General features: G+C 69.6%; 51 protein-coding genes and 6 pseudogenes (2 of these 57 cut by a window edge). 16 read left to right on the forward strand and 41 right to left on the reverse strand.

Annotated features, from left to right (window positions below):
- The 6 genes and pseudogenes from ACZ8AI_RS04930 to ACZ8AI_RS04955 all read right to left on the reverse strand — a co-directional run.
- Positions 1–91, reverse strand: the beginning of a protein-coding gene (locus ACZ8AI_RS04930; protein ID WP_464856960.1) for an ABC transporter substrate-binding protein. The gene continues 1,028 nt to the left of window position 1, outside the view; only the first 91 of its 1,119 coding nucleotides appear in the window; it begins with the start codon at positions 89–91; its stop codon lies off the left edge, out of view.
- Entirely contained in the window at positions 88–828 is a 741-nt protein-coding gene (locus ACZ8AI_RS04935) for an ABC transporter permease (RefSeq protein WP_464856962.1), read from the reverse strand. Before ACZ8AI_RS04935 ends, ACZ8AI_RS04930 begins: the two co-directional genes overlap by 4 nt.
- Positions 825–1,160: pseudogene (locus ACZ8AI_RS04940) on the reverse strand (ABC transporter permease subunit); the annotation flags it as partial. The gene ACZ8AI_RS04935 and the pseudogene ACZ8AI_RS04940, both read right to left, overlap by 4 nt.
- 123 nt (positions 1,161–1,283) lie before the next feature.
- Positions 1,284–1,547 (reverse strand): hypothetical protein, encoded by a 264-nt coding sequence (locus ACZ8AI_RS04945; RefSeq protein ID WP_464856964.1) that lies wholly within the window; start codon positions 1,545–1,547, stop codon positions 1,284–1,286.
- Positions 1,544–2,413 carry an ABC transporter ATP-binding protein gene (locus ACZ8AI_RS04950; RefSeq protein ID WP_464856966.1) on the reverse strand — a complete coding sequence of 290 codons (870 nt, stop codon included), beginning with the start codon at positions 2,411–2,413 and terminating at the stop codon, positions 1,544–1,546. Before ACZ8AI_RS04950 ends, ACZ8AI_RS04945 begins: the two co-directional genes overlap by 4 nt.
- Before the next feature lie 217 nt (positions 2,414–2,630).
- Entirely contained in the window at positions 2,631–3,278 is a 648-nt protein-coding gene (locus ACZ8AI_RS04955; RefSeq protein WP_464856968.1) for a TetR/AcrR family transcriptional regulator, read from the reverse strand.
- Positions 3,279–3,423: 145 nt separating this feature from the next.
- On the opposite strand from ACZ8AI_RS04955, the gene ACZ8AI_RS04960 reads away from it, so the two are divergent.
- Together ACZ8AI_RS04960 and ACZ8AI_RS04965 are read left to right on the forward strand one after the other, a co-directional pair.
- Positions 3,424–4,488 carry an App1 family protein gene (locus ACZ8AI_RS04960; protein ID WP_464856970.1) on the forward strand — a complete coding sequence of 355 codons (1,065 nt, stop codon included), beginning with the start codon at positions 3,424–3,426 and terminating at the stop codon, positions 4,486–4,488.
- Between the two features lie 100 nt (positions 4,489–4,588).
- Entirely contained in the window at positions 4,589–6,478 is a 1,890-nt protein-coding gene (locus tag ACZ8AI_RS04965) for a glycoside hydrolase family 15 protein (RefSeq protein WP_464856972.1), read from the forward strand.
- A gap of 204 nt (positions 6,479–6,682) precedes the next feature.
- On the opposite strand, the gene ACZ8AI_RS04970 is transcribed toward ACZ8AI_RS04965, so the two are convergent.
- The 8 genes and pseudogenes from ACZ8AI_RS04970 to ACZ8AI_RS05005 form a co-directional block, all read right to left on the reverse strand.
- Positions 6,683–7,582: a glucose-6-phosphate dehydrogenase gene (locus ACZ8AI_RS04970; protein WP_464856974.1), complete on the reverse strand. Its 900-nt coding sequence runs from the start codon at positions 7,580–7,582 to the stop codon at positions 6,683–6,685.
- 98 nt (positions 7,583–7,680) lie between these two features.
- Positions 7,681–7,938, reverse strand: a pseudogene (locus ACZ8AI_RS04975) (glucose-6-phosphate dehydrogenase); the annotation flags it as partial.
- Entirely contained in the window at positions 7,860–8,057 is a 198-nt protein-coding gene (locus tag ACZ8AI_RS04980; RefSeq protein WP_464856976.1) for a hypothetical protein, read from the reverse strand. The pseudogene ACZ8AI_RS04975 and the gene ACZ8AI_RS04980, both read right to left, overlap by 79 nt.
- A 269-nt stretch (positions 8,058–8,326) precedes the next feature.
- The gene (locus ACZ8AI_RS04985) at positions 8,327–8,743 is read right to left on the reverse strand and encodes a cytochrome c oxidase subunit 4 (protein ID WP_071292849.1); all 417 of its coding nucleotides are present in this window, start codon (positions 8,741–8,743) and stop codon (positions 8,327–8,329) included.
- A gap of 4 nt (positions 8,744–8,747) precedes the next feature.
- Positions 8,748–10,484, reverse strand: coding sequence for an aa3-type cytochrome oxidase subunit I (gene ctaD, locus ACZ8AI_RS04990; protein ID WP_464856978.1), 1,737 nt, complete (start codon positions 10,482–10,484; stop codon positions 8,748–8,750).
- A gap of 11 nt (positions 10,485–10,495) precedes the next feature.
- Positions 10,496–11,399: pseudogene (gene ctaC, locus ACZ8AI_RS04995) on the reverse strand (aa3-type cytochrome oxidase subunit II).
- Positions 11,400–11,668: 269 nt separating this feature from the next.
- Positions 11,669–12,043 carry a HesB/IscA family protein gene (locus ACZ8AI_RS05000; RefSeq protein WP_139199979.1) on the reverse strand — a complete coding sequence of 125 codons (375 nt, stop codon included), beginning with the start codon at positions 12,041–12,043 and terminating at the stop codon, positions 11,669–11,671.
- A 58-nt stretch (positions 12,044–12,101) separates the two neighbouring features.
- Complete coding sequence (locus tag ACZ8AI_RS05005; protein ID WP_464856980.1) at positions 12,102–13,547, reverse strand: M20/M25/M40 family metallo-hydrolase; 1,446 nt, start codon at positions 13,545–13,547, stop codon at positions 12,102–12,104.
- 53 nt (positions 13,548–13,600) lie between these two features.
- On the opposite strand from ACZ8AI_RS05005, the gene ACZ8AI_RS05010 reads away from it, so the two are divergent.
- Complete coding sequence (locus tag ACZ8AI_RS05010) at positions 13,601–14,176, forward strand: DUF3043 domain-containing protein (RefSeq protein ID WP_071292845.1); 576 nt, start codon at positions 13,601–13,603, stop codon at positions 14,174–14,176.
- Between the two features lie 748 nt (positions 14,177–14,924).
- On the opposite strand, the gene ACZ8AI_RS05015 is transcribed toward ACZ8AI_RS05010, so the two are convergent.
- Genes ACZ8AI_RS05015 through hisD form a run of 3 tightly spaced genes read right to left on the reverse strand, consistent with a single transcriptional unit; the run spans position 14,925 to position 17,830 of the window.
- Complete coding sequence (locus ACZ8AI_RS05015) at positions 14,925–16,001, reverse strand: quinone-dependent dihydroorotate dehydrogenase (protein WP_464856983.1); 1,077 nt, start codon at positions 15,999–16,001, stop codon at positions 14,925–14,927.
- Positions 15,998–16,510: a transcriptional regulator NrdR gene (gene nrdR / locus ACZ8AI_RS05020; RefSeq protein WP_464856985.1), complete on the reverse strand. Its 513-nt coding sequence runs from the start codon at positions 16,508–16,510 to the stop codon at positions 15,998–16,000. The genes ACZ8AI_RS05015 and nrdR overlap by 4 nt, the downstream gene beginning before the upstream one ends.
- Before the next feature lie 12 nt (positions 16,511–16,522).
- Entirely contained in the window at positions 16,523–17,830 is a 1,308-nt protein-coding gene (hisD, locus tag ACZ8AI_RS05025) for a histidinol dehydrogenase (RefSeq protein ID WP_464856987.1), read from the reverse strand.
- A gap of 65 nt (positions 17,831–17,895) precedes the next feature.
- Here hisD and ACZ8AI_RS05030 point away from each other — a divergent pair, with 65 nt between their 5' ends.
- From ACZ8AI_RS05030 to ACZ8AI_RS05060, 7 genes are all read left to right on the forward strand, one after another.
- Complete coding sequence (locus ACZ8AI_RS05030) at positions 17,896–18,060, forward strand: hypothetical protein (protein ID WP_464856989.1); 165 nt, start codon at positions 17,896–17,898, stop codon at positions 18,058–18,060.
- A 23-nt stretch (positions 18,061–18,083) separates the two neighbouring features.
- A complete protein-coding gene (locus ACZ8AI_RS05035; RefSeq protein ID WP_464856991.1) occupies positions 18,084–19,313 on the forward strand; it encodes a rhamnosyltransferase WsaF family glycosyltransferase in 1,230 nt (409 codons plus the stop codon).
- Positions 19,310–21,526 carry a glycosyltransferase family 2 protein gene (locus ACZ8AI_RS05040; RefSeq protein ID WP_464856993.1) on the forward strand — a complete coding sequence of 739 codons (2,217 nt, stop codon included), beginning with the start codon at positions 19,310–19,312 and terminating at the stop codon, positions 21,524–21,526. Before ACZ8AI_RS05035 ends, ACZ8AI_RS05040 begins: the two co-directional genes overlap by 4 nt.
- Positions 21,420–22,721, forward strand: coding sequence for a glycosyltransferase (locus ACZ8AI_RS05045; protein ID WP_464856995.1), 1,302 nt, complete (start codon positions 21,420–21,422; stop codon positions 22,719–22,721). Before ACZ8AI_RS05040 ends, ACZ8AI_RS05045 begins: the two co-directional genes overlap by 107 nt.
- 104 nt (positions 22,722–22,825) lie before the next feature.
- A complete protein-coding gene (locus tag ACZ8AI_RS05050; protein ID WP_464856997.1) occupies positions 22,826–23,383 on the forward strand; it encodes a hypothetical protein in 558 nt (185 codons plus the stop codon).
- Positions 23,384–23,530: 147 nt separating this feature from the next.
- Entirely contained in the window at positions 23,531–23,686 is a 156-nt protein-coding gene (locus ACZ8AI_RS05055; protein WP_175477535.1) for a hypothetical protein, read from the forward strand.
- A 110-nt stretch (positions 23,687–23,796) separates the two neighbouring features.
- Positions 23,797–24,885 carry a glycosyltransferase gene (locus tag ACZ8AI_RS05060; RefSeq protein ID WP_464856999.1) on the forward strand — a complete coding sequence of 363 codons (1,089 nt, stop codon included), beginning with the start codon at positions 23,797–23,799 and terminating at the stop codon, positions 24,883–24,885.
- A gap of 5 nt (positions 24,886–24,890) precedes the next feature.
- On the opposite strand, the gene ACZ8AI_RS05065 is transcribed toward ACZ8AI_RS05060, so the two are convergent.
- Entirely contained in the window at positions 24,891–25,880 is a 990-nt protein-coding gene (locus tag ACZ8AI_RS05065) for a chondroitinase-B domain-containing protein (RefSeq protein WP_464857001.1), read from the reverse strand.
- Between the two features lie 316 nt (positions 25,881–26,196).
- On the opposite strand from ACZ8AI_RS05065, the gene ACZ8AI_RS05070 reads away from it, so the two are divergent.
- Positions 26,197–28,260, forward strand: a complete 2,064-nt coding sequence (locus ACZ8AI_RS05070; protein ID WP_464857003.1) for an acyltransferase family protein — start codon at positions 26,197–26,199, stop codon at positions 28,258–28,260.
- A 27-nt stretch (positions 28,261–28,287) separates the two neighbouring features.
- Here ACZ8AI_RS05070 and ACZ8AI_RS05075 read toward each other — a convergent pair whose 3' ends face one another.
- The 7 genes from ACZ8AI_RS05075 to ACZ8AI_RS05105 all read right to left on the reverse strand — a co-directional run bounded on the left by ACZ8AI_RS05075 (position 28,288) and on the right by ACZ8AI_RS05105 (position 35,929).
- Positions 28,288–29,460, reverse strand: coding sequence for a hypothetical protein (locus tag ACZ8AI_RS05075; protein ID WP_464857005.1), 1,173 nt, complete (start codon positions 29,458–29,460; stop codon positions 28,288–28,290).
- Between the two features lie 4 nt (positions 29,461–29,464).
- Positions 29,465–30,019, reverse strand: coding sequence for a glycosyltransferase family 2 protein (locus ACZ8AI_RS05080; RefSeq protein ID WP_464857007.1), 555 nt, complete (start codon positions 30,017–30,019; stop codon positions 29,465–29,467).
- A 1-nt stretch (position 30,020) separates the two neighbouring features.
- Entirely contained in the window at positions 30,021–31,550 is a 1,530-nt protein-coding gene (locus ACZ8AI_RS05085) for a glycosyltransferase family 2 protein (protein ID WP_464857009.1), read from the reverse strand.
- On the reverse strand, positions 31,547–32,698 hold the full coding sequence (locus tag ACZ8AI_RS05090) for a CDP-glycerol glycerophosphotransferase family protein (protein WP_464857011.1): 1,152 nt from the start codon (positions 32,696–32,698) through the stop codon (positions 31,547–31,549). Before ACZ8AI_RS05090 ends, ACZ8AI_RS05085 begins: the two co-directional genes overlap by 4 nt.
- Before the next feature lie 47 nt (positions 32,699–32,745).
- A complete protein-coding gene (locus ACZ8AI_RS05095; RefSeq protein ID WP_464857013.1) occupies positions 32,746–34,317 on the reverse strand; it encodes a glycosyltransferase family 2 protein in 1,572 nt (523 codons plus the stop codon).
- A 65-nt stretch (positions 34,318–34,382) separates the two neighbouring features.
- Positions 34,383–35,063: an ABC transporter ATP-binding protein gene (locus ACZ8AI_RS05100; protein WP_464857015.1), complete on the reverse strand. Its 681-nt coding sequence runs from the start codon at positions 35,061–35,063 to the stop codon at positions 34,383–34,385.
- A 44-nt stretch (positions 35,064–35,107) separates the two neighbouring features.
- Complete coding sequence (locus ACZ8AI_RS05105; RefSeq protein ID WP_071292832.1) at positions 35,108–35,929, reverse strand: ABC transporter permease; 822 nt, start codon at positions 35,927–35,929, stop codon at positions 35,108–35,110.
- 168 nt (positions 35,930–36,097) lie between these two features.
- Here ACZ8AI_RS05105 and ACZ8AI_RS05110 point away from each other — a divergent pair, with 168 nt between their 5' ends.
- From ACZ8AI_RS05110 to ACZ8AI_RS05130, 5 genes are all read left to right on the forward strand, one after another.
- Positions 36,098–37,648, forward strand: a complete 1,551-nt coding sequence (locus ACZ8AI_RS05110) for a glycosyltransferase family 4 protein (RefSeq protein ID WP_464857017.1) — start codon at positions 36,098–36,100, stop codon at positions 37,646–37,648.
- Positions 37,545–38,918, forward strand: a complete 1,374-nt coding sequence (locus ACZ8AI_RS05115; RefSeq protein WP_464857202.1) for a glycosyltransferase family 2 protein — start codon at positions 37,545–37,547, stop codon at positions 38,916–38,918. The genes ACZ8AI_RS05110 and ACZ8AI_RS05115 overlap by 104 nt, the downstream gene beginning before the upstream one ends.
- A gap of 140 nt (positions 38,919–39,058) precedes the next feature.
- Positions 39,059–39,547 (forward strand): LbetaH domain-containing protein, encoded by a 489-nt coding sequence (locus tag ACZ8AI_RS05120; protein ID WP_464857019.1) that lies wholly within the window; start codon positions 39,059–39,061, stop codon positions 39,545–39,547.
- 130 nt (positions 39,548–39,677) lie between these two features.
- Complete coding sequence (locus ACZ8AI_RS05125) at positions 39,678–39,800, forward strand: hypothetical protein (RefSeq protein ID WP_464857022.1); 123 nt, start codon at positions 39,678–39,680, stop codon at positions 39,798–39,800.
- A 54-nt stretch (positions 39,801–39,854) separates the two neighbouring features.
- Positions 39,855–40,127, forward strand: a complete 273-nt coding sequence (locus ACZ8AI_RS05130; RefSeq protein WP_464857024.1) for a hypothetical protein — start codon at positions 39,855–39,857, stop codon at positions 40,125–40,127.
- 71 nt (positions 40,128–40,198) lie between these two features.
- On the opposite strand, the gene ACZ8AI_RS05135 is transcribed toward ACZ8AI_RS05130, so the two are convergent.
- From ACZ8AI_RS05135 to mraY, 16 genes and pseudogenes are all read right to left on the reverse strand, one after another.
- Positions 40,199–40,990, reverse strand: a complete 792-nt coding sequence (locus tag ACZ8AI_RS05135; protein ID WP_464857026.1) for a hypothetical protein — start codon at positions 40,988–40,990, stop codon at positions 40,199–40,201.
- A complete protein-coding gene (locus ACZ8AI_RS05140; RefSeq protein ID WP_464857028.1) occupies positions 40,987–41,337 on the reverse strand; it encodes a DUF2200 domain-containing protein in 351 nt (116 codons plus the stop codon). Before ACZ8AI_RS05140 ends, ACZ8AI_RS05135 begins: the two co-directional genes overlap by 4 nt.
- 10 nt (positions 41,338–41,347) lie before the next feature.
- Positions 41,348–44,830 carry a DNA polymerase III subunit alpha gene (gene dnaE, locus ACZ8AI_RS05145; RefSeq protein WP_464857204.1) on the reverse strand — a complete coding sequence of 1,161 codons (3,483 nt, stop codon included), beginning with the start codon at positions 44,828–44,830 and terminating at the stop codon, positions 41,348–41,350.
- Between the two features lie 444 nt (positions 44,831–45,274).
- Positions 45,275–46,180, reverse strand: coding sequence for an RluA family pseudouridine synthase (locus ACZ8AI_RS05150; protein ID WP_464857030.1), 906 nt, complete (start codon positions 46,178–46,180; stop codon positions 45,275–45,277).
- A 14-nt stretch (positions 46,181–46,194) separates the two neighbouring features.
- Entirely contained in the window at positions 46,195–46,578 is a 384-nt protein-coding gene (locus ACZ8AI_RS05155; protein ID WP_464857032.1) for a signal peptidase II, read from the reverse strand.
- Positions 46,505–47,449, reverse strand: a complete 945-nt coding sequence (locus ACZ8AI_RS05160; protein ID WP_464857034.1) for a signal peptidase II — start codon at positions 47,447–47,449, stop codon at positions 46,505–46,507. Before ACZ8AI_RS05160 ends, ACZ8AI_RS05155 begins: the two co-directional genes overlap by 74 nt.
- Before the next feature lie 288 nt (positions 47,450–47,737).
- Entirely contained in the window at positions 47,738–48,025 is a 288-nt protein-coding gene (locus tag ACZ8AI_RS05165; protein ID WP_464857036.1) for a YggT family protein, read from the reverse strand.
- A gap of 102 nt (positions 48,026–48,127) precedes the next feature.
- Positions 48,128–48,704, reverse strand: a pseudogene (locus tag ACZ8AI_RS05170) (cell division protein SepF).
- 43 nt (positions 48,705–48,747) lie between these two features.
- Positions 48,748–49,474: pseudogene (locus ACZ8AI_RS05175) on the reverse strand (YggS family pyridoxal phosphate-dependent enzyme).
- Between the two features lie 8 nt (positions 49,475–49,482).
- Positions 49,483–50,652: a cell division protein FtsZ gene (ftsZ, locus tag ACZ8AI_RS05180; protein ID WP_464857038.1), complete on the reverse strand. Its 1,170-nt coding sequence runs from the start codon at positions 50,650–50,652 to the stop codon at positions 49,483–49,485.
- 137 nt (positions 50,653–50,789) lie between these two features.
- Positions 50,790–52,037, reverse strand: coding sequence for a cell division protein FtsQ/DivIB (locus tag ACZ8AI_RS05185; protein ID WP_464857040.1), 1,248 nt, complete (start codon positions 52,035–52,037; stop codon positions 50,790–50,792).
- Positions 52,034–53,374 carry a UDP-N-acetylmuramate--L-alanine ligase gene (locus ACZ8AI_RS05190; protein WP_464857206.1) on the reverse strand — a complete coding sequence of 447 codons (1,341 nt, stop codon included), beginning with the start codon at positions 53,372–53,374 and terminating at the stop codon, positions 52,034–52,036. The genes ACZ8AI_RS05185 and ACZ8AI_RS05190 overlap by 4 nt, the downstream gene beginning before the upstream one ends.
- A 77-nt stretch (positions 53,375–53,451) precedes the next feature.
- A pseudogene (gene murG, locus ACZ8AI_RS05195) lies at positions 53,452–54,577 on the reverse strand (undecaprenyldiphospho-muramoylpentapeptide beta-N-acetylglucosaminyltransferase).
- Positions 54,574–55,851 carry a putative lipid II flippase FtsW gene (gene ftsW, locus ACZ8AI_RS05200; protein ID WP_464857042.1) on the reverse strand — a complete coding sequence of 426 codons (1,278 nt, stop codon included), beginning with the start codon at positions 55,849–55,851 and terminating at the stop codon, positions 54,574–54,576. The pseudogene murG and the gene ftsW overlap by 4 nt, the downstream one beginning before the upstream one ends.
- On the reverse strand, positions 55,820–57,343 hold the full coding sequence (gene murD, locus ACZ8AI_RS05205) for a UDP-N-acetylmuramoyl-L-alanine--D-glutamate ligase (protein ID WP_464857044.1): 1,524 nt from the start codon (positions 57,341–57,343) through the stop codon (positions 55,820–55,822). The genes ftsW and murD overlap by 32 nt, the downstream gene beginning before the upstream one ends.
- Positions 57,336–57,671, reverse strand: the 3' end of a protein-coding gene (mraY, locus tag ACZ8AI_RS05210) for a phospho-N-acetylmuramoyl-pentapeptide-transferase (protein WP_071292815.1). It continues 768 nt past the right edge of the window; the window shows 336 of its 1,104 coding nt (coding positions 769–1,104); the start codon falls outside the window, past its right edge; it ends in the stop codon at positions 57,336–57,338. The genes murD and mraY overlap by 8 nt, the downstream gene beginning before the upstream one ends.

Below are 57,671 nucleotides of genomic sequence, written 5' to 3' on the forward strand. Positions count from 1 at the left end.
GGTCGCTCGACGAGCAGCCCGCGAGGGCGATGGCGGCAGCGGACGCGACGGCGATCGTCGCGGCGAGGCGCCGGGTCGTTGCTGTGATCACGGGTGGGTTCCTTCCACAGGGGTTGATGCTCGTGGTGCCGAGCTACGGGTGCTCCGACGCGACGGCCGCGCCGACCCGGCGGAGACACCCGCGGGGACGGCGAGCCGCTGCAGCGCGGCGAAGACGATCTCGAACGCGATGGCGAGGGCGATCACGATGATCGAACCGCCGAGCACCTCCGCGTAGTCCTGGTTGGCGATGCCGGAGAAGGCGTAGCCGCCCAGCCCTCCGGCGTTGATGTAGGCGACGAGGGTGGCGGTCGCCACGACCTGCAGGACCGCGGCGCGGATGCCGCCGACGATGAGCGGCAGGGCGAGCAGGACCTCGACCCTGCCGAGGATCTGCCAGCCGGTCATGCCCTGCGCCTTGGCCGCGTCGATGGTGACGCGGTCGATGGCCTCGACGCCGGAGTACGCGCCGGCGAGGACCGACGGGATCGCCAGCACGACGAGGGCGATGAGCGGTGCCTGCAGCCCGAGACCGAGTGCCAACGCGAGCAGGGTCAGCAGACCGAGCGTCGGCAGGGCGCGGATGCCGCCGGAGACCCCGACGGCGATCGAGCGGCCCTTGCCGGTGTGCCCGATCAGCAGGCCGAGCGGCACGGCGATGACGACCGCGATCGCGACGGCGAGGAGCGTGATCCAGACGTGCTCCCACAGCCGGACACCGATGGCGTCAGCACCGACGTCGTTCGCGGGGTCGAAGATCCAGGCGATGCCCTGGGCGAAGAGGTTCACGCGGAGACCTCCCCGGTGCGGACGTCGTCAGCGGCGGAACGGCGGAAGCGTCGAGCGGTCCTGCCGCTCCCCCGTGTCCAGGGCATGACCAGTCGGCCGATCGCCACCAGGAGCAGGTCGAACACGAGCGCGAGCACGATCGTCAGCACGATGCCGGTCAGGATCTCGGCGCTGATCCCGCGCTTCAGCCCGTCCGTCAGCAGGAAACCGAGGTTCGGGATGCCGATGAGGGCGCCGACCGTGACGAGGCTGATCGTCGACACGGACACGACGCGGATGCCGGCGAGCAGGACCGGACCGGCGAGCGGGAACTCCACCTTGACGAAGCGCTGCGCTGGCGAGTACCTCGAGCGCCTCGGACGCGCCCACGACGTCGGAGTCGACCGCGTCGATCGCGTCCGCCGAGGACCGCGCCATCAGGGCGACGCCGAAGATCGTCATCGCGATGACCACGTTCACCGGGTCGAGGTAGCTCGTGCCGAGCACCGCGGGCAGCACCAGGAAGAGCGGCAGCGCCGGGATCGTGTAGAGCAGGCTCGCGACCACGACGATCGTCGACCCCGTCGCCCGCGCGGCCCGCGGCGCTTGCGGAGCCGGGAGACCAGCAGTCCGATCGGCACCGACAGCACGAAGCTGATGACGACCGGCGGGATCGACAGCCAGACGTGTGCGATCAGGTTGTCGCTGATCGTGTCGAGGTTCCCGAGGACCCAGTTCACGCGTCGCCCTGCTGCGCCTGCGGCACGGCTTCGGCGGCGTCCACCACCTGGACCGGCCCGGTGAGCACGCCCGCGGCACGCCCCTCGCCGTCGACGACGATCGGACCGGTCGGGGTCTGCTCGACCCGGAGGGCGCGGCGGCCGCGGCCCGCGCCGATGAAGTTCGCGACGAAGTCGTCGGCGGGTTCGGCGAGGATCTCCGCCGGCGTGCCGAGCTGGGCGATCTCGCCGCCCTTCTTCAGGATGACGACCTGGTCGCCGAGCTTGAATGCCTCGTCGATGTCGTGCGTCACGAAGACGACCGTCTTGCCGAGCTCGCGCTGCAGCCGGATGAGCTCGTCCTGCAGGTCGTTGCGGACGAGCGGGTCGACGGCGCCGAAGGGTTCGTCCATCAGGAGGATGTTCGGGTCCACCGCCAGGCCACGAGCGACGCCGACGCGCTGCTGCTGGCCGCCCGAGAGCTGCGAGGGGTACCGGTCCGCGAAGGCGCGGTCGAGCCCGACGGTGTCCATCAGCTCGAGGGCTCGCGCACGGGCCTCGGCCTTGGAGACGCCGGTCAGCAGCGGCACGGTGGCGATGTTGTCGGCGACCTTGCGGTGCGGCAGCAGCCCGGCGTTCTGCATCACGTAGCCGATCCGGCGACGGAGCTGCACGGGGTCGACGCCGGCGACGTCCTCGCCGTCGATCTCGACGGCGCCCGAACTCGGGTCCACCATCCGGTTGATCATGCGGAGCAACGTGGTCTTGCCGCAGCCACTCGACCCCACGAAGACCGTGGTGGTCCGGGAGGGGATGACGAGGCTGAAGTCGTCGACTGCGTTGGTGCCGTCCGGGTACGTCTTGCGCACACTGCGGAACTCGATCATGGGTGCCCTTCTGTTCGGAGGTAGCCCGACTCCGAGTGAGAGTACCCGTCGGGTACGACATCGGTTGCGGATGACGATCCGTGACGTGTTCCGGATGGTGCCCACGGCCCTGGAGTCGACGCGGGCCGGACCGCAGCGCCGACGCACGACGACGCCCGCGCCTCCAGTTCGGAGGGCGGGCGTCGAGGGATTGGTCCTGCTGTGCGGAACCGGGGTGTCAGTCGGCGGCGAGCACCGTCTCGAGGTGGGTGCGGCTCATCCGGCGGTACTCCTCGATCAGGGCGGTGTCGGGGTGTGCCGGGTCGCGGTGGGCGCGGGCGAGCACCGCGTGCGAGGACTCGGCGAGGACGACCCAGGTGCGGGCCATCCGCTCGCCGACCGGCAGGCCGAACCGCTCGTGCATGATCTGCGCGACGGTCCCGCCGAGGGCCGCCATGCGGTCCTCGGCGTCCCCGGTGCCGGTATCCGCGGCGTCGCCGAAGCGGATCGCGCGGAAGCCCGGCTCGGTGCGGTACATGTCGGCCGTGACGTCGATGAGGGCGTCGCAGGCCTGCTGCCAGGTCGTCGCATCGCTCTCGGCCAGGGTGCTGACGAAGCGCTCGGCGAGGCGCTGGGTGCTCCGGATCGCCAGGGCCTCGACGACGGCGATGCGGTCCGGGAAGTAGCGGTAGACGGTGCCGATGGAGGCCCCGGCCCGCTCGGCGACCATCGCGGTCGTCAGGCGCTCGAACCCGATCTCGTCGATCACCGCGGCGGCGGCGTCGAGGAGACCCGCGAGGCGCGCCGAACTGCGGGCTTGGACCGGCTCGTTCCTGAGCAGTGATGATCCCCCCGGCAGTGCGTTCGGTACCTCGGTGACGAGCACGTGTTCTCCTCTTGCGCCGACAGCGCGGTCATGTGGGTGGGCGACGCACCAACTGTCGCAGAGACCGGCTGGAATATCGCTGCGACTCTCCCAAAGCACCTGCGAGGTCGTAGGTGTCGCGGTCCGACCGTGGAATGATCGACACATGCCCGACCCGACGCCCCACGAACCGTCGCTGGCCGAGCCGATCCTGCACCGTGCCGCCCGCATCGAGGACGCCGTCCAGGAGTTCCGTGAGCACCGGGCCCGTCGCCGCGGCCTCGTGCCGACGGTGATCCCGTACACCGGCTACGGCGCCCCCGGCTGGATCCGCGTGCTGTGCCGCGTCCTCCTCACCCGACGCGGTCTCGCCTCCGACGCATCCTTCTACGGCGTCCGCGGGTGGAAGAGCTTCACGAGCGTCGCCGTCGACGACGCCGAGGTCACGATCACGGCCGGCGGGACCACCCACGTGGTGCAGTCCGACCGCGGCGGCGTGGTCGACGCGATCGTGCCGATCGACCTCGAGCCCGGCTGGCAGACGATCAAGCTCTCCGCCGGGGGCATGCGTGACGTCGAGGCCGACGTCTTCATCGTCCACCCGGACACACGCTTCGGCCTGCTGTCGGACATCGACGACACCGTGATGGTGACCTCGCTCCCCCGCCCGATGCTGGCCGCGTGGAACTCGTTCGTCCTCACCGAGCACGGTCGTCGCCCCGTCCCGGGCATGTCGGTGCTCTACGAACGCGTGCTCGCGCAGCACCCCGGCGCGCCGACGGTCTACCTGTCCACGGGTGCCTGGAACGTCGCGCCGACGCTGCAGCGCTTCCTCAGCCGGAACCTCTACCCGGCCGGTACCCTGCTCCTGACCGACTGGGGGCCCACGCACGACCGGTTCTTCCGCAGCGGGCAGCTCCACAAGCAGCAGAACCTCGAGCGCCTGGCGAAGGACTTCCCGGACGTGCAGTGGCTCCTGGTCGGCGACGACGGGCAGCACGACGAGTCGCTGTACGGCGAGTTCGCCCGGGCGCACCCCGAGAACGTCGCGGGCGTCGCCATCCGGCAGCTCTCCACCAGCGAGGCCGTCCTGGCCGGTGGTCGCTCCCGGGCGCAGGAACGCTCGCGCGAGTCGTCCGCCCCGTGGGTGTACGCCCCGGACGGCGCCGGCATCTGGTCGGAGCTGGCCCGCGTCGGTCTGGCCGAAGCCGACCCCGCCGACCCGCACTGAGCCCGACCGGCTCCCGCACCGAGGCCTGTGCGGCCCGCGCACCGTGGGACCGCACAGGCCGCTCGGCCTGGCGCACGGCCGGCGGTGGTTGGATCGCCCCATGAGCGAGGCCACCCCACCGACCAACCGCATCGAGGACCACGCGCTGATCGGTGACACGTACACCGCGGCGCTCGTCGGCCGGGACGGCACCATCGACTGGGCCTGCCTGCCCCGGTTCGACAGCCACTCGACCTTCGCGTCGATCCTCGGCACCGAGGACCACGGCCACTGGACCCTGCGCCCGACCGACCCCGACGCGACCGCCACCCGCCGGTACGACCACGACACGCTCGTGCTCTCCACGGTGTGGACGACGAGCACCGGCATCGTCGAGGTCACCGAGTTCATGCCGATCGGCGCGCACCGGGCGACGATCGTCCGCCGCGTCCGTGGCCTGCGCGGCACCGTCGAGGTCCAGCAGGTGCTCCGCATACGGTTCGACTACGCCCGAGCACTCCCCTGGGTCCGGCAGATCGGCGGCGACGAGGACCCCGCGCTGCTGGCCACGGCGGGACCGGCGTCGGTCATCGTCCGCGGGGTGCAGTTCCGGCCCGACGACCACCGGCACACCGCGACGAGCACCGTGCACGACGGCGACGTCGTCGACACCGCGCTCACCTGGTACCCCTCGCACCGCGAACCGCCGGAGCCGCTCGACGTCGACGTCGCGCTGGACCGGACCCGTGCGTGGTGGCGGGAGTGGATGGCGCCGATCCGCACCGAGGGCCGGTACGTCGAGGCGACCCGGAACTCGCTCATGTTCCTCCGCGCGATGACGCACGCCGAGACCGGTGGCGTCGTGGCCGCCGCGACCACGAGCCTGCCGGAGGACCCGGGCGGCGAACGCAACTGGGACTACCGGTACGTCTGGCTCCGCGACGCCTCACTCGCGCTCGCCTCGCTCATCGCGCACGGGTACCGCGACGAAGCGGCACACTGGCGCGGCTGGCTCCTCCGTGCGATCGCCGGTGACCCCGCCGACGTCCAGATCATGTACGGCGTGGCCGGCGAGCGGGAACTCCCCGAGCGCACGCTCGACAACCTGCCCGGCTACGACGGCTCCACGCCCGTCCGCGTGGGCAACGGCGCCTACACGCAGTACCAGGGCGACGTGTTCGGCGAGGTGCTGGCGGCCCTGCACGACGCACGCGAGCTCGGCGTCGAGGAGAACGCCGACTCCTGGGCACTGCAGCGCGCCCTGCTCGGCTACGTCGAGCAGCACTGGCAGGAGCCCGACAACGGCATCTGGGAGATGCGCGGCCCGCGCCGGCACTTCACGCACTCGCGCGCGATGATCTGGGCGGCGTTCGACCGCGGGGTCGCCGCCGTCGAGGAGTTCGGGCTCGAGGGTCCCGTCGACCGCTGGCGCACCCTCCGCGCGGCCGTACGCGACGAGATCGAGGAGCACGGCTGGAACGCGGACCGGGGCAGCTACCGGCAGCACTACGACACCGACGAGGTCGACGCGAGCCTGCTCGTCCTGCCGCAGATCGGGTACCTCAAGGCCGACGACCCGCGCATGACCGGCACCGTCGCCGCGATCGAGCAGGACCTCAGCACCGGGTCGGACGGTCTCGTCCTGCGCTACCGGACGTCCTCCGGTTTCGACGGGCTCTCCGGCGCCGAGCACCCGTTCCTGGCGTGCTCGTTCTGGCTCGTGGAGCAGTACGCCGCATCCGGCCGGGTGGACGACGCCGAACGCCTGATGGACGTGCTCACGGGCTACGCCAACGAGGTCGGCATGCTCTCCGAGGAGATCGACGTCGTCACCGGGCACCACATCGGCAACACGCCGCAGGCGCTCTCGCACCTCACCCTCGTGTCCGCCGCCGACGCCATCGCCCGGGCACGCGGTGCGGCCGCGGGTCACCGCACTCGCCTGCCGGTGCACGACGGCGGCACGCGGTCGTGGACGGGCGAGGGCGAGCGAGCGGGCAAGACCGCGTAGGCGTCCCCTGCGGCGTGCCTGGTCGTTCCGGGCGTACCCGGTCGTTCCGGGCATGGCTGGGTCGATCCGGGCGTACCTGCCCGGAAGAAACGGGCAGGTACGCCCAAATCCACACGGCAACCCACCGACGAACGCACGCACAGACGGACTGGAGGCGCGGCGCCAGCTGGCACCGCGCCTCCAGTCCGTCAGGGGGTCACCGACTCAGGACGACGATTCCCAGTCCGCCGGGCCGCGCGAACCCGCGCGGTACTCCTCGAGCGGGACCTCGTCGGCCTTCCAGGCCTTGACGACCGGCTCGACGATCTCCCAGCAACGCTCGGCCACGTCACCGCGGATCGAGAGCAGCGGGTCGTCGTGGAAGATGCCGTTGAGGACCTCGCCGTAGGGGGTGAGCTCACCGTCGGCGAACGAGGAGGACAGGGTGACCTGGCCCATCTCGAACGGGTTGCCGCCGCCGTTCGCCGACACCGTCAGCTCGATCTCGTCCGGGTTCAGGACGATGCGGAGCGTGTCCGTCTTCGGGCGACCGGACAGGCCGGAGGGCAGGCGCGTCACCGGCTTGAAGGTGATCAGGACTTCCTTGCGGCTGGCGCCGAGCGCCTTGCCGGAGCGCAGGGTGAAGGGGACGCCCTTCCAGCGCGCGGTGTCCACCTCGACCGAGATCTCGGCGAGGGTCTCCGTCTTGCGCGACTTGTCGACGCCGTCCTCGTCCTGGTACGAGGGCAGTTCCTTGCCGTCGATGGTGCCGGCCGTGTACACGGCACGACGCGACGCGACCTTCGGGTCGCCGCCCTTGAGCTCGGTCGAACGGAGCACGCGGGCCAGGGACGAACGGAACTCGACGGAGTCGATGTCCGCCGGGGCGTCCATCGTCACGATGCCGAGGATCTGCAGCAGGTGCGACTGGATCATGTCGACCATCGCGCCGGCCTCGTCGTAGTACTGCGCGCGGTTCTCGAGACCGAGGGTCTCGTCGTAGAAGATGTCGACCTTCTCGATGTTGTCCGCGTTCCAGATCGGCTCGAACAGGCGGTTCGCGAAGCGCAGACCGATGATGTTGAGGACCGTGGTGCGACCGAGGAAGTGGTCGGTGCGGTGCACGCGCTCCTCGGGGACGAGCTTGAGGACCGTCTCGTTGAGGGCCGCGCGCTCGCGACGTCGGTGCCGAACGGCTTCTCGAACGCCAGGGTCGTGCCGGCGGGGAGCTCGACGTGCTCGAGGGCCTCGCAGATGTCGGACGCGATCTGCGGCGGCAGGGCGAAGTAGAGCACCGGCTCGTTGTCCGCTGCGGCGAGCAGGGCCTTGAGGTGCTCGGGGTCGGTCGGGTCACCCTGGATGAACTCGGTCGACGCGATGGTGGCGTCGACCTCCGGGCCCTTCACGTCCTGCGACGCGAAGGACTTCGTGACGATGTCCTTCCACTGCTCCTCGCTGCGGGCGCTGCGCCCGGTGCCGATGAGCTGGACGGGGAACCGCTCGACCGCTCTGCAGGAACGTGGCCGAGGCCCGGCAGCAGCAGGCGGGAGGCGAGGTCGCCCGTCGCGCCGAAGATGATGAGAGTGCGCTTGTCGGTCACCGGGGGTGACTCCTTTCGCTGTGGTGGAGGTAGTCCGCTTGAGGGCAAGCCGTGTGCGGGCCGGATGATTCCCGGTCCGGGGACCGGGGCGCTGGTGGGGCCGTTCGTCGGGGCCGGTTGGTCGTGCGGTGCCGGTCGTGCGGTGCCGGTCGTGCGGTGCCGGTCGTGCCCGGCTGTCTGCATTGTGCCCGCTGCATCGTGCCCGGACGCACTTCGGGCGGCACCGAGGTGGTGCCGCCCGAATGTGTCAGGTGCGCTGCAGCGTCAGGTCAGTGACCGAAGTTGCCGCGGTAGTACTCGTAGACCCAGCCGACGAGGGTGACCGCCACGAGGGCGAGACCGATCGGCACGATCCAGAGGCCGGCTGCGACGCCGAGGAACACGACCGCGGTCGACCCCGCCAGCAGGATCGGCCACCACGACCACGGGCTGAAGTGCCCGAGCTCGGCGTCGCCGTCCTCGATGTTGGCGTCCGGACGGTCCTCGGGCAGCACGCCGCCCTGCGAGGACATGACCTTGCCGAGGTAGAACGCGATGAACGCGGACATGATCCCGGTGAGGCCGATGGCCACGGTGCCGACCCACTCCGGCTCGCCGTAGTAGATGAGCGACCAGATGGTGTACGCGGCGTCCGCGAGGATGAAGAACCCGAAGAGGATCCAGAACAGATTGGTGTTGGCGCGCATCGCCTTACTTCACCTCGCCCTTCGCGGCGTCGTAGGTCGGAGCGTCCGGAGCGTCCTTCGCAGGACCGACACCGATCGGCACACCCGCTTCCGGGTGGTTCAGGTCGAAGGCCGGCGACTCCGAACGGATGCGCGGGATCGACGTGAAGTTGTGCCGCGGCGGCGGGCAGCTGGTCGCCCACTCGAGCGAACGGCCGTAGCCCCACGGGTCGTTCACGGCGACCTTCGGTGCGTTCCGGGCGGTGACGTAGACGTTGAAGATGAACGGCAGGAACGAGATCGCGAGGATCATCGAGCCGATCGTCGACAGCTGGTTCATCCACGTGAAGCCGTCGTTCGGCAGGTAGGTCGCGCAGCGACGCGGCATGCCGATGACGCCCAGCCAGTGCTGGATGAGGAACGTGGTGTGGAAGCCGATGAACAGGAGCCAGAAGTGGATCTTGCCCAGACGCTCGTTGAGCATCTTGCCGGTCCACTTCGGCCACCAGAAGTAGAAGCCGGAGAACATCGCGAAGACGACGGTTCCGAAGACCACGTAGTGGAAGTGCGCGACGACGAAGTACGAGTCGGACACGTGGAAGTCGAGCGGCGGCGACGCCAGGATCACACCGGTGAGACCACCGAACGTGAAGGTGATGAGGAAGCCGATCGCCCAGAGGAGCGGGGTCTCGAAGGTCACCGAGCCGCGCCACATGGTGCCGACCCAGTTGAAGATTTTCACGCCGGTCGGGACCGCGATGAGCATCGTCATGAGCGAGAACCACGGGAGCAGGACGCCACCGGTGACGTACATGTGGTGTGCCCACACCGTGACCGAGAGGGCCGCGATGGAGATGGTCGCGTAGACGAGCGTCTTGTAGCCGAAGATCGGCTTGCGGCTGAAGACCGGGAAGACCTCGGAGACGATGCCGAAGAACGGCAGCGCGATGATGTAGACCTCGGGGTGGCCGAAGAACCAGAAGAGGTGCTGCCAGAGCAGTGCCCCACCGTTCGCCGGGTTGAAGATCTGGGCGTCGAACACGCGGTCGAGACCGAGGCCGAACAGGGCTGCCGCGAGGACCGGGAAGGCCATGAGCACGAGCAGCGCCGTCACGAGGGTGTTCCACGTGAAGATCGACATGCGGAACATCGTCATGCCCGGGGCGCGCATGGTGATGATCGTCGTGATGAAGTTCACGGCGCCGAGGATCGTCGAGAAGCCGGTCAGGCCGAGCCCGAAGACCCACAACGTGCCGCCGAGCCCTGGTGTGAACGTCGTGTCACTGAGTGGCGCGTAGGCGAACCAACCGAACGACGCGGCGCCCTGCGGGGTGAGGAAGCCACCCACGGCGATGAGCGCACCGAACACGTAGAGCCAGAAGGCGAAGCCGTTCAGACGCGGGAAGGCGACGTCCGGCGCACCGATCTGCAGCGGCATGATCGCGTTCGCGAAGCCCGAGAAGAGCGGCGTCGCGAACAGCAGCAGCATGATCGTGCCGTGCATCGTGAAGAGCTGGTTGTACTGCTCCTTCGTCGCGACCACGTGCAGGCCGGGCTCGAAGAGCTGGGCGCGGATCACGAGCGCCATCACACCCGCGAGCAGGAAGAAGATGAACGAGGCGATCAGGTACATGTACCCGATGGTCTTGTGGTCCGTGGAGGTGATCCACCGGACGATGATGTTGCCCTTCCGGCCGACCTTCGACGCCTGGAAGTCCGGCGTCGAGGGCCTGGTCGGCTGGCCGACGAGTGACGTTGTCATCAGACGAGCCCCTACTTGTTCTCGCTCGACGCCGTGACGGGCGCCTTGTTGTTCGGTTCGTTGGTGTTGGTGTTGTACTCGTTGCCGAGCAGACCGACCTTGCCCTGGTCCTTGAGGTCCGCGAGGTACTGGTTGTACTCGGTCGGCGTGACGACCTTCACCTGGAAGAGCATGAGCGAGTGGTACTCACCGCAGAGTTCCGCGCACTTGCCCTGGTACGTGCCGAGCTTCTCCGGGATGAAGTACTCGTAGTTCGTCTTCCCCGGGGAGCATGTCCTTCTTGTACAGGAAGTCGATGATCCAGAAGGAGTGGTCGACATCGCGCGAGGAGAGCTCGATCTTGACCTTCTTGCCCTGGGGCAGGTACAGGGTCGGCAGCTGCGACTCGTCGATGGCCCCGTTGGCGTTCTCTTCTTCCTGGGCCTGGATGCCCTGGTAGTAGACGCTCTCGTCGGGGTTCTTCTGGTCGATGTAGTTGAAGTCCCACGCCCAGCGCTTGCCGTACACGTGCACGGTGGCGTCCGGGTTGGTGAAGGGCTTCTCGATCGCGGCCTGGTCCTTCGCGGTGAAGGCGAAGAAGCCGAGCACCAGGATCAGCGGCACGATCGTGTAGAAGATCTCGAGCGGCATGTTGTACCGCATCTGCACCGGCAGGCCGGTCTGGCCCTTGCGGCGGCGGTAGACGATGGCGGCCCAGATGATGAGGCCCCACACGATCAGACCGACCGCGAGCAGGACGACCCAGCTGGTGGTCCACAGGCCGACGATTCGGCTCGTGTGGTTGGTGACGTCCTTCGTCTCCTCCGTGCCGGGGAGCCATCCGTTCAACTGCTGCTGCGTGCAGCCAGCCAGTGCGATGACCAGACCGACGGCCACCGGGACGGCCGCCCAACGTATACGGCGATTCGAACGCACTGTTACCTCTCGGAAGACGTGAAACCGGCACAGCCTGCGACGCAGAGGTCGCGCATGGCTGACTTCCAGGTTGGTTGGAACACTCCTAGCTTACTCGCAGCTCGACACCGCTTGCGCACACGCGACACGCTCCGAGCCGCGATGCGCACCCCGATGGCCCCGTTTTCCCTGGTCATGCCCGGAGCTGCGCGGGGGCACGCCCGGAGAACACACGAGCGGGGAGCGACCAGTGTCGGTCGCTCCCCGCTCGTGAACCGGATCGGCGTCGCTCAGTGGAAGCTGTCACCGCACGCGCAGCTGCCCTGCGCATTGGGGTTGTCGATGGTGAAGCCCTGCTTCTGGATGGTGTCCTCGAAGTCGATCGAGGCACCGTCGAGGTACGGGACGCTCATCTTGTCCACGACGACCTCGACGCCGTCGCCGAACTCGACGGCGGCGTCACCGTCGAGCAGACGCTCGTCGAAGTAGAGCTGGTAGATCAGGCCCGAGCAGCCACCGGGCTGCACGGCGAGGCGGAGGCGGAGGTCGTCGCGACCCTCCTGCTCGAGGAGGCTCGCCACCTTCGCCGCGGCCGCGTCGCTGAGCAGGACGCCGTGCGACGGCGCCTCGGTCGTCGGTGCGTTGTCGGTGATGGTGTCGCTCATCCGCGCGTCTCCCTCCGGGCGGTGTGGTTCACCGCGCCTGCGTCGATTGTAAGCACCGTCACCCGCGAGTCGCGAGACGCGCCAGCAGGATCGTCTCGGAGGCGATGGCCCGGTGCAGGACACCGAGGTGCTGGGACTCGTTCGGGCTGTGCGCCCGGGTGTCCGGGTCCTCGACGCCGGTGACCAGGATCTGGGCGTCCGGGAACTCGGCGGCCAGATCGGACACGAACGGGATCGAGCCGCCGATGCCCTGCTCGACCGCCTCGTTGCCCCAGCCCTCGGCCATGGCGATCCGCGCCTCCTGGACGGCCCAGCCGGCGGTGTCGACGAGGAAGCCGTCACCGGCGTCCGGCTCGGAGATCTCCAGCCGCGCGCCGAACGGCACGTGGGCGCGCAGGTGCCGCTCGACGGCCGCGTAGGCCTCGGTCGCGGCCTGGCCGGGCGCGACCCGGATCGAGACGCGGGCGGACACGGTCGGCAGGAGGGTGTTCGAGGCGTTCGCGACGCTCGGGACGTCCATGCCGGTCACGGTGATCGACGGCTGGAACCACATCCGCGACAGCACCTGGCCACGACCGACCGGGCTCACCCCCGGCAGCAGCGCGGCGTCCTTCGCGAGCTCCGCGTCGGAACGGTCCGGGACGTCGGCCTCGTACGAGGTCAGGCCGTCGACCGCGACCGACCCCGCGTCGTCGTGCAAGGAGGCGAGCAGGCGCACCATCGGGATCATCGCGTCCGGGGCCGCTCCCCCGAACATGCCGCTGTGGCTCGCGTGCTCGAGCGTCGTCAGGGTGAGCTTGAACGTGACGTTGCCACGCAGTGACACCGTGATCGACGGCACCTCGGTGGACCAGTTGTCGCTGTCGGCCACCACGATGACGTCCGCCGCCAGGTGCTCCTTCTGCTCGCGCAGGAACGTGCGGAACGACCGGGAGCCGAACTCCTCCTCGCCCTCGACGAACAGCACGACCCCGAGGTCGAGGTCGTCACCGAACTGCGCGTGGAGCGCCCGCAGCGACGCGATGTGGGTCATCACGCCGGCCTTGTCGTCCGAGGCGCCGCGGCCGTACAGCCGGTCGCCGCGGAGCGTCGGCTCGAACGGGGGCGTCTCCCACAGCGCGTCGTCGCCCTGCGGCTGCACGTCGTGGTGGGCGTAGAGCATCACGGTGGGCTTGCCGTTGCGGGCCGGGCGGACGGCGAGCACGGCGGGCTGCCCGAGCTCTCCGCCGGACGACTCGACCTGCGCGGTGTCGCCGGAGACCGCCGACCGGACGATGCGGACGTCGTCCGCGCCGAACACGCCCGTCGAGCGCGCGAGGTCCGCCACGGCCTCGGCGCTGGCCCGCACGTTCGCCGGGTCGAAGGCCGACCAGGACACCGACGGCAGCCGCACCAGCGCGGACAGATCGGCGATCGTGGTGGGCAGCGCGCCCTGCACGTGTTCGCGCAGGGCGTCGAGGAGCGCGGGGTCGGTCGCGGGGCTGTGCTGTTCGGTGTCGGTCATGCCCGGTAATCTAGAGGACGATCCAGCACGCACACCGCCGTTAGGAACGCACCGTGGCGAAGGCAGCCCCCAAGACCAACACGACCGTGAACCCCTCTGAGGAAGAACTCCTCGAGCAGGGCAAGGGCCGTCCGACGCCGACCCGTCGGGAGCGAGAGGCAGCCAACCGCCGTCCCATCGTCGGCGGCTCGTCCGAGGACAAGAAGGCCGCGCGCGCCCGCCTCACCAACGAGCGCGAGAAGGCCCGCGTCGGCATGGCCAACGGCGAGGAGCGCTACCTCCCCGCGAAGGACAAGGGCGAGCAGCGCAAGTTCGTGCGCGACTGGATCGACGCCCGCTGGAACGTCGGCGAGATCATGATGCCGGTGCTGGTGCTGTTCCTGATCGTCGGGTTCGCGGCCTCGCAGACCGTCATCGCCTCGTACGCGCTGCTGCTCGTGTGGGCGTTCGTCGCCCTCTTCGTGCTCGACTGCATCGTGCTGTGGCTGTCGTTCCGCAAGAAGCTGACCGCCAAGTTCGGCTCGATGCAGCGCGGGACGTTCCTCTACATCCTCACGCGCGCATGGCAGCTGCGCTTCCTGCGCCTGCCGAAGCCGCAGGTCAAGCGCGGGCAGTACCCCACCCGCTGACCCTCCACGAAGCGCCGTCCGGCCTGCCAGGCGGCGCTTCGTCGCGTCCGGCGCGTGCGCGGCGGGCGCTCGAGATCGCACAACGTGCCGCCCGACGCCGCCCACGGCGACACATCGTGCGATCTCGCCGCACCGCACGCGGCGCGTCGGGCGACCCCGACCCAAGTGACGTCCGGCGGGCGCGGGCGCGCGAGGCGCCCGCGAGATCGCACAATGTGCCGCCCGAGCCCGCCCACGGCGACACATCGTGCGATCTCGCCGCACCGCACGCGGCGCGTCGGGCGACCCCGACCCAAGTGACGTCCGGCGGGCACGGCCGCGCGAGGGCGCCCTCGAGATCGCAGAATGTGCCGCCAGACGCCGCCCACGACGACACATCGTGCGATCTCGACGCCCCACACACGGCGCGTCGTGCGACCTCGACGCACCCCGCGCCCGGCACGCCGGCACGCCGGCACGCCCTCGAGATCGCACAATGTGCCGCCCGAGCCCGCCGACGGCGACACATCGTGCGATCTCGCCGCATCGCACGCGGCGTGTCCTGCGACCTCGACGCACCACCGACGGCCTGGAGGCGCGGTGCGGGGCCGACCCGCGCCTCCCGGCCGTCACCTGGTCACGCCGCGCCGGGGGCGACCCCGCGAGCGGGCCCGATACGACCGGCCCTGCCCCCTCGGCGAACCTGAGCGGCGAGTCCCGCCCTTCCGTAGGACGGGGACGCCGAACCCGGGACGCCAGGACCGCAGCGTCAGCGCGCAGCGCGCCGCAACCGCCGACGCCGCAGCCGGCTGATCCGCGTCGCCCAGGTCGGCCCCTCGTAGAGGAACGCCGTGTAGCCCTGCACGAGCGTGGCCCCCGCGTCGATCCGGTCCTGCACGTCCTGCTCGCTCGTGACTCCCCCGACGGCGATGACGCAGAAGTCCGACGGCACGGCGGCCCGGACACGGCGGAGGACCTCGAGCGATCGCGCGGCGACCGGCGCGCCGGAGAGTCCTCCGGTGCCCATCGCCTCGACCTCGGACGCCAGCGTGGTGAGCCCCGAGCGCGAGATCGTCGTGTTGTTCGCGATCACCCCGGACAGCCCGAGCTCCACCGCGAGCCCGGCGATGGCGTCGATCTGCTCGTCGTCGAGGTCGGGCGCGATCTTCACGAGCACGGGGACCCGACCGGCGGCGTCGTGCACGGCGCTGAGCAGCGGGCGGAGCTGGTCGAGCTCCTGCAGGCCGCGGAGCCCCGGCGTGTTCGGCGAGCTGACGTTGACCGCCAGGTAGTCGGCGAAGGGCGCGAGCCGTCGGGTGGACTCGAGGTAGTCGTCGATCGCGTCGGCGACGTCGACGACCCGGCTCTTGCCGATGTTGACGCCGATGACCGGGCGACCGGGGTTCCGGCGCGCGCGTTCGAGCCGGCGGGCGGCCGCGGCGGCGCCGTGGTTGTTGAAGCCCATCCGGTTGATGAGCGCGCGGTCGGCGATGAGCCGGAAGAGCCGTGGCCGTTCGTTGCCGGGCTGCGCCTTGGCGGTGATGGTGCCGACCTCGACGTGCCCGAAGCCGAGGACCCCGAGTCCGGCGATGCCGCGGGCGTCCTTGTCGAACCCGGCGGCGAGGCCGAAGCGCGACGGGAAGTGGATGCCCATCGTGGTGACGCCGTCGAGTGCCGACGGGCGGGAGTACCGCTCGACCACCCGGCCGACGAACGGCACGTGCGGCAGCACCTTGATCACGGCGAACGCGACGTGGTGGGCGCGCTCGGGGTCCATGTTGGCGAACACGGACCGGAAGACGACGGCGTAGGCGCCGCGGACGAGTCGTTCCGCGATGCCGCTCATGCGCCAGCACCGGCGGACGCCGGGGCATCCGCCGCGCCGGAGTCGGCGTCGGTCCGGCGGCCGTGGTGGTCGATCCGGAGCTGCGTGATGGCGTCCTCGAAGTCGTCGAGCGAGTCGAACGCCTGGTAGACGCTGGCGAACCGCAGGTAAGCGACCTCGTCGAGCTCGCGGAGCGGCGCGAGGATCGCGAGGCCGATGTCGTTCGCGTCGATCTGGCTCGAGCCCGAGGCGCGGACCGTCTCTTCCACCCGCTGCGCGAGCACCGCGAGGTCGCCGTCGGTGACCGGTCGGCCCTGGCACGCCTTGCGGACGCCGGACACGATCTTGTCGCGGCTGAACGGTTCGGTGACGCCGTTGCGCTTCACCACGTTGAGCGATGCGGTCTCGGTGGTCGAGAAGCGGCGCCCGCAGTTGGGGCACTGGCGGCGGCGGCGGATGGAGGTTCCGTCGTCGCTCGTCCGGGAGTCGACGACGCGGGAGTCCGGGTGGCGGCAGAAGGGGCAGAACATGGCGTCCCCAGGCTATCGGTTCGTGCGCTCCGTCACGGCGGCGCCGTGCGCGGGGAGCTGTTCCTCGGTGGCGAGGGCGACGATGTGCGACCCGACCTCGGCGAGGGCGTCCGCCGTGTAGCGGATGACCTGCTGCGGGCGGAGGAACGTCGACGCGGACAGCCCGGAGCCGAAGCGCGCCTGGCCCCCGGTCGGCAGGACGTGGTTCGAGCCGGCCAGGTAGTCGCCGAGGCTGACGGGCGTGCTCGGCCCGACGAACACCGCACCGGCGGCGTCGATCTGCGCGAGCACCGCGTCGTCGTCGGCGGTCTGGATCTCGAGGTGCTCCGGCCCGTAGGCGTTGCTCACGGTCGCGGCGTCGGCGAGCGAGTCCACCAGCACGACGGCCGACTGCGGTCCGTCGAGTGCGGTCTGGAGGCGCGCAGCCGTCCCCAGGGACGCCACCCGCGACGGGATGGCTGCCTCTACCGCGTCGGCGAACGCCGCCGACGTCGTCACGAGCACACTGCCGGCCTGCTCGTCGTGCTCGGCCTGGCTGATGAGGTCGGCGGCGACGTACCCGGGGTCGGCGGTGTCGTCGGCGATCACGAGGATCTCGGTCGCGCCGGCCTCGGAGTCGATGCCGACGGTGCCGCGCACGATCCGCTTCGCCGCGGCGACGTAATTGTTGCCCGGCCCGGTGACGAGGTCGACGGGCTCGAGGCCGATCGACGCCACGCCGTACGCCAGCGCACCGATCGCGCCGGCACCGCCCATCGCGTAGACCTCGTCGATTCCGAGGAGCCCCGCGGCCGCGAGGATCGTCGGGTGCACCGCGCCGCCGTGGTCGCGCTGCGGCGGGGACACGAGGGCGATCGACCCGACGCCGGCGACCTGCGCGGGGACGACGTTCATGACGACGCTGGACGGGTAGACGGCCTTGCCACCGGGGACGTAGAGCCCGACGCGGCGCATCGGCTGCCAGCGCTGGTGCACCTCGGCGCCGTCGGCCAGGGTCGTCACCGACGGCGACGGGACCTGGGCGGCACTCGCTGCCCGGACGCGGCGGATCGCTTCGTCGAGCGCGTCGCGGAGCGCCGGGGTCAGCCCGGCGACGGCCGCGGCGATCTCGGCGGCGGGGACGCGGACGTTCGCCGGCGCTCCCCCGTCGAACCGCTCGGCCTGCTCGCGGAGCGCGTCCGCGCCGTCGTGCCGGACGGCCTCCACCAGCTCGCGTGCGGCGTCGACCGCGTGCGAGACGTCGCCGACGGCCCGGGGCATGAGTCGGAGGAGTTCGGCACGGGCGGGCAGGCCGCCGCGGAGGTCGATTCGCTGCATCATCAGGGGCACAAGCCTACCGAGCGGGTCGGACGGAAGACCTCCCGCGCCCAGTAACGTGAGTGTCGATGAACTTCGAGAAGGCACGGCGCCTCGTCGGCGACCTGGTGCGCGTGAACGAACGGTACGCGCGCGACGGCCACTACCGGAACGACGTCCGCGAACGACTCGGCCGGACGGTGTCCCGCGTGGACGTCGGGGTGGCCCGCCGCGAGCGTGACCGGGCACCCTGACCGCACGGCCGTTCGAGGGCCTGGTGGAGACGAGCCTGGCGATCGCCGGCATCCGCACCGTGGACCGGACGCCCGAGGTGGTCCTCGTCGTCGACGAGCTCCGCGAGGGTGCCGCGTTCGCCGGCGTGCAGACCGCCCTCGCGGTGGCGCTCGCGCTCGGTGCACGGCTCGGCCGCCGGGTGCGCGTCGTGATGGTGCGGTGGACGACCCCGGGCAACTCCGCCGCGGCCGCCGAGGCGCTGATCGCGGACCGCTTCCCGGAGTCCCGGGTCGACGGGCGCCCCGGCGTGCGGGTCGTGCGGCGCGAGGACGTGCTCGGCACCGAGTTCGGCCACGACGACGTCTGGATCGCCACGCACTGGAAGACCGCGCACCCGATCGACGTCGCCGCCGGGGTGGTCCCCCGCGACCGCGTCGTGTACCTCGTGCAGGACTACGAACCCGGCTTCAGCCCCTGGTCGACCGAGTACGCCGTCGCCGCCTCGACCTACCGCGCCGGCTTCCGGATGCTCGTGAACTCGGAGCCGCTCCGCAAGTACCTCGCCGACGTCGAGGGGCTGGACGTCCCGCCGGAGCGCACGTTCGCGCCGCACCTCGACGTCGAGCTGCTCGAACGCGTCGCCGGAGCCCGGACGCGCGACGACGTGGTCCGCGTCCTCTTCTACGGCCGGCCGAGCAAGCACCGGAACCTGTTCCGGCTCGGCGTCGCAGCCCTCCGCGTGGCGGTGCAGGAGCTCGCGGCGGACGGCATCCGGGTCGAGTTCCACTCCGCGGGCGAGCAGCACGGCGACGTCGAGCTCGACGGTGGCCAGGGCGACGTGAAGCTCGTGAGCCACGGCACGATGCCGTGGGACGACTACTTCCGGTTCATCGCGTCGACCAACGTGGTGCTCTCGCTGCAGCACAGCCCGCACCCCAGCCACCCGCCGTTCGACGGTGCGATCTCCGGCGCCCGCGTGGTAACGAACGAGTTCCGCGACACCCGCGGGCACCTGCACCCGAACCTGACCGCCGTGCCGGCGGACGCCCGGTCCCTCGGGCTCGCCGTCGCCGACGCCGTCCGGCAGGCCGCTGCGAACGGTCCGACGGGCTTCGTCCCGCTCGCGGACGGCGCGCTCGGCGGGCCGCTCGACGCCGCGGTCGACGCGGTGGCCACCGCGCTGGAAGCGGGAACCACCGCACCGACCGCGGGAACCGCCGCGCGCGAAGCCGACCAGTCAGTGAACGACCCGGACCAGGAGTCCTCCCGATGACCCGTCCCACCTTCGTCGTCGTGCCGGTGTACGGCGACCTCGAGTCCCTGCTCCGCTGCGTCGACGGGCTCCTCGAGCACCTCGACACCGATCGGCACCGTGCGCTGTTCGTCAACGACTGCGGCCCCGACGCCGACCCGATCGAGCGCGCCCTGCTCGAGCGCATCGGCGACCGCCCCGGATTCCGGTACGAGCGCAACGACCACAACCTCGGCTTCGTCGGCACCTGCAACCGTGCGGTCACCGAGCTCGACCCGGGCACGGACGGCGAGGCCGTCCTGCTGCTCAACAGCGACGCGGTGCCGACCGCGGGCTTCCTCGACGCGATGCTCGAGGTCCTCGACGAGGACCGCACCGGCGTCGTGACCGCGCGGAGCGACAACGCGACGATCGCGAGCATCCCGTACCGCCTGACGAACCGGGGCGCCGCCCGGACCGAGGCCCGGACCCGCGCGGTCTGGGGCGCGCTCGCGCCGCTGCTGCCCGTCTCGCAGGTCCTGCCCGTCGCGATGGGCTTCTGCTTCCTCACCCGCCGCGAGCTCATCACCGAGCACGGGCTCTTCGACGAGGCGTTCGCGCCCGGCTACGGCGAGGAGAACGACTACTGCCTGCGCATCGCCGCGCACGGCTGGCTCGCGAAGATCGCGAACCACGCCCTCGTCCTGCACGCCGGCGGCAAGAGCTTCTCCGGCAACCGCAACGCCCTGCGGGCGGCACACCAGCGCGAGCTCGAGCGCCGCTACCCGTTCCTGCCCGACGCCGTGGCCGCGTACCAGCGGCACGGCACGACCGCGACGGAGCGGTTCGCCGACGCGCTGGTCCCCACCGGCGACACGCCCCGGCTCGCCGTGGACCTGCGACACGTCGCGGACGCAGACGCGCTCGTCCGCCAGATCGACGCGGCTTTCGGGGACGGGTTCGCCCTGGAGGCGCGGCTCCCCTCCGGCACGTCGGCCCCGGCCGCGTGGACCGTCACCACCGACGACCCCAACCCGGACGACCTCGTCACCGTCGCCGTGCTCGTGGACCCGACCCCGGCCGAGGTCGTCCTGGCGAACCGCCGTGCGCTCCACCTGGTCGTCGTGCGCTCCGCTGCCCCGGCCCTCCCGTGGTCGTCGCGGGCGCACCGGTCCGGCGCCGACACGGTCGCGCCGCTCGTCGACCGCTTCGCCGTGGTCGTCGCGCCGGACGCCGTCGCCGAGGCACGTGCCGGTCTCGACCGCGCCCTCGCCGAACCCCTCGAGCGCAGCGCCGAGACCCTCGAGCGCGGTGGGCAGCGCTGCTCCCCCTCGACCTCACCGCCGCCGAGATCGCGCGGGACAACGCCTCCGACGAGGTCACGCGCCTGCGCCGCGAGCTCGACGACCTCCGCGCCAGCCGGTCGTTCCGCACCGGTCAGGCGATCGCCAAGGTCGCCTCGCGTCTGCCGGGTCGCCGCTGATGGCCGACCGCGGGGGCATCGGACGGGTCGCACGCCGGCTCGCTCGGCAGTTGCGGGGGCCAGAGAAGCCGCTGACCGTCACCGACCGGCTCGACCGCTGGGCCCGTCGGATCGCCGAGTTCGGGGTGCTCGACCGCGGGTACCTCGAGGCGCAGACCGGCCGGACCTTCGCGACGGACGACGAGGCGATCTCGTTCTACGTGCACAACGACGGGCAGCGCGGCCTGTCGCTCAGCCCGCTCGTCGAGCACGAGTGGATGCGCGAGCACCAGCCCGTGCCCGCGATGTCCTGGTACGACGCCCTGCACCAGGAGGGCCCCGAGCTCTTCCAGACCGGACCGCTGTTCGACGCCGGCGTGTACGCCGCCTCGGTACCGGCGGCCGACCGCCCGACGTCCACGCTGGGTGCACTCCGCCACTTCCTGCAGAACGCGACGGACGCGACCGCGCTCCCCGTGCCTCCAGGCCGTCGCGGCCCGGCACCCACCTGGGGCGCCGCGCGCGAGGCGGCCGTGCTGGCAGCCCGCGCCTTCGCCGACGCGCAGCACCGGACCCGACGTCGGTACCGCTCCACGTGGGACGGCCCCGACGCGGCCGAGGCGCTCGCGCGCTACCCGCGCGGCGTCGCCCGTCGCGACGCCGAGCAGCCGCTCGTGTCCGTGGTGATGCCGGTCTACCGGCGCGCCGACGCGGTCGGTGCGGCGATCGACTCGGTCCGCGCACAGCAGCACACCAACTGGGAGCTCGTCGTCGTCGACGACGGATCCGGTGACGAGACCGCCGAGGTCGTGCGCGGCATCGCCGCGGACGAGCCGCGGATCCGCCTGATCGAGCGCGAGAACGGCGGCGCCGGGGCCGCGCGGAACACCGGGCTGGCGGCCGTCCGGGGCGACTTCGTGGCCTTCCTCGACGCCGACAACACCTGGCGGCCCGAGCACCTGTCCGCCGCGCTCGCTGCCCTGCTGGAAACCGACGGCCCGGGCGTGCACACCGCCGTCCGGATGATCGGCGCGAACAACGCCGACGACTCGACCGCGCCCGTGGAGACGTACCGCGGCGAGGACGGCTCCCTGGAGGACCTGCTCGCCGGCAACTTCATCGACCTCAACGTGCTCGTCGTCCGACGCGACGTCGCCGCGGCCGTCGGACCGTTCGACGAGACCCTCCGGCGCTGGATCGACTGGGAGTGGCTCCTCCGGATCGGCGAGCGGTTCGGCGTCCCCGCCTACGTGCCCGTGCTCGGTGTGGACTACGACAACGTGCGCGACCCGCGCCGTGTCTCGTCCGCGCAGCCGGCCTCGTGGCAGGAAGTCGCGCTCGCCCGCCACCGCATCGACTGGGACGCCCTGGCCGCGGCGGCGCCGACCCGAGACGCGGCGCTTGTGTCCGTCGTCATGCCGGTCTACCGCGACTGGACGATGACGCGCCGCGCCGTGGACGCGGTGCTCGGCGCCGCCGACCACGACGGCGACCGCGTCGAGGTCGTGCTCGTCGACAACGGGTCGCCGCGCTCGGTGTCCGCCATCCTCGGCGCCTGGTTCCGCGACGAGCCGCGGGTGGTCCTGCAGCGCGAGGACCGGAACCGGAACTTCGCGCTCGGCAGCGACCTCGGGCTCGCCCGGTCCTCCGGTGGCACCGTCGTGATGCTCAACAACGACACCGAGGTGACCACGGGGTGGCTCCGGCCCTCGTCGCCGCGCTGGACGACCGCGCGGTCCTCGGCGCCCAGCCGCTGCTGCTCTACCCCGACGGCGTCGTGCAGGCCGCCGGCACCGTGTTCGGCGGCGACAAGGTGCTGCCGTGGCACTTCCTCGGGGACCACCCGCGGCACGATGCGACGCGCTTCTTCGCTGGGGGTGCCGGCGGTGCCGGCGGTGCTCGGGATGCCGGCGGTGCCGGGAGTGCCGGCTCTGCTCGGTTCTCGGCGATCACCGCTGCCGCCGCCGCCTTCCGGGCCGCCGACCTGATCCGCTGGCACGGGTTCGACCCCGTCTACGCCAACGGGCTCGAGGACGTCGACCTGTGCCTCCGGGCGCTGTCGTCGTCGCCGGCAGGGTCGACCTTCGTCGTCGTGCCGACCTCCGTCGTCGTGCACCACGAGAGCCGGACGCCCGGTCGGGACGACGCCCGGGTCGACAACCGCCGGATCTTCGACGAGCGCTGGCGCGGGCGCTACCCCGCAGCCGACGCGCTCGACCAGTACGACGCCGCCGGCCTGCGGTACCTCGGCGTCGAGCCGGGACTGCCGAAGGGGCACGCCGTGATGGTGCGGTCGTCGCGACCGATCGTCGTCCGCGAGGAAGGGGCCGTCGGGTTCCGGGTCGCCGTCAAGCACGACGGATCGCGGGTCGAGGACGTGACGGCGGTCGTCGCGGCGCTCGAGGGCGCCGGGCACGTCGTGCAGGTCGACGTGCCGACGTCCTGGTACCGGCAGTCGAGCGGGCTCGACGAGGTGACCGTGCTGGTCGTCGGCGCGGGGTCTCCCCCGGCCGGGGGTTCGTCCTTCGTGCCGCAGCCGGGGGCGCGGAACATCGTGTGGCTGGCCGAGGGGCAGTCGGTGGCCGACGGGGACTTCGCGGTGGTCGTGGCGGCGGAGGACGGGGCCGAGGGGGTCGTGCGGGCGCTGTGACGGCCGCTGACCGTCGTTGGGCACCCGCCTGACGTCCGAACCCGGACCCGAGCGTCTGTCGTCTCTGAGGCCGATTCTTCGGGCACGTTCACCGTCTTCCGGGGCAAGCGCGGCTCGCTGTTAACCTTCGCGGCGCAGGATCTCCGTATGTCGCTCCTCTCTGATGCAATGCGGTCGACCTTCACGACCAAGTGCGCAGTGTGCGGCGCAGTCATCCGGAAGCGCGATGCGCTCGACCACGAGGGCCTGGCGTTCTGCTCGGTCCTGCACGAGGCCGAGTTCATCGTGACCACGCTCGACTGACGTCGCACCGTTCTCCAGTGTGGTCGCTCCTCGGGCCGACTGGACCAATTCGCCTACGATGTGCACATGCTTGCTCGTCACCAACCGTCCGAACCCGATCGAGCACCCCGATGAAGTCGATCGCGCGGGTCGGACTCTTTCCGGTGTACCGCGACAACCCGTACCTCAACATGCTTTACCTGGCAGCTCGCGCCCGAGGCTACGACCCGCGGGAGACGTCGACGCTCGAAGGTGCCGAGAGCATCCTCCGGAACCTGCATGCCGGAGACATCTTCCACATGCAGTGGACTGCTCCGGTCGTGCAGCGTGCCGAGTCCGAAGAGGAAGCAGCGCTCCGCCGACGGCGCTTCGAAAGTGCCCTCGACGCGGCCCATGAACGCGACGTCACCATCGTCTGGACGATCCACAATGTGCTTCCCCATGATGCGCGGTGGCACGAGCAGGAGCTGCTCCTGTGCAAGTTCCTCGCCGAGTCAGCGCACTGGGTGCACGTGATGTCACCCGCCACCGCACGGCTCACGGACTCGCTGTACCGATTGCCCACGGAAAAGCTCGTGCCTGTCCCGCATCCGAGCTACCGCGGAATGTACACAGCTCCGCCCTCACAGCAGACAGCACGGTCAGCGCTCGGCGTACCCCGCACTGGCCGAGCGGTCCTCTTCTTCGGGCAGATGCGGCCGTACAAGGGGCTCGGCACGCTGCTCCGCGCGGTCGCCGAAGTGAATCAGACCGCGGCTGAGCCGGTGCACCTCCTGCTCGCTGGACGTACGTCCGATGATGATCGCGCGCAGCTCGAGTCCCTGATGCCGTCGAACACCGCGATCATCCGGCAGCACAACTACATCTCCGACGAGGACGTCCCGTCCTGGTTCGCAGCCGCAGACCTTGCGGTCTTCCCCTACGAACAGATCCTGAATTCGGGGAGCATCAACCTCGCAGCGACTTTCGGCGTGCCGGTGATCGTTCCGGGCGAACCGCACCTCCGCGAGGAGTTCACGTCGGAGGCGTGGGTGAACTTCTACGAACCCGGCGACAGTCGTTCCCTCGCTGACACGATCAGCACCCAGGACAGCAGCGTCAGTCTTCGGGATGCAGCCCTCGACTACGCCCGACGCCGCGATCCGTTTGCCGTCTCGAACCGATGGGCGGACGACCTCGACGCAATGCGCGTCGGCGGCCGACCCGTCGGTGGAACGTGATCGCGTCAGCCCGCGAACTGCCCGTACTTCGCAGCGATCGTCGCTGAGGATGCCCGCGCGGTGCAACCGGACACCGAACCGACGTAGGAGAACTTCGTCGAGACGTCGTTCCGCTTGTTGAAGATCGGCGCTTTCTGGCCGTAGTCCTCGTTGATCGATTTCGCGTACCCGCTCAGCAGCGAATCCTTCACCGCGTTCTTCGTCGGTGCCGCGAGCTGGTAAGTCTTCACCGCTCCGTCGTACTTCTGCGAACCTTGCGGCACCGCGATGATGTTGCGCTCGACTGAGATGTTCTGAGCGGCCAATCCGATCGTCACCCCGGACGCCGCAGCGAGCAGCGTGTTGTTCCGGATGACCACGTTGCGCGGACTCGCCGACGCGGCAGCTGAGCTTGGCCCCGCCGCCTTGATGTTGGCGCCCCGAGGTGCGCCGGCGATCAGGTTCCGTTCTATGACGCCTCCGGTGGAGTAGATAGACGACATGAGGTAGATGTTGTGGTCGGTGCCATGAGCATCCGCGCCCCGGTTGTCGTGGATGCAGTTCGACGCGATGGTGTAGTTGTTTGGCGCAGCCGCTTTCAGCTGCTGTGCGGTCGACGCAGAACCAGCCGCGTTCACGAGGAGGTTCGCAACACCGCGCGAGCCCGAGATCTCGTTGCGTTCGAAGCGCCAGCCGGTCCCACCCGACATCAGGACGACCGACTGGCCAGACTTCTGGATTGACGCGTTGTACGCAAAGTGCAGTCCACGGATCGTCCAGTAGTTCGCGGACTTCATGATCAACGTGCCTGCCACCACGACCCGTGCCCCAGGCATGGCTTGGAGGACGATCGGCTTCGCCGCGGTTGCCGATCGGGCTGCCCAGCCGATCGCCTCGTTGTACGTCCCAGCACCCACCGCGATGACATCACCAGGGCGAGCGACGCGGACCGCCGTCTGGATCGTCCGCAGCGGCGCGGAAGCCGTCGGTGCCGGGCACGGCTCGGGGTACTTCACCGGGTCGGTGAGGCAGTACATCCGGTTCCACTTCTGGTACGTGTCCGAACCGTCGCCGGCGACGAAGATCGTCCGCCCACCCGCAACTGGCTTCGCGAGGGTCGTCGTTCCGAGGAACGCGGCCGGAGGGCTCGGCCGCGGTGGCCGGCGCCGCGACTCCGGTCAGATTCGCGACCAGGCAGGCCGCGGCCATGATCATCGGGAGAAGGAAACGTCGGACGCGCACCGGCTCACCGTAACGAAACCGCTCAACCCTGCGCAGTCCCCACTACGGAGGACGGCGCTGCACGATCCCGAGGATTGGTAGTGTCCTTGGGTGCAGAACACCCGAGGAGTCCGATCAGAGATACAGGCCCTCCGGGCAGTTGCCGTCCTATCGGTCGTCCTCTACCACCTTTGGCCGAACCGCCTTCCCGGGGGCTTCGTGGGAGTCGACGTTTTCTTCGCGATCTCGGGATTCCTCATCACGGATCACCTGATGCGGGAAGCGCGGCGGTCCGGCCGGATCGACGTCCCCAGCTTCTGGGCGCGCCGGGTGCGACGGCTGCTCCCGGCCTCGCTGCTCGTCCTCCTCGTCACCAGTGCGGCGGTCCTCCTTGTAGTACCCCGCGCGCTCTGGGGACAGTTCTTCACGGCGGTCTTGGGAGCGGTGGTCTACGCGGAGAACTGGGTTCTCGCCGCGCAGTCAGTGGACTACCTCGCCGCGGAGAACGTGGCCACTCCCGTCCAGCACTTCTGGTCACTCGGCGTCGAAGAACAGTTCTACCTGGTCTGGCCAGTCCTCATCGCGGGCGTCATGCTCTTCGTAGGACGCAGCAACGACCGGATCCGAACGAAGCGGTACGTGCTCGGGACCCTCTCCGTGGTGTTCCTCGGTTCGCTCGTGGCATCTGTGGTCCTGACGGTGACCGCGCCCTCACTGGCGTACTTCGCGACCTACGTCCGAGCGTGGGAGTTCGCAGCAGGCGCACTCGTAGCGATCGCCGCTCCAAACGTCCTCAACTGGACGTCTCGGAACCGGGCGATCACCGCGTGGATCGGCTGGGCGCTGATCGGTTCAGCCCTGCTCACCTACACCGGCACCACACCGTTCCCCAGCGCGACGGCTCTGCTCCCGGTCGCGGGAGCGCTCATGGTGATCGTCGCAGGCACGCAGCCGGAAGACTGGTCGCCCACGCCGCTGGTCACGTTCCGTCCGGTGCAGTTGGTGGGGAACTGGTCCTACTCGATGTACCTCTGGCACTGGCCGATGATCGTCATCGCCCCATACGCCGTCGGCCATCCGCTGGGGCTACGCACCAAGATAGCGATCTTGGTCGTCTCGACCGTCGCGGCCGCCCTCACCAAGCGTTGGGTGGAGGACGCGTTCAGGACCCGCCCCTGGTCCGCGCCAGCGGGCGCGACGAACGAACGGAGGAAGCGCCGCGTACGCGTGAGGCGAGTGTTCGTCAGTGGTCTGGCCGGCATGCTCGTCGTTGCAGCGCTCCCGGCAGCTGGCCTCCTGTACGTCGCCAGCCTGACTGATGACAGCGCAGCTGCGGTTCAAGCAGCGAGGAGTGATCGGTGCTTCGGAGCGGGAGCAATGACGAGCAGCGAATGCCGGGGTTCGACCACGACGACGCTCCTCCCGGATCCGGCGGCGGTCTTCGACGACACCGACGAAGCGTTCAAGTGCTACCGCGTGCAGGGCGCCAGCGAACTCCACCGGTGCTCGTTCGGCTCCGATCAACCGGACGCCCTCCGAGTCGCCCTCACCGGCGACTCGCACGCCGCGATGCTCGTTCCGGGTTTCCGCGATCTCGTCCAGAAGGAGAACTGGCGCCTGGATGTGTACGTGGGATGGGGTGGCTACTGGCGGGAGCCGCAGAGCGCCGAAGGAGCAGACCGCGCCTACCTGACGAAGCTCGACACAGCGCTGCTCAACGGGAAGTACGACGTGATCCTGACGACTGCGCATCGACAGATCCCGGCCGCGAAGAACGCCTCGCAGGTACAGGCAGCAATGGAACGCGTTTGGGACCGAGCGAGAGCGAGCGGCACCGAGGTGATCGCGATCCGCGATAACCCGCAAATCACCGCTGCGACGTTGAGCTGTGTCACCGGGCAAGACAGCGACGTGACCGACCCGACAAAGTGCGAGGTGCCCATCCGCACCGGACTCGGCGGTGCCGACAACGTTGCCGAGGCAGCAAAGTCAGACGATGTTCCGGTGATCGACACGGCACAGTACTTCTGTAGCGCGACGGAGTGCCCCGCCGTGATCGGCGGGGTGATTGTCTACCGCGACGAGCACCACATCACCGCGACATACAGTAAGACCCTCGCGCCGATCCTCATCAAGGAGATCGAGCGGACGTTCCGAGCGACGAGAGCGGGCTGAGCAAGCTCGATCTGCCGGGCGCAGGAACTACCGGCGACGAGCGTCCATCGTGCTTCGGGTCCGGTTCACCAGCGTACTGAGGATCCGTTTTGTCAATGGACCACGGCGCTCGACGATCAAACGCCAGGATCTCCTCCGATCGCTCAACGCCTGAAGCGCGTAGGTCGAGTCCTGCGTCAGGATCGGCATCCGAGCAGTTGCGACGGGTACCTCGACGACGATCTGATCATCAACTCGGACTTTTGCACGCAATTCGTGTCGACCGCAGGAGAGTCTGTTCGCGGGAACACTTGTCTCGAACCGCGTCGGAGAGGTGAGGCGGTGGGTCAGCGCGGTCTCAGCTCCGTCGTTCTGGTCCAGCGCCGTGAATTGCACCGCCGCCGAAGCGACCGCCGACGGCATGCTCCCCGCTACGACGAGTGTGCGGCGTCGGGGGTGGATCTCATCGACGATGAGTGGGGAATGTGACTGCACCTCGGACACTCGGCGGATCGCGGCCACGTCGGAGCGGAGGACTGCTTGGGCCATCGCCCGGATGACTGAGGACTCGATCACCGCTCGCCGCAGCAAGCGCTCAATGACACCATCCCTACCGGTGATGTGGGACGCTTCCCTCAGCTCGTCATCCGAGGCGCTCCGTGCGTGATCGACCAGTTGGGTCAGGAACCCGTCCTGCACGAACTTCGCTAGGTCCAGGTCGGTCGTCGTCGCCCCCAACGCCGAGGTGACCTCCGTCCAGGTACTCAACCCTTCCGGACCGCCCACCCCGTGGACCCCCGTCACTTCGTTGAACCGGAATGCCAGCTCGGACTTTCCCGTCTCGAGCAGGAGGAACAACGCACGCCGGTGAGCAGCTGCGTTGTTCAAGGACGTCCGCGGCACCGCTGCCATGAGTTCCTCGAGCGCGAGCTCGACCCCCGACGGCATCTGTCCCGGTCCCGGCAGCTGGCTAAGGTAGCGGCTGACGTGCACCCAGGTGTCGGAGTCGAACACGAGCGCTGAGTAGACCTCTTCGAGCGCCGGCGCCTCCGCGGCAGCCACCAGCCGGGCGCAGGCTGCCTCCTGCTCGAAGTAGCTCTGCGCAGATCGGTCCGCACCCGCCGAGTAACTCATCGACGTATGGCCGGGGCGATCGCGGTACAGGTAAACCACGTCCTCGACGACGTCGATCGCGTCTGCGGAGAGCAACGCCCGAGTCATCGGCTCAATGTCGTTGGACCTCGGGACCTCCGGGGAACTCGAGCCCGTGTGCGACCCAGAACGCAGTGCGGAAGACACGGTTCCAGCAAGCACGGCCGCGGATCAGACTCGGGACATCCGTGAGAGGTACCCCGCGTCGAGCTCGCTGGTAGTCCGGCCAGCGAGCAGTAGGACGCCACGTGCGGGATGCGCTGAACTTCAGGTAGTCGCCGACGGCCATGTCGGAACCGGACGAGGCGAGCGAGTCGACCATCGCTGCGTAGGCGCCCCGCGGAACCAGATCATCGCCGTCAGCGAAGGCGAGGTACGTTCCGCGCGCAGAGCGGACGCCCTGGTTCCTCGCGTGCGCCCCTCCCGAGTCCTCGGCTTCCTGGACGACGAGTCGCGGTTCGGTCGCAGCGCGTTCGCAGAGGAGCTCCCAGGTTCCGTCCGTTGAGTCGTCGTCGACGACGACGACCTCGAGGTCGACGTCCTGAGAGAACAGTGAATCGAGCATCTGGTCGATCCAGGGCAGGACGTTATGGGTCGGTACCACGACACTCAACAGCGGCGACGTCATGTCAGCTCCCCCGATGCTCGATCAACCGAGGGCGGACGGACATCACCGGTCGGCCTGCCTGAAGCAGGGAGACCCGGAGAAGATCCGTCCGGTCGGCGCGGACGATTCGAACCGGCAATGAATGCCAGGTGCGAACACCAGCGAGTTCCGGAGCGGCCGAGAGGCGGAACGGGTCCGGTACGTCGGAGAGAACGACGGGTGCCAGCCAGACCAGGCCGAACCATCGACGAATGCTGATCGTCGCCCGGACACCCCGCAACTGACGCATCACCGCGACAGCCTCCGTTGTTCCCCTCTCGAGTGCTGCAAGGACCTGTTCCTCATGCTCGTTGCAGGTACCGACCTCTTCAGCCCGGAGGAAGGCCAGTGTCGATGTCGGAGGCTCGCTCACGTCGCCGGATTCAACATCGCGAAGGAGCGGGAAGAACATGGTTTCCCGCCAGAACGCGACAGTTCGCTCCTGCCGATCGCCGTCGAGCACCCGCCCGACAGCATCCGACTCGTTCCACTCGTCCCAGCCTGGGCGAGTACAAGTGCCCGTCGCCATGCTCAACAGCGCCTCGACGGACTTGCTCTCCCCTGCGCACAAGAGTTCGTACGACCAGGAACGCAGTACCCCGAGCGTGTCTGTGACCGTGGCGGGCGCTCGCATGAGCGCGGCCTGAACGACCGACGCGAGGATCGCCTTCGTGTCTTGGTCGAGTTCGGACAGCCGCCTGACGCGTGTCCAGACCTCTCTCCTCAGCAAGCGTTCCGAGAAGGCATGGACGACCGCGCTCGATCCAGTGGCCGCGTAGAGGCCGGACGCGAGGTCGAGCTGTCGTCCCCAGTCGCGCACCGCGGTCCGCTCCATGATCCCAGCCGTCACGGACCCCTTGTGTCGACGGTGTCTGTACACGACTTCCGGGACGACAGAGACCGACGCCGAGGCCACAGCGGTCGCCCAGAACCCGAGATCCTCGGACGTCGTCCCTTCCGGGAATCGCACGCGGCCGGCATCGAGGAAACTCCGCCGGAAGACCTTGTTCCAGGGAGTGTGATCGCCGACCAACGCCGGCTCCACGGCGAGCGTGAGGTTCGTCCGCTCCGACGAATGAAGGTCACCGTCCGTCGTCCAGTACCTGAGCTCGGTGCCGTCTTCGCGGAACTGGTCGGCCGCACCCGAAGCGATGTCGTCGCCGCTGCTCCGAAGGACGTCCAGCAAGCGTCGGTAGGCGCCCGCAGGGACGATGTCGTCGGCGTCTGCGAAGGCGACGTACGTCCCCGTGCACGCGTCAAGCCCGATGTTGCGTGCGCGTCCGGCGCCGCCGGACTCAGCGAGCTCGATGACGTCGATTCCGTCGTGAGTTCTCCATTGTTCCGTCACTGCGAGAACGTCGCTCAGCACACCGTCGACCACGATGACGATCTCGGCGTCGACTGCCTGTCCCAGGAGTGACGCCAAGAGTTCGTCGAGGTGGTCCGCCCGATGGACTGGCACGACGACGGAGAGCTCTCGCGCGCGCCGCTGCTTGTCGACGGGTCCGCTCACAACGAAGCACCCTCCAACATCTCGCGCGCTGCCTCGTAATCGAGGTCGATCGCAGCGATGTGACGGTACACGCGCTCGCTGCTCCGTGCATCCCGGTCACCGAAGGTGCCCTGGACCCTGCGGAGGTACTCGTCGGACATGCGGAACGCGTTTTCCCGGACACGGTTGATCGCAGCCTCGGCGTCGGCGAGTGTCTCGGCAACCTCGCCGAACCCGTCGCGGCCATAGTCGAAGTAGCCGGGTCGGTAGGTGTGTCCGCTCGCGAACACCGACGCCCGGTCGAATTGGAAGTAGACGATCGGCTTCTTGATCAACGCAGCGTCGAACGTGATCGACGAGTAGTCGGTGACGACGAGTCGGGCCCGCGCCATGTACTCCTGGTTGTCGATCTCCGAGTACCGCCGGAAAAGCATGCCGTCTGGGATCATCGAAGCGTCGATGAACTGCTCGAGCATTGGGTGCGGGACGAAGACCACGTCGAGTGACGGGTCAGCCACCATACCCGCGACGGTGTCGCTCTCGAGCAGTCCCATCCACGACCGCATGTACTCGGTCTCTTCGATCATCTTCTGATGCTTGGAGGTGTCGGGCTCGTTCGTCAGCGCGGTCCGGAGCTCTCCTCGCCACGTCGGCATGATCATGACGACGGGTCGGTGATCAACTGGCAGGGCTGCGACCTTCCGCAGGAGGCCGTCATGTCGGGGCGCGCCGGTCAGTTTCACCTCGTGGGACGAGAACGAGTAGGGCCCGTCTCCAGCTACCGCCTCGTACTCCGATCGCGTCGAGGTGACGAAGATGTCGAACTCCTTGTAGTTCAGCCATCGACTGATGTCACTGTTCATCGTCCCGTGCTGCAAGAACGTGAACCGCCAGTTCTCCGGACCTGCCACCTTCGTGTCGACCGGATGCATGATCGAGTGGTCCGCTTGCGAGGAGATGTAGTGCCTGGCTCGGCGCATGACCTCCACGAACAGCGGAGTCGTGGGGTCGACAAGTTGGAATCCCTCCGCCTGGAGCTTTGACCACTCCGCCGCGCCCTCCTCGAGCACGAACCATGCGTCGATCTCCGGCCGCTCCTCCAGGAGAAATCGGTAGAGGTGCTCGGCGTTGTCCCCGGCTTGGTCGAATCGATTCACGAGCACCCACACAGGGCGCGACCAGTCGCGCGGAGTCCCACCAACAGGAGGGGTCGCGGTTACTGCGGTCGCCGCTGCCTTCGGCGTGGTGATGTACCGGTTGCGGATCCAGGTGGGGAGACGTCGGGCGCCCTCCGCGCCGTCGCGCAGGATCTGCAGTTGCGAGCGAGCAACCGCTCGCTCGGCGGAAACCAAATCCCGGACCGCGCGTCGTGCGCCTCGCTGGACGACTCGCCGTGGAGCCGGGACCTGCTCCTTGCGCTTCTCGTGCCAGGCGGCCCGCTTCTCGGTGCGCCAGGCGAAGTAGTGCTCGATCTCGCCGACCGAGAGCGGCCCTCGAGGAACGTGTCCCATCCAAGGGTCGGCGTCGTGATCGCACCGTCCAGTCGCACGCGGACGTCGCCGTCGTCAATGCGCAACCACACGACGCGGTGCGAGAAGACGTGGCGGTTGAAGTAGGTGAACTCCTGCACCTTCTGGTGGATGGGCGAAACCGGGGTATCGCCCGTGTAGAACTCCTCGACGGGCTGTTGCCCGAAGAACGCGTAGCGCACCTCGACCATGTTCTTCTCACGATCGAAGCGGGAGACGTGGATGCTCTCCCAACCTGCTGTTGCGAGCCCCAGACAGGCGATGATCGCGCGCCGCTGGAACGGGCGGAGATGGAACGTCCGGAAGCGGTACACGTTGTCGACGTCGATGAACCGACCGACTTCGAGGAGCAGTGTGTTGAATTCCTCCAGCACACCATCGTCCATTGCGGACGACTCCGAGTAGATCGTCTGGTTCTCCTTGACGATCCAAGCCAAGTCGTAGATGACCGTGTACTGGATCCAGCTCGGGACGAGCCCGAGTTCGTCCTTCGCCCGACGGAGAAGGTCCAACCACCCGAAACGCGGGACGGCCGTGTACTTTCGCGGGTCCCGGTAGGCGCCCTGAAGCGTCGAGCTGTTGTCCGCTCGGACCCGGTAGTAGTACTCCGCGCCGGCGGCCAAGCCGAACTTGTCGTACCGATTCGTCAGCATCAGCTGTCCGATGAAGTGCACGTCCTCGAAGACCGGACGGACCCGCTCGTCGAACCGAAGCTGCGAAGCCTCTATGGCCGACCGACGGACGACGGCGCTCGACAGATGGAGTTGGAGCACGTCAGGTGAGCGGACGAGGGAGGTGACCCGGTCGCCGTTCTGGAACTTCTTGCTCATCGGGTGACGGTCGACGATCTCGTCCGCGGCTTCATCGTGGACGAGCAAACGCGTGGCAACCATCCCGATGTCCTCGAGGTCGATCGACTGCATGAACCTGTCGATCTGCTCGAAGTAGTCTTCGGCCAGGTGGTCATCGGGGTCGACGAACGAAACCCACTCCCCGGCGGCGTGGTCCAGCCCGAGGTTCCTCGCGGATGCCTGGCCGCCGTTCTCCTTCTCGAGGACGACCACGTCGCAACGGCTGTTCTCCGCCCACTGACGAACCAGCGACAATGACGCGTCCGTTGACCCGTCGTCGACCAAGACCACCTGGATCTGCTGAGGCGACAGTGTTTGATTCTCGATCGACTGGAGGAACTGCGGGAGGTACTCGGCCACGTTGTAGATCGCCGAGACGATGGAGAATAGGGGCACGATCGCGGGCATCACTTTCCGGGAGGGGGAAGGGGCGGAACTCGGTGCTCGGGTCTCAGTCGATCCGAGCGGTGGGCTCAGACGGTCTCGTTGTACGCCTTGACGACGTCGTCCGTCTTGCCGATCATCTTCAATTCGCCCTCGTTGAGCCATGCGACGTCATCGCACATGTCCTTGACGGTGCTCATCGAGTGGGAGACGAGGATGACCGTGCGGCCCTCCTCCTTCATCTCCTTGAACTTCGTCCGGCAGCGCTTCTGGAACGTGGCGTCACCGACCGCCAGGACCTCGTCGACGACGAGGACATCAGGGGTGACGGCGACCGCGACCGAGAAGCCGAGGCGCACGTACATGCCCGACGAGTAGTTCTTCACGGGCTGGTCGATGAAGTGGCCGACGCCGGAGAACGACACGATCTCGTCGAACTTCCGGGTGACCTCCTTGCGGCTCATCCCGAGGATCGAGCCGTTCAGGAAGACGTTCTCGCGGCCGGAGAGCTCGGGGTGGAACCCGGACCCGACCTCGAGCAGCGAGGCCTGCTTGCCGCGGGCGGTGATCGATCCCTCTTCCGGCCAGAGAATCTTGGCGAGGCACTTCAGCAGCGTCGACTTGCCCGATCCGTTCTTGCCGATCAGGCCGAACGTGGTGCCCTGCGGCACCTCGAACGAGACGTCCTTGAGCGCCCAGAAGTCCTCGTGCACGGACTTCTTCCCGCGCATGACCATGCTCTTCAGCGAGTCGTTCCGCTCCTTGTACATGCGGAAACGCTTCGAGACGTGTTCGACGGTAACGGCGGCTTCGGTCACAGCAGTTCGGCCAGCTTCTTCTCGTTGCGGGAGAACACGAAGTAGCCGAGTGCGAGCGAAGCGAATCCAGCGATGGCGCACGCGACCAGGTCGGTCCAGTTCGGGAGGCGGTTGTCGTACATGAGGTTGCGGAAGACCTCGGAGAACCGCTCGATGGGGTTGAGCTTGTAGACGTGGATGATCCACGGGTGCCCGGACTTGTTCGCGGCGTTCTCCACGAGCGAGAGCGGGTAGATGATCGGCGACAGGTACATCCACATCTGCAGGGCGATGCCCACCAGGTGCTGCATGTCGCGGAAGTGCACGTTGATGATCGACAACATCAGCCCGAGGCCGGCGGCGAACATCGCGAGGAACACCATCGTGAGCGCGATGAGGGGCAGGTAGATCCAGAAGTTCGAGCCGGCGATGGCCAGGACGATGAGCAGCACGCCCATCTCGACCAGCCAGGTGAAACCGAACGAGCCGACCGCGGCGAGCGGCAGCGTCATGCGCGGGAAGTAGACCTTCTTGATCAGCGACCCGTTGGCGACGATCGAGGTCATGCCTGAGTTGATGACGTTCCGCGCGAAGATCCACGGCAGCAGTCCGCACATCAGCCACAGCGGGTAGATGTGGAGCCCACTGGGGTCGCCGACCTCGAGCCGTGCCCGGAAGATGAACGAGTACACGATCGTGTAGATCAGCATCGTCGCGAGCGGGTTGATGAGGGACCACAGCTGGCCGAAGACCGTGCGGCGGTACTTGCCCTTGACCTCTCGCGCTGTGAGGTTCGCCAGCAGCTCGCGCGAGGACATGAGCTCGTTCAGGTACGTCATGCTTCGAGTGCTGGCTCCTCCGGGGCGCAACGCGGCGCTCCTCACAGGGATTCGGGGACGAGACATTCTCGCACACCCGTTGCAGAACGCACGTCCGGCGCGGTGACACGGACCGGAAACGGGTGACGAGATGAAGAAGACTCGGCCAAACCTTTGTAGAGTTGCACGGTGCTCGTCAGTTTCGCCAACCACTCCACCGCACCGGTGAACCTCGGTGGGGCTGAGCGGTCTCTCCTGCGCTTCGTGGAGGACTGGCAGGCACAGGACCCGACGATGACCCCGACCTTCATCACGAAGGCGCCGCGGGGCAAGTTCATCGAAGCCCTCGACGAGCGCGGCTGGTCCTACGATGCCCTGCGCTTCCGCGGGTGGGCACTCCCCAGTCCGCAGCCCGCACCGGCCGCCGAGCGGGCCGCCTTCGCCACGGTCGACTACGCCGCCGTGAACGCGATCATCCGCAGGTACGAGCGCGAACGCCCGGACCTCGTCGTGACGAACACGCTCGTCGCCCCGTGGGCCTCGTTCGCCGCTGCCGTCCTCGGCATCCCACAGGCGTGGTTCGTCCGCGAGTACGGCGACCTCGACCACGGCCTGCAGTTCCAGACCGGCCGAGCCGGCGTCCTCGGCGACATCGGCCTCATGTCCGGTGCGGTCATCACGAACTCCGAGGCGATGCGCGCGCACCTGGCGCAGTACATGCCCGCGGACAAGCTCTCCGTCGCCTACCCGACCGTCGACACGGACCGGCTCCTGGCGACGAAGGACGACACACCTTCCGTCACCCCCTTCCCGCAGCCCGAGCCGGGTCTCCGGATCACGGTCCTCGGCCGGGTCGAGGAGTCCAAGGGCCAGCACCGCGTCGTCGACGCCCTCGGTGCCCTGCGTGAGCGCGGCGTCACCGCGAGCGTCTGCTTCGTCGGCAGCTGGAAGCACCCGGGCGAGGACCAGCGGCTGACCGACCGCGCCCGTGCGCTCGGCGTCGCCGACCACATCGTCTTCGCGGGCGAACAGCACGTGCCCGCGCCGTTCGTCCAGGCAGCGGACGTCTGCGTCACCCCCTCGACGATCGAGGCGTTCGGCCGGACGACCGCCGAGTACATGGCACTCGGCAAGGCCGTGGTCGCCACCCGCCAGGGCGGCAGCGCGGAACTCGTCGAGCCCGGTGTCACCGGCACCCTGGTGGACGCGGACGACACCGCGGCCCTCGCCGATGCCCTCGCCGCGTACGCGGCCGACCCGGACACGGCCAGGAGGCACGGCGCGGCTGCTCCGGAACGGCTCGCCGCCGTCACGGGTGCCGGCCACGACAACGCGGCAGCCATCGCACGGCTGGTCGCGCTGGTGGGCACGGAGGGCTACCGCCTCCCCAGGCAGCGCGGTACTGGTTCGAGCTCCCCGGCGCCTACGCCTCGCTCGGCGCGACGAGCGCACGCGCTGCCGTCGGACTCCTCGCGAACCGCGTCCGCTCGCGGTCCGGCGCCGTCGGCCGTCTGCTGGCCCGCCCCGGAGTCGTGGTCCGGAAGCTGGCTCGCCGGTGACCCGCGACCGTCGTGCGGTCACGATCGTCGTCCCGATCTACGACGACCTCCCGGGACTCGAGCGCTGCATCGAGGCGCTGCTCGAGACGGTCGACTTCTCCGTCGACCGGGTCCTGCTCGCCAACGACGTCGGCCCGCGCGTCGACGCCATCGAGGCACGCGTGCTCGAGCTCGTCGGTGACCACGAGGGCTTCGAGTACACCCGCAACCCGAAGAACCTCGGCTTCGTCGGCAACTGCAACCGCGCCGTCCTCGAACTCGACCGGACCGGCAACGACGTCCTGCTGCTCAACAGCGACACGGTGCCCATGTCCGGCTTCCTCGACGAGATGACCGCCGTCCTGGCCTCGGACGATGCGATCGGCGTGGTCTGCGCACGCAGCGACAACGCGACGATCGCGTCCTTCCCCTACGCACGCCGGAACCCGCGCGCGACCCTCGCGCCGCGCCGCACCCGTGAGCTCCACGGTCGGACGAAGTACCTGCTCCCCCGCCACACCGTCTCGCCCGTGGCGATGGGCTTCTGCTTCCTGATCCGCCGCGAGATGGTCGACCGCTTCGGCCTGTTCGACGAGGTCTTCTCCCCCGGCTACGGCGAGGAGAACGACTTCTGCCTCCGGATCAACGAAGAGGGCTTCACGTCGGTCCTGGCGAACCGCGCACTGGTCCTGCACACCGGGTCCACGAGCTTCAGCGGTGACCGGGGCCCGTCGCTCCGCCTGGAGCACGAGCGCATCCTGCTCGAGCGCTACCCGTTCTACGGCGGAGCGATCGCTCTCTTCCTCGCCCGGTACCGCGACGCGGTCGACGTCTTCGCCGATGCTTTCCTGCCCGACGACGACGTCGTGCGTGTGGCGCTGCACCTGCCGGCCGACCTGACGAACGAGGTCGTCGCCCGCGTCCTCAGCACCCTCGACGCCGCGCCCGACGACATGGTCGTGACGATCATCGTCGCGAAGTCGCAGATCCGGACGGCGCGACAGGCGTTCCCCGGCGCCGCGATCGCCGTGGGCGGCCGGCCGCGTCAGATCTTCGACGTGGCCGTGGCCCTCGGCGCCCTGACGACCTTCGCGCAGCTCTCGGCGCTCAACGCCAACGCCCCGCGCTGGATCCTCGTCGACCCGGTGTCGCACGACGTCCGCTGGTCGCAGGCGGTCGCCAACCACCGCGCCTCGGCGATCGACCGCATCCTGCGGCGCTTCGAGAACCAGAGCACCTCGTGGCACGACGGCGCCGACCTGGTCCGGCTCGTCCGCATGGCGGCGGACACCGACATCGATCCGTCGTCGCTCCGCGCCCGCTGGCACGCGGTCTCGGACATCGCCGAGGCGACCGGTCTCCTCGTGCACCGCGCGACCGTGTCGATGCGCCGCCTCACGGCGCTCACGTTCGGCGCACGGAACCCCCGGATCGTCGCCCGCATCCGCGCAATCACCAGCCGCGGGCTGTAGCGCCGAACCGGTAAGCTCAACGGCGCCGCAGCCAGCCATCGAATGGCGCAGCGATGCACTTCCCAGGAACGCAGCGCAGTCGCGGCGGTTCCTTGAACTGTCCCGCGGGGCTCGAACTGCGCTTTCCGTAGGATGGTCACATGGCGACACTGACGGCGCTCGAGCCCTACACCGACGAGCGCGGCAACCGCGTCGAATACGACGGGCCCCGGATCGAGAAGAACATCCGAATCGTCTTCACCGGTCGCGACAACGTGGTGCGCGTGAGTCGAGAAGCGCGAATCGGCCGCCTCGTTGCAGAATTCGATGGTGACAACGGCTTGGTGAGCCTCGGGTCGTCGTCGGGTACGCGAGGACGGATGCTCTTCTGGCTGAAGATAGGCGAGGACTGCTCCATCGAGGTCGGCGACAACGTGACGTGCACCAACCCGTGTGGGATGACCACCGCTGAGGGCACGAGCATCACCATAGGCGATGACTGCATGATCGCGACGGACAATGAGATCCGCGCTGATGACGGTCACCCCATCTTCGACGTTCGCACCGGAGCGCGCCAATCCGTCCAGGTCGATCCGTATCGGAAGACACGTGTGGATCGCGAAAGCTGCGATCGTGCTCGCGGGTGCTGACATCGGAGATGGATCCGTCATCGGGTTCCGGAGCATCGTGAAGGGCCGCATCCCCAACAATGTGATCGCGGTCGGAGTACCAGCACGCGTCGTACGACGTGACATCGCTTGGGAACGACCGCACCTCACCATGACTGAGCCTCGATACAAACGCGATGCTCATGACGTCGAGCACTCCGCGTACTGGAACACCACCGCCGAGGAAGGGCGTTCGACGGCCCGCAAGCTGCCGTGGTGGCGGCTGCGGCGATAGCACGCAATCGAACGGCCCCATGATCTCCGCGCATCGATCCGCCTCAGCCGCCACTTGTACCGCATCCTGCGGCGCTTCGAGAACCAGAGCACCTCGTGGCACGACGGCGCCGACCTGGTCCGGCTCGTCCGCATGGCGGCGGACACCGACATCGATCCGTCGTCGCTCCGCGCCCGCTGGCACGCCGTGTCAGACATCGCCGAGGCGACCGGTCTCCTCGTGCACCGCGCGACCGTGTCGATGCGCCGCCTCACGGCGCTCACGTTCGGCGCACGGAACCCTCGGATCGTCGCGCGCATCCGCGCGATCACCGGCCGCGGCGCCTGATGTGACCCGCTGACGGCCTGGAGGCACGTGGCGGCCCCGCCCCGCGCCTCCAGGCGGTCAGCCAGCCGGCTTCAGACCAGCGCGTCCACGACGGGACGGTGCCGCGCCGCCCCGTCCGCGTCCCACGCGCCCAGCAGGTGCAGCGTCGCGATGCGGAACGCGAGCGCACGGAGCAGCAGCTGCCGCCACTCGGCGACGCCGTCGCCGAGCGACCCGAGCCGCGAGGTCGGCACACCGTGCCAGCAGACCGCGTCCACCGCGGCGATCGCCGCGCCCGTCCCGGCCGGACGCCAGTACGGCGGCCAGTCGATGACGGCGGGCGGCTGCCCGTCGGCGAACAGGACGTTGCCGAGCAGGTCGCCGTGCACGAGCTGCGACGGCGCCCGCACGGGGCGGAACGCGGCGACGAGCCGGTCGAGCGTCGGGTCGCGCGGCATCGGCTGCTCGCCCCACGCCATCCGGTCGGCGCGGCTCCAGGCGTCGTCGGCGTCGTCGAGGAACGCCGGGCGGTCGAGATGTGCGACCGCACGGTGGAAGGCGGCGCCGGCCTGGATGACGTCCTCGACGCGGGTCTCGTCGGCGGCGGCGGGCAGCCACTCCCAGGCCTCCCACCGGTCGGCACGCCAGTGTCCGTCGGCGGTCGCGACCGGACGCGGGGTGCGGAACGCAGCGGTGCGCTCGAGTGTGGCGAGGACGCCGGAGCGCCAGTCGGTCTCCGCGGGGCCGTCGTGCGGGCGCAGGACGACGTCACCCGCGCGCCACGTCAGCCCGCGGCCACCGGCGAGCGGGACGGGCTCAGACTCCCCCACACCGAAGGCCCGGAGGACCCCGACGGACGGCGGCGCCGAGTCGACGTCGCTCACGCGGTGCGCAGGACCTTCGCCATCGGCCGCCCCTTCGCGACCTCGTCGACAAGCTTGTCGAGGTAGCGGATCTGCCGCATGAGCGGGTCCTCGAGCTCCTCGATCCGGACACCGCAGATCACGCCGGTGATCAGCGGGGCGTTCGGGTTGAGGTGCGCGGCGGCGAAGAAGTCCTCGAACGAGGTCTCGTCCGCCAGGTGCTGCGCGAGCGCACGGTCGTCGAAGCCGGTCAGCCACTCGATGACCGTGTCGAGCTCCGCCTTGGTGTGGCCCTTCCGCTCCACCTTCGCCAGGTAGTGCGGGTAGACCGCCGCGACGGGCGTCCCGAAGATCCGGTGACCGGCCATGCGTACCGTCCTACACCAGGCAGCGCGGGCCGAGCAGGCTCTTCAGCTCACCGAACAGGTCGGGGGTCAGGTTCACCGGGAACGGCAGCTCGAACGTGCGCGCGACGTCGTCCTTGAGCAGGCGGAGCCGCACCTCGGTCGCGCCGCTGTGCCGGCTGAGCACCGCCGCGAGCTCCGTGACGGTCGTCGTCGTCGCCTGCCGCTCGGGCACGCTCAGCGTGAGCGGGCCGGAACCCATCGCGTCGCCGACGTTCGGCTGGAACATGCTCACCGCGTGCAGCGCCTTGCCGTCGTCGCGGACGTTCACCCGGCCGCGGAGCACCACGATCGAGTCCGCCACCAGCGACGGACCGAACTCCTGGTACGTCTTGCCGAGGAACATGACGCCGATCTGGCCGCCGAAGTCCTCGATGTCGACGATGCCGTACGGGTTGCCGCTCGTCTTGGCCACGCGGTGCTGCACGCTCGTCAGCAGGCCGGCGACCGTGACGGTCTCGCCCTCGATCGAGTCGTCGGCGGTGAGCAGGTCGGCGATGGTGATCGACTGGTGCTTCGCGAGTTCGATCTCGAGCCCCGCCAGCGGGTGGTCGGAGACGTAGAGCCCCAGCATGTCGCGCTCGAACGCGAGCTTGTCGCGCTTCGACCACTCCGGTCGGTCGGGCACCTGGGACACGGCGGCCGCTGCGGGCTGTTCCTCGGCGACCTCGGCGAAGAGCGAGTCGAAGTCGAACCCGACGTTGCCGTTGGCCTCGTCGCGCTTCACCTTCACCGCGCCCTCGACCGCGCCCTCGTGGATCTCCACGAGCGCCCGGCGGGAGTCGCCGAACTCGTCGAACGCGCCGGCCTTGATGAGCGACTCGACCGTCCGCTTGTTCGCCGACGAGATCGGGATCTTCCGCAGGAAGTCGTGGAAGGACTCGAACGCACCCTTCTCGGTGCGGGCCTGCACGATGTCGTCGACGACGTTGAAGCCGACGTTGCGGATCGCGCCCATGCCGAAGCGGATGTCGTTGCCGACGGCGGCGAAGAAGCCGATCGACTCGTTGACGTCCGGCGGCATCACCTTGATGCCCATCCGGCGGCACTCGTTGAGGTACAGCGCGAGCTTGTCGCGGGCATCGCCGACGGACGTCAGCAGCGCGGCCATGTACTCGGCCGGGTAGTGCGCCTTGAGGTAGGCCGTCCAGAAGGACACCACGCCGTACGCGGCCGAGTGCGCCTTGTTGAACGCGTAGTCGGAGAACGGCAGCAGGATGTCCCAGAGCGTCTTGATCGCAGCGGCCGAGTAGCCGTTGTCCTGCATGCCCTTCTCGAAGCCGGCGTACTGCTTGTCCAGCTCCGACTTCTTCTTCTTTCCCATCGCGCGGCGGAGGATGTCCGCTTGGCCGAGGGAGAACCCGGCGACCTTCTGCGCGATGGCCATCACTTGCTCTTGGTAGATGATCAGGCCGTAGGTCGTGCCGATGATGTCCTTCAGGGGCTCTTCGAGCTCCGGGTGGATCGGCGTGATCGGCTGCTCGCCGTTCTTGCGGAGCGCGTAGTTCGTGTGCGAGTTCGCGCCCATGGGCCCCGGGCGGTACAGGGCGATGAGCGCGGAGATGTCCTCGAAGTTGTCCGGCTTCATCAGGCGGAGCAGGCCACGCATCGGGCCACCGTCGAGCTGGAACACGCCCAGGGTGTCGCCGCGCTGCAGGAGCGCGTACGCCTCGGGGTCCTCGAGCCCCATGGTCTCGAGGTCGAGGTCGATCCCCCGGTTCGTCTTGATGTTGTCGAGGGCGTCACTGATGATCGTGAGGTTCCGGAGCCCCAGGAAGTCCATCTTGATCAGGCCGAGCGACTCCGCTGCCGGGTAGTCGAACTGCGTGACGATCTGGCCGTCCTGCTCCCGCTTCATCACCGGGATGATGTCGATCAGCGGGTCGCTCGACATGATGACGCCGGCCGCGTGCACGCCCCACTGGCGCTTCAGCCCTTCGAGCCCGAGCGCCGTGTCGAAGACCGTCTTCGCCTCGGGGTCGGTCTCGACGACCGTGCGGACGTCGACGGCTTCCTTGAAGCGCGGGTGGTCCTTGTCGAAGATCCCGGTGAGCGGGATGTCCTTGCCCATCACGGGCGGCGGCATCGCCTTGGTGAGCTTCTCGCCCATGCCGAACGGGAAGCCGAGCACGCGGGACGAGTCCTTGAGCGCCTGCTTCGCCTTGATCGTGCCGTACGTGACGATCTGCGCCACGCGCTCGGACCCGTACTTCTCGGTGACGTACTTGATCGCCTCACCGCGGCGCCGGTCGTCGAAGTCGACGTCGAAGTCGGGCATGGAGACGCGGTCCGGGTTGAGGAACCGCTCGAAGATCAGGCCGTGCCGGATCGGGTCGAGGTCGGTGATGCGCATCGCGTACGCCACCATCGAACCGGCACCGGAACCACGACCCGGACCGACGCGGATGCCGTTGTTCTTCGACCAGTTGATGAAGTCGGCGACCACCAGGAAGTACCCCGGGAAGCCCATCTGGTTGATGATCCCGACCTCGTAGTCGGCGCGCTCCTGGACTTCCTGCGTGATGCCGCCCGGGTACCGGTACTCCAGCCCCTTCGCCACTTCCTTCTCGAACCAGGAGTGCTCCGTCTCGCCATCGGGCACGGGGAACTTCGGCATGTAGTTGGCCGCGGTGTCGAACTCGACGTTGCACCGCTCGGCGATGAGCAGCGTGTTGTCGCAGGCCTCGGGGTTGTCGCGGAAGACGTGCCGCATCTGCGCCGGCGTCTTGAGGTAGAACTCGTCGGCGTCGAACTTGAACCGGTTCGGGTCGTTGAGCGTCGAGCCGGACTGCACGCACAGCAGGGCCGCGTGCGACTTGGCGTCGTGCGCGTGCGTGTAGTGCAGGTCGTTCGTGCCGACCAGCGGGATGTCGAGGTCCTTCGCCAGGCGGATCAGGTCGGTCATGATCCGGCGCTCGATCTCGAGCCCGTGGTCCATGATCTCGGCGAAGTAGTTCTCCTTGCCGAAGATGTCGCGGTAGTCGGCTGCGGCCTTGACGGCTTCGTCGTACTGGCCGAGGCGCAGGCGCGTCTGGATCTCGCCCGAGGGGCACCCCGTCGTGGCGATGATGCCCTCGTGGTACTCCTGCAGGAGCTCGATGTCCATGCGGGGCTTGAAGTAGTAGCCCTCGAGCGACGCCTTCGACGACAGCCGGAACAGGTTGTGCATGCCGGTCGTGTTCTCGGCGAACATCGTCATGTGCGTGTACGAACCGGCACCGGACACGTCGTCCCCGCCGCCGTCGCCCCAGCGCACACGGGTCTTGTCGGAGCGGTGGGTGCGCGGCGTGATGTACGCCTCGGTCCCGATGATCGGCTTCACGCCACCGGCCTTCGCGGCCTTCCAGAACTCGAACGCGCCGAACATGTTGCCGTGGTCGGTCACCGCCACGGCGGGCATGCCCTGCGCGGCGGTCTCCGCCACGAGGTCACCGAGCCGGGCGGCACCGTCGAGCATCGAGTACTCGCTGTGCACGTGCAAGTGGACGAAGGAGTCGGAATCCGACACGGAACCTCCGGTTCGACGAAGCTGCTGCAGGGCGTCATCAGCCTAACCGCGACGGCGGACAACCTCGCGCGTGTCGAGCGCGAGGTCGTCCCCGGCGACGCGGCGCCCCGTCGAGGGAGCAGGAATCGTCGGGTGCTCGGACCCGACCCGACGATTTCTGCTCCCTCGACGGGGTGGGCGCGCCCGACGACGGCCCGGAGGCGCGTGGCGGGGCTGGCGTGCGCCTCCCGGCCCGCAGGTGGTCACGTCACGGGCGTGGCGAGGTCGCGCGACACGCCGCGTGACGGTCGTCGGGGTCGCACGGAGTGCCGCCTCGGCGGCACGCGGGCGGCACATCGTGCGACCTCAGCGCGCCCTCGCCAGCGCCGCGCCGGCGGCCGGCCCCGGCCCCGCCTACGCGGCGCGGATGCGGTCCAGCGCCAGCTGCAGGTCGTCCGGGTACGAGGCCTCGTACTGCACCCACTGCCCGGTGCGCGGGTGCTCGAACCCGAGCCGCACCGCGTCGAGCCACTGCCGCGTCAACCCGAGCTCCGCGGCGAGCACGGGGTCGGCCCCGTACATGGTGTCGCCGACGAGCGGGTGCCTGGTGGCGGCCATGTGCACGCGGATCTGGTGCGTGCGCCCGGTCTCGAGGTGGACCTCGAGCAGGGTCGCCGACTGGAACGCCTCGAGCGTCGCGTAGTGCGTGACGCTCGGCTTGCCGTCGGCGGTGACCGCGAACTTCCAGTCGCTCGACGGGTGCCGGCCGATGGGGGCGTCGACCGTGCCGGAGGTCGGGTCCGGGTGCCCCTGCGCGAGCGCGTGGTAGACCTTCTCGACCGTGCGCTCCTTGAAGGCGCGCTTGAGGTGCGTGTAGGCCAGCTCGGTCTTCGCGACGACCATCAGGCCCGAGGTGCCGACGTCGAGCCGGTGCACGATGCCCGCGCGCTCGGCGGCGCCGGAGGTCGCGATGGTGAACCCGGCCGCGGCCAGGCCCCCGGGCACCGTGGGGCCGTCCCAGCCGGGCGACGGGTGGGCCGCGACGCCGATCGGCTTGTCGACGACGACGATGTCCTCGTCGTCGTGCACGACCGTCATGCCGGGGACCTCGACGGGGATGATCCGCGGGGGCTCCTTCGGGGTCCACTCGACCTCGAGCCACGATTCGGCGTGCAGCCGGTCGGACTTGTCGACGACGACCCCGTCGACGCGCACGCCACCGGCGGCGACGACGTCGGCCGCGAAGGACCGGCTGAACCCGAGGAGCTTCGCGATGGCCGCGTCGACGCGCTCACCGGCGAGCCCGTCGGGGACGGGCAAGCGAACGGACTCGCTCACGTCGCGTCGTGTCCGAGCGCGTCGCGACCGCTGTCACGCGGCCCGCGCGGGTCGTCGGTGGCGGCGGGACTGGAGGCGCGGGTGGCGTCCGATGCGGACGCGTCGGCCCCGGCGCCGGCGGCGTCGGCAGCGCGCTGCTGCTTCGCGGTCAGGGCGCGGGAACCGTCGAGGTTCACCCCGAGGATCACGAGCAGCACGAAGATCACCATGCTGATGCAGATGAACGAGTCGGCGATGTTGTAGATCGCCGGCATCATCCAGGGCGTCGAGATGAAGTCCACGACGTGACCGCGGCCGAAGCCGGGCTCACGGAAGAGCCGGTCGAGCAGGTTGCCGAGTGCCCCGCCGAGCAGCATGCCGAGCACGAGTGCCCACCACATCGACCGGATCCGCCGGGCGAACACGATGATCGCGACGACGACGGCCGTCGAGACGATCGGAGAACACCCACGTCATGTTGACCGCGAACGAGAACGCGGCGCCGGGGTTCCGGACGTAGAAGAACTGCAGCGCCTCGCCCAGGACGGGCACGACGGTGCCGTACGGCAGCTTCGCGACGACGAGCGCCTTCACGCCCTGGTCGAGCGCCACCACGACGACAGCGGCGAAGGCCAGTGCCGCGATAGCGCGTGCACTGACCTTCGCTCGTGATGCTGGTCGCGACAACGTCAGTTGCCGAAGCCCTGCGCCGATGCCGGCGCGGGGGGTGAGACCGGACTGCTCGGGGCCCGAGCCGTCCAGCTCGTTGAGCTGCCCCTGGATGTAGCTCTTGAGCTGCGCACGGTAGTCGCGCTCGAAGGTGCGGAGCTCGTCGATCTTGCCCTCGAGCTGACGCTGCTCCTGCTCGAGCACCGCGACACGCTGACGGTTCGTGTTCTCGGTGTCGGCGATGATCTGGCGCTGCTTGGCCTCGGCCTCGGAGACGAGACGCGCGGCCTGGGCGGTGCCCTCGGCGATGAGCGCGTCGCGCTTCTCGACGCCTTCACGCACGTGCTCCTCGTGGAGACGGCGCGCGAGCGTCAGGAGGTTCGTGGTGCCCTCGGTGTCCTCGTCGGCGGGGACCGTCGTGGCCGGCGCGGCAGCGGCGACCGGAGCGGGCTCCGGGCGGCGGCCACGGGGGCGGGCTCCGGCTCGGGCTCGGGGGTCGGAGCGGGCTGCTCGGCCTGCGCCGACTGCGGAGCCGACTCGGCTGCCTTGCAGGCGCTGACGGAGCTCGTCGTTCTCGGCCGTCAGGCGGCGCAGCTCGACCACGACCTCGTCGAGGAAGTCGTCGACCTCGTCCTGGTCGTAGCCCTCGCGGAACTTCGTCGGCTGGAACCGCTTGTTGACTACGTCTTCTCCGGCGTCAAAGCCATTGCCGTCACCTCAATAGAACTGCTGAACGTGTGGAACCGCTACGGGTGCGACCGAATGTACCAGTCGCTCCCTGCGGTGCGGATGCTGCGCCGGAGCGAGCATCGATCCCGACCACCGTACACCGACGGCGCCCGAGAACCGTGACCATGACGTGCGCGTGGCGCGTGTCGCGGTCGGGCTGGGCTAGATGAACGCTCGGGTGATGGTCATCGCGATGATGACCACGAGCATGACGATCGTCCACCCGAAGTCGAGCGCATCGGCCCCATCCGCAGCGGCGGGAGCGCCTTGCGGACGGTGGCGGATCGGCGGATCGGTCAGGGTGTAGACGACCTCGGAGACCACGAGGAAGTCCCCGCGGGGCCGCCAGGAACGGTTGTACGCCTGCACGATGTCGAGCGCGAACCGTCCCCACATCACGAAGAAGTAGAGCAGGAGGAGGAAGTACAGGATCGTGAAGATCGCGGACACGATGGGGCTCGCTCGGCTCGGGTGGGCGTCGTCACGTGACGTCGCTCACGGGGCGGGTGGGCCTCGATGGGCTCGGGCCCGAGGGACTCGGGCCCGAGGGACTCAGGACTGGGCGAAGAAGGACGCCTCGATGTCGGACTCTACCTCAGGCGCCTCACCGCTCACTGCGACGTGGGCCGGGGAGAGCAGGAAGACCTTGTTCGTGACGCGCTCGATCTTGCCGTACAGGCCGAGCGACAGCCCGGAGGCGAAGTCGATCATGTGGCGGGCGTCGGCCTCGGTCATCTGCGAGAGGTTGATGATGACGGGGATGCCGTCGCGGAAGCTCTCGGCGATGGACTGGGCGTCCTTGTACTCGCGGGGGTGGACGGTGAGGATCTCGTTCATTTCCTGGACCGGTGCTGCCTTTCTGTGCGGTCGTGTGCGAGCGGCGGAGCGGGGTCACCTGGGCGCCGCGCTGGTGGGTGTGCGTCTTGGTCTCGGGGCGGCGGGCGCCACCGGTGCTGCGACGGGCGCGGGGGCCTCCTGCGCGACCGGTGCGGCCGCGGGGCCTGGGCCGGCGCGGCCTGCTGACGGGACGACTGCGCGCGCGCAGGCCTTGCGGCTGCTCGTCCTCGTACTCGAGTTCCTCGTCGGCGAGGCCGAGGTAGACCATCGTCTTCTTCAGCGGGTTGGCCATGGTTCCTCCGGGGTTCGTGCTCGTGGATGCCCTTGGGACGAGGCTAGGGCGCGACCGGGCGATTTCCCGTGATTGCGGTGCCGATCCGGAGGTGTGTCGCGCCCTCGAGCACGGCCTCGGCGTAGTCGCCGCTCATCCCGGCCGAGATGTCCGTGGCACCGGGCGCGAGGGACACCACGCGCGACGAGATCGACCGCAGTCGGGCGAACGCGGCCCGGGGCTCCTCGTCGAGCGGTGCGACGGCCATCACGCCGCGCAGCCGGACCGTGCCGGTCGCCAGCACCCGCTCGGCCATGGCCTCGACGGCGTCGGGCTGGACGCCGCCGCGACCGGGGTCGTCGGTGAGGTTGACCTGCACGAAGCCGTCGATCACCGGTGGTTCCGGTTCGGCCTCGGTCGGGGCGAACGCGTCGACGACGGAGTCGCGGTCGAGCGACTGCACCACGTGCGCGTAGCGGCGCACCTGCCGCGCCTTCTTCGAACTGCAGCTGCCCGACGAAGTGCCAGGTCAGCGGCAGGTCGGCGAGTTCGGCGGCCTTCGCCTGGGCCTCCTGGTGCCGGTTCTCCCCCACGTCGGTGACGCCCAGGGCGGAGAGGTCCTGCACGAGCGACGCCGGGTGGTACTTCGTGACGACGACGAGCGTCAGCTCGTCAGCCGACCGCCCTGCGGCGCGCGCCGCGTCGGAGATGCCGGACCTGACGGATGCGAGACGCGCCTCCAGTCCGTCGTCTGGTGACGAGGCGGACGGGAGGCGCGGGTCGGCTGCCAAGGAGCTGGTTACTTCAGGAAGTCGGGGACGTCGAGCTCGTCGTCGTCGTCGTCGAACGCCGGGTCGGCGGCGCGCTGCGCCGGCGCCGCGTGCTCCTGCGACGCCCACGACGGCGCGGACGAGTTCGAGTCCTCGATCGCCCCCGCGCCGCCGGCGGTCGCCACGGGGACGGTCGCGCCGGCCTCGGGGTCGACGTAGCTCGAGCGGCGTTCCTTCTGCTGCTGCTGCGGCTCGCCGCCGTCGAAGCCCGCGGCGATGACGGTCACGCGGACCTCGTCGCCGAGGGTGTCGTCGATGACCGCACCGAAGATGATGTTCGCCTCGGGGTGGACCGCTTCCTGCACGAGGCGGGCGGCGTCGTTGATCTCGAAGATGCCGAGGTTCGACCCGCCCTGGATCGAGAGCAGCACGCCGTGCGCACCGTCGATCGAGGCTTCGAGCAGCGGCGACGCCACGGCGAGTTCGGCCGCCTTGATCGCACGGTCGGCACCACGCGAGGAGCCGATGCCCATGAGGGCCGATCCGGCACCCTGCATGACCGACTTGACGTCGGCGAAGTCGAGGTTGATCAGACCGGGGGTCGTGATGAGGTCGGTGATGCCCTGCACGCCGGCGAGGAGCACCTGGTCGGCGGTCGCGAAGGCCTCGACCATGGAGATGCCACGGTCGCTGATCTCGAGCAGGCGGTCGTTCGGCACGACGATGAGCGTGTCGACCTCGTCCTTGAGCCCGGCGACGCCGTTCTCGGCCTGCGACTGGCGGCGCTTGCCCTCGAAGCTGAACGGCTTCGTGACGACACCGATGGTGAGCGCGCCGATCGACTTCGCGATGCGTGCGACCACGGGAGCACCACCCGTACCGGTCCCGCCGCCCTCACCCGCGGTGACGAAGACCATGTCGGCGCCCGCGAGGGCTTCCTCGATCTCCTCCGCGTGGTCCTCGGCGGCACGACGGCCGACCTCGGGGTCCGCGCCGGCGCCGAGACCACGGGTGATCTCACGGCCGACGTCGAGCTTGACGTCGGCGTCGCTCAGCAGCAGGGCCTGTGCGTCGGTGTTGATGGCGATGAACTCGACGCCGCGGAGGCCGAGCTCGATCATGCGGTTCACGGCGTTCACGCCGCCGCCGCCGACACCGACGACCTTGATGACGGCGAGGTAGTTGTGGTTCGTGGTCACGTCAGTCGGGCCTCCGGTCGAACCCTCAACCTCTACTTGAAGTTCAGGGGCAATGCTGGTAGATGTGGTGCTTGCGTCGACGCTACGGGTGCGCTCCGGGCACTGTCGCCCCGCCACGCCGCGTGTCGCACGATCCGCTACTTCTTCGCGCGGATGACGCCGTTGTCCGGCGCACTGACGTCGTACTCGACGACGACGCCGGGGTTCCGCGCCGAGTGGTCCTTCACGAGGGCGGCCAGGAGCGCCGCCTTCGCCTCGGAGTCGTCCGGGTTGCCCCACACGACCGTCGACTTGTCCTTCAGGGTGAGCGTCACGTCGTCCGCGGTGGACGCCTTCACGCTCGTCACCTGCGCCCGCACGGTGGACGGCAGGGCCAGCACGACCTCGGTCATGGTGCGGAACACCGACGACCCGAGCTTCGCGTTGCCGACGTCGGCGACGGGCATGTTCGCCGGCTGCGTCGGGGAGGACTGCACGACGATGCCCGCCGGGTCGACGAGGTCGAACGACTTGCCCGACTGCACCGCCACCACCGGGGTGCGCTCGGTGACCGTCACCACGAGGGTGTGCGGCGGCGCCTCTTCCGTGACGTAGCTCTCGATGAGCGGGAAGCCGGCGATGTCCCGCTTGATCTCCTCGAAGTCGAGGCGTGCCAGCGGCGTGCCGATCTGCTCGGAGAGTGCCTGCCGGAGCTGCGTGGCGTCGACGCGGTTCGTGCCCTTCACCTCGATGGTCTGCAGGGCCATCAGGGGCGAGAACACCGCAACCAGGATCGAGATGCCGAACGCCAGGAAGATGCTCGCGCCGGTGATCCACGCCGCACGACGGTGGCGACTGCGGCGGTGAAGCGACGGACCTCGGCACGCTCGAGGAGCCGACGCCGGCGCTTCGCCACCCGGGCCTCCCGAGCCGTCTCGGCGGCTCGACACCGGCGCCGATCGGGGTCGCGTGGTCCTGGTCGGCGTGCAGGTCCTGGAGGATCGCACCCGTCTGCGAACGCTGCACCCTGTCACTGCCGGGCGCGATGTCCGCAGCGGGGTGCGACTCGGGGTGGTCCTCGTCGGGGTGTACTCCCGCAGCCGGTCCTTCACCGTCGAGAAGCCGGCGCCGAGCCGGCGGCCAGCCGCGCCGGCGAAGGCGCCCGCGCGGTCGCGCGCCGACGGACCGGAGTCGTCGGCGGTGCCGTCGGTGGTGGTCGGGGTCGCCGTCTCGTCGACGGGGTCGGCGGGGCGGGGTCGGGCCGCGCCTCCTGGCCGGTCGCGCGACGTCCCGCGCGACGGACGCCGCGGGATCAGCGGGGCACGGCGCTGCCGGGGCGCCGAGGCGTCCTCGGCGGAGGCGTCCGGCTGTGCCGGACGCTCGTCGAACCCCTCGGGACGCTTCACCGGGCGGGTGCCCCGTCGTGCTTGAGCGCGCCGATGACCTGCGGGATGATGCGGTACACGTCGCCGCAGCTCAGCGTCATGATGATGTCGCCCTCGCGCGCCACCGCTGCCGCGCGGGCGGAGGCCTCGTCCCAGTCGGGCAGGAACTCGACGCGGGACTGGTCCGCGAAGCGCTCCTGCACCAGGGCGCCGGTCACGCCGGGCTCCGGGTCCTCACGCGCGCCGTAGACGTCGAGGACGACGGTGTGGTCGGCGAGCTCCTCGTAGACCTTCGCGAAGTCGCCGGCCATCAGGCGGGTGCGGGAGTACAGGTGCGGCTGGTGGATCGCGATGATGCGACCGTCGCCGACCACGTTGCGGGCGGCCCTGAGTGCCGCGGCGACCTCGGTCGGGTGGTGCGCGTAGTCGTCGTACACCGACACGCCGCGCTCCACGCCGTGCAGCTCGAAGCGACGCTGGGTGCCGCCGAACGCCTCGATGCCGCGGATCGCGTCCGCCGGGGCGATGCCGAGTCCGGTCAGGACCGCGAAGGCGCCGACGGCGTTGACCGCGTTGTGGCGACCGGGGACGCGGACGCGAGGTGGTACGCCTCGCCGCCGGCGCGGAAGTCGACCTCGACGCCCGCCGACTCGGTGACGCCCTCGATCCGGACGTCGGCGTCGACGGCCTCGCCGAAGGTGACGACCTCGGGGGCGTCCTCCCGCTGGCGGACACCGGCGGTGACGGCCTTCGCGCCCGCGTCGTCGCTCGAGATGACGACCCGCTCGGACGCCTTCCGCGGCGAACTCGACGAAGGCCTCGGTGAAGGCCTCCTCGCTGCCGTAGTGGTCCAGGTGGTCGGCGTCGACGTTCGTGACGAGCGCCACCGCGACGTCGTAGAGCAGGAACGAGCCGTCGGACTCGTCGGCCTCGACCACGAACAGGTCGCTCGAGCCCGGGGCTGAGCTGGTGCCGAGCGACTGGATGACGCCGCCGTTGACGAAGCTCGGGTCGAGGCCGAGCTCGACCATCGCGGTGACGATCATGCCGGTCGACGTGGTCTTGCCGTGCGCGCCGGCGACCGCGACCAGGCGGTGCTCGGCGATGAGGGCCGCGAGGGCCTGCGACCGGTGCAGGACCGGCAGGCCGCGGCGCTGCGCCTCGAGGAGTTCGGGGTTGTCCGGCCAGAGCGCACTCGTGACGACGATGGTGTCGGCCTCGCCGACGTTCGCGGCGTCGTGGCCGATGTGCACGTCGGCCCCGAGCTCGCGCATCGTGCCCGTGGTGGCGGTCTCGCGGGAGTCGCTGCCCGTCACGCGGTGACCCGCGGCGAGGAACATCCGCGCGATGCCGCTCATGCCGGAGCCGCCGATGCCGACGAAGTGCACCGTGCCGAGGTCGTCCGGGATCGGCTGCGTCAGGTCCGGCTTGATGGTCATGCTTCCTCCGTGGAGCCGGTGCTCGGCCCGTCGTGTCCGGCGGTGCCGGCGTTCTTCGCTGCGTCCAGCACCAGGTCGGTCATCCGGTCGGCGCCGTCGCGGTGGCCGACGCTGCCGGCGCGGACCGTCATGTCGGCGATCCTGGCGCGGTCCTGCAGGATGTCCAGGAGCTGGAACGTCACCCAGTCCCCGTCGAATTCCGCGTCCGCCACGAGGACCGCTCCCCCGGCGTCGACGACGTCCTTCGCGTTGTGGCGCTGCTCGCCGTTGCCGACAGGGTACGGCACCAGGACGCTCGGCAACCCCACGGCGGTGAGCTCGCAGACCATACCGGCACCTGGAGCGCGAGACCACGAAGTCGCTCGCCGCGTAGGCGAGGTCCATCCGGTCGCAGTACGGCAGCACGTGGTACCCGTCGAGGTCGCTCGGCCCGATGTCGGACTTCGCGCCGACGACGTGCAGCACCTGCCAGCCGGCGCCGACGATGGTCGCGGCGGCGGCGTTCACCGTGCGGTTGATGCTCCGCGCGCCGGACGACCCGCCGGTCACCAGCAGGACCGGTCGGGCGGGGTCGAGACCGAACTCGGCGAGGCCCTCGGCGCGGGAGGCACGGCGGTCGAGCGACTCGATCTCACGGCGGAGCGGCATCCCGACGACGCGGCCGTGGCGCAGGCGGGTGTTCGAGAACGTCACCCCCACGTGGCTCGTCAGGAACGCGGCGAGGCGGTTCGCCAGGCCGGGCTTGGCGTTCTGCTCGTGCACGACGATCGGCGTGCCCGTCCGGCGCGCGGCGATGTACGCCGGCGCTGCCGCGTAGCCGCCGACCCCGAGGACGACCTCGACCCGGTGCTCGCGGATGAGCTGCTCGGTGCGCTTGACCGCTCGCCAGAAGGCGCCGGGGAACCGCAGCGCGGCGGCGTTCGGCTTGCGCGGGAACGGCAGGCGCGGGATCGTCAGCAGCTCGTAGCCGCGCATCGGGACGAGCCGGGACTCCAGGCCCTCCGCGGTGCCGAGCACGAGGACCTCGGCGTCGGGCTCGCGCTCGGTCAGCCGGTCGGCGACGGCGAGCAGGGGGTTGACGTGCCCGGCGGTGCCGCCGCCGGCGAAGAGGTACGTGCTCACCGGAGTGTTCCGTTCGTGGTGGTCCGGCCCACCGGGGCCGCGCTGGGGAGGCTGTTCTTGCCGGGGAGGTCGCGCGCGAAGGACAGCACGACGCCGATCGCGACGAGCGTCATGATGAGCGCGGACCCACCGGCCGAGATGAGTGGCAGTGGGACACCGAGGACCGGCAGCAGGCCGAGGACCACGGCGATGTTGACGAGCGCCTGGCCGATGATCCACGCCAGCACGCCGCCCGTCACCGTCTTCACGAACGGGTCGTTCGACTGCCGGATGATCTTGATCATGCCGATCGCCAGCACCACGAACAGGGCGAGCACGACGACGGCGCCGACCAGGCCGAGCTCCTCGCCGATGATCGCGAAGATGTAGTCGTTGTCCGCCTCGGGCAGCCACGACCACTTCGCCTTCGAGTTGCCGAGCCCGACGCCGAACACGCCACCGGACGCCAGTGCCCACATGCCGTGGACCGGCTGCCAGCAGAGGTCCTGGTACTGGCTCGTGTCCGTGCAGCCGGACAGCCAGGCGCTGATGCGGTTCTGCCGGGAGCTCGACGCCATCGTGACGAAGGGCAGCGCCACCGCGAGGGCGACGAGGCCGAGCAGCAGGTGCTTCGCCCGGGCGCCGCCGACGAACAGTGCGCCGAAGACCAGGATGAGCATGATCATCGCCGTGCCCTGGTCACCGCCGAGGAGCACGAGGCCGATCGACCCGAGGGCGGCGATCCCGATCGGGATGTAGACCTCTTTCCAGTCGTCGAGCTTGTCGCGCTTGACGTACATGATCGCGCCGATGCCGAGCACCAGGGCGAGCTTCAGGATCTCGGACGGCTGCGCGGTGAACGAGCCGAGCTTGATCCAGTTCCGGTTGCCCTGGATCGAGTAGCCGAGCGGCGTCAGGACGACGAGCGCCTGCACGACCAGGCCGATGCCGACGATCCACATCGCCCAGCGCCGCCAGAAGCGGGCGGACAGGCGGCTCGCGATGAGCATGAGCGGGACACCGAGGACGGCGTACAGGCCCTGGCGGGACGCCGCGCCGAAGAAGTCGTGCGTCGCGGCGTACTGCTCGACGCTCGACGACGAGAGCACCATGACCACGCCGAAGACGACGAGGAAGAGCGTGACGCCGAGGATCGTGTAGAAGGTGCTCGACTCGGCGACGAAGACGTTCTTGACGGCGACGACGGCGCCGTTGGTCCGGCGGGCTGTCCCACTCGGACGCGCGTGCGCGGTGTCCGTTCTGCTACGACCGTTCGGAAGATCCGTCGTCGCCATCGGCGTTTCCTCCCAGGTGCTCGTGGACCGCCGCCGCGAATCGACGCCCCCGGTCCGCGTAGGAGCCGAACTGGTCGAACGACGCCGCAGCCGGGGCGAGGAGGACCGTGTCGCCCGGTCTCGCGACCGAAGCGGCATGCCGGACCGCCTCGGGCATGACCTGATCAGTGTCCGCTGCTTCGACCTGCAGGACGGGCACCCCGGGCGCGTGTCGCGCGAATGCCTCGACCACGGGGGTCCGGTCGGTGCCGATCACGACGACGCCGCGGACGTCCGGGCCGAAGCGCTCGACCAGTCCGTCCACGTCGACGCCCTTGAACAGGCCCTCGACGATCCAGACGACCGGGTCGAACGCGCCGAGCGACGCGGTCGCGGCGTGCGGGTTCGTCGCCTTCGAGTCGTCGATCCACGTGATGCCGTCGGCGGTCGCGACGAGCTCGGTGCGGTGGTGGTCCGCACGGAACCCCTGCACGGCCGTGCGGATCGCGCTCGGCTGCACGCCGGCCGCGCGGGCCAGGGCCGCGGCGGCGAGGACGTTCATGGTCATGTGGGGGCTGGCGAGCCCGGCCAGCTCGAGGTCGGCGACGGTGGCCAGTTCGAGCGCGCTGCTCTGCCGGTTCTCGGCGAACGCGCGGTCGCACAGGACGTCCTCGACGATGCCGACGTCGCCCGGCGCGGGGATGCCGGGGCCGAAGCCGACCGCGCGGCAGCCCTCGACGACGTCGGCTTCCTCGACCATGTGCCGGGTGACGTCGTCGGTCGTGTTGTAGACGCACGCCATCACGGTGCGCTCGTAGACCTTCGCCTTCGCGGCGCGGTACGCCTCGGCGGAGCCGTGCCACTCGAGGTGGTCGTCGGCGATGTTGAGGCAGGTGCTCGCGAGCGGCACCACCGCCCCGTCGCCGGTGGTCGGCATGTAGTGGAGCTGGTGGCTCGACAGCTCGACCACGAGGACGTCGAAGCCGTCCGGGTCGCGGACGACGTCGAGGACGGGCACGCCGATGTTGCCGCACGCCACGGCACGGAGGCCACCGGCCTCGAACATGGCGGTGGCGAGCTGCGTCGTGGTGGTCTTGCCGTTCGTGCCGGTGATCGTCACCCAGGGCGCGGCGATCGGGCCGCGCACGACCTTGTCGCGGACGCGCCAGGCGAGTTCGATGTCGCCCCACACGGTGCTGTTCGCCACCGACCAGGCGACCGTCGCGTTGTGCGGCGGCAGTCCCGGCGACACCATGACCACGTCGGGCGCCTGCCGCACGAGTGCGTCGGGCACGGTGTCGAGCGGGACCTGCACGAAGCGCGCCCCGATGACGTCGAGCAGCTCCACGCTGTCGGCTGGAGCGTCGGTCGAGTACACCGTCACGTCGCTGCCGAGTTCGACGAGGGTGTCGGCGACCGAGAAGCCGGTGGCACCGAGCCCGAGGACGGCGACGTCCAGCCCCTTCCACCCCTCGGAGTACCAGCTGTCCAGGGCGTCGAGACGATCAGCCAACGCGCGCGATCCATTCGAGGTAGAAGAGGCCGACACCGGCTGCGACGCAGAGTCCGGCGATGATCCAGAACCGGACGACGACGGTCACCTCGGCCCACCCCTTCAACTCGAAGTGGTGGTGCAGCGGACTCATCCGGAAGATGCGCTTGCCGTGGGTGATCTTGAAGTACGCCCGCTGCAGGATGACCGAACCGGTGACGATGAAGAACAGGCCGCCGATCAGGACGAGCAGCAGCTCGGTGCGGCTGAGGATGGCGAGGCCGGCCAGGGCACCGCCGAGCCCGAGCGAGCCGGTGTCGCCGAGGAAGATCTGCGCCGGGGACGTGTT

Source organism: Curtobacterium sp. AC273 (assembly GCF_979253735.1).

Excerpts from the sequence above, each read along its gene's own strand:
- ACZ8AI_RS05120 (WP_464857019.1), top strand. The coding sequence starts at position 39,059 with ATGGCGACACTGACGGCGCTCGAGCCCTACACCGACGAGCGCGGCAAC.
- ACZ8AI_RS05000 (WP_139199979.1), bottom strand. The coding sequence starts at position 12,043 with ATGAGCGACACCATCACCGACAACGCACCGACGACCGAGGCGCCGTCG.
- ACZ8AI_RS05060 (WP_464856999.1), top strand. The coding sequence starts at position 23,797 with ATGAAGTCGATCGCGCGGGTCGGACTCTTTCCGGTGTACCGCGACAAC.
- ACZ8AI_RS05015 (WP_464856983.1), bottom strand. The coding sequence starts at position 16,001 with ATGAGCGGCATCGCGGAACGACTCGTCCGCGGCGCCTACGCCGTCGTC.
- ACZ8AI_RS05045 (WP_464856995.1), top strand. The coding sequence starts at position 21,420 with ATGCCGGTCTACCGGCGCGCCGACGCGGTCGGTGCGGCGATCGACTCG.
- ACZ8AI_RS05055 (WP_175477535.1), top strand. The coding sequence starts at position 23,531 with ATGTCGCTCCTCTCTGATGCAATGCGGTCGACCTTCACGACCAAGTGC.
- nrdR (WP_464856985.1), bottom strand. The coding sequence starts at position 16,510 with ATGTTCTGCCCCTTCTGCCGCCACCCGGACTCCCGCGTCGTCGACTCC.
- ACZ8AI_RS05075 (WP_464857005.1), bottom strand. The coding sequence starts at position 29,460 with ATGACTCGGGCGTTGCTCTCCGCAGACGCGATCGACGTCGTCGAGGAC.
- ACZ8AI_RS05100 (WP_464857015.1), bottom strand. The coding sequence starts at position 35,063 with ATGTACAAGGAGCGGAACGACTCGCTGAAGAGCATGGTCATGCGCGGG.
- ftsW (WP_464857042.1), bottom strand. The coding sequence starts at position 55,851 with ATGGCGACGACGGATCTTCCGAACGGTCGTAGCAGAACGGACACCGCG.
- ACZ8AI_RS04960 (WP_464856970.1), top strand. The coding sequence starts at position 3,424 with ATGCCCGACCCGACGCCCCACGAACCGTCGCTGGCCGAGCCGATCCTG.
- ACZ8AI_RS05030 (WP_464856989.1), top strand. The coding sequence starts at position 17,896 with ATGAACTTCGAGAAGGCACGGCGCCTCGTCGGCGACCTGGTGCGCGTG.
- ACZ8AI_RS04950 (WP_464856966.1), bottom strand. The coding sequence starts at position 2,413 with ATGATCGAGTTCCGCAGTGTGCGCAAGACGTACCCGGACGGCACCAAC.
- ACZ8AI_RS05155 (WP_464857032.1), bottom strand. The coding sequence starts at position 46,578 with ATGTGGTGGGCACTCGTGCTCGGCATGCTGCTCGGCGGGGCACTCGGC.
- ACZ8AI_RS05080 (WP_464857007.1), bottom strand. The coding sequence starts at position 30,019 with ATGACGTCGCCGCTGTTGAGTGTCGTGGTACCGACCCATAACGTCCTG.
- ctaD (WP_464856978.1), bottom strand. The coding sequence starts at position 10,484 with ATGACAACGTCACTCGTCGGCCAGCCGACCAGGCCCTCGACGCCGGAC.
- ACZ8AI_RS05040 (WP_464856993.1), top strand. The coding sequence starts at position 19,310 with ATGACCCGTCCCACCTTCGTCGTCGTGCCGGTGTACGGCGACCTCGAG.
- ACZ8AI_RS04965 (WP_464856972.1), top strand. The coding sequence starts at position 4,589 with ATGAGCGAGGCCACCCCACCGACCAACCGCATCGAGGACCACGCGCTG.
- ACZ8AI_RS04985 (WP_071292849.1), bottom strand. The coding sequence starts at position 8,743 with ATGCGCGCCAACACCAATCTGTTCTGGATCCTCTTCGGGTTCTTCATC.
- ACZ8AI_RS05105 (WP_071292832.1), bottom strand. The coding sequence starts at position 35,929 with ATGACGTACCTGAACGAGCTCATGTCCTCGCGCGAGCTGCTGGCGAAC.
- ACZ8AI_RS05190 (WP_464857206.1), bottom strand. The coding sequence starts at position 53,374 with ATGAGCGGCATCGCGCGGATGTTCCTCGCCGCGGGTCACCGCGTGACG.
- ACZ8AI_RS05095 (WP_464857013.1), bottom strand. The coding sequence starts at position 34,317 with ATGCCCGCGATCGTGCCCCTATTCTCCATCGTCTCGGCGATCTACAAC.
- ACZ8AI_RS05005 (WP_464856980.1), bottom strand. The coding sequence starts at position 13,547 with ATGACCGACACCGAACAGCACAGCCCCGCGACCGACCCCGCGCTCCTC.
- hisD (WP_464856987.1), bottom strand. The coding sequence starts at position 17,830 with ATGATGCAGCGAATCGACCTCCGCGGCGGCCTGCCCGCCCGTGCCGAA.
- ACZ8AI_RS05125 (WP_464857022.1), top strand. The coding sequence starts at position 39,678 with ATGACTGAGCCTCGATACAAACGCGATGCTCATGACGTCGAGCACTCC.
- ACZ8AI_RS05140 (WP_464857028.1), bottom strand. The coding sequence starts at position 41,337 with ATGGCCGGTCACCGGATCTTCGGGACGCCCGTCGCGGCGGTCTACCCG.
- dnaE (WP_464857204.1), bottom strand. The coding sequence starts at position 44,830 with ATGCTCGACGGTGCCGCCCGGCTCGGTGACCTCGTGGCGGAGACCGCC.